At 42.5% G+C, this 48,531-nt stretch carries 35 protein-coding genes (1 of these 35 only partly in view); 18 read left to right on the top strand and 17 right to left on the bottom strand.

The features are described 5' to 3' along the window. Window positions 1–292: 292 nt before the first annotated feature. Window positions 293–1,060 (top strand): hypothetical protein, encoded by a 768-nt coding sequence (locus tag J4N24_RS14780; protein WP_207534471.1) that lies wholly within the window; start codon window positions 293–295, stop codon window positions 1,058–1,060. An 82-nt stretch (window positions 1,061–1,142) separates the two neighbouring features. Here the strand turns inward: J4N24_RS14780 and J4N24_RS14775 are convergent, their stop codons facing one another. Next, complete coding sequence (locus tag J4N24_RS14775) at window positions 1,143–1,742, bottom strand: TetR family transcriptional regulator (protein ID WP_207534470.1); 600 nt, start codon at window positions 1,740–1,742, stop codon at window positions 1,143–1,145. Between the two features lie 137 nt (window positions 1,743–1,879). On the opposite strand from J4N24_RS14775, the gene J4N24_RS14770 reads away from it, so the two are divergent. The 6 genes from J4N24_RS14770 (at window position 1,880) to J4N24_RS14745 (ending at window position 9,365) form a co-directional block, all read left to right on the top strand. Then, window positions 1,880–5,113, top strand: a complete 3,234-nt coding sequence (locus J4N24_RS14770) for a SusC/RagA family TonB-linked outer membrane protein (RefSeq protein WP_207534469.1) — start codon at window positions 1,880–1,882, stop codon at window positions 5,111–5,113. A gap of 10 nt (window positions 5,114–5,123) precedes the next feature. Next, window positions 5,124–6,923: a RagB/SusD family nutrient uptake outer membrane protein gene (locus J4N24_RS14765; protein ID WP_207534468.1), complete on the top strand. Its 1,800-nt coding sequence runs from the start codon at window positions 5,124–5,126 to the stop codon at window positions 6,921–6,923. Between the two features lie 23 nt (window positions 6,924–6,946). Further along, the gene (locus tag J4N24_RS14760; protein WP_207534467.1) at window positions 6,947–8,188 is read left to right on the top strand and encodes an alkaline phosphatase family protein; all 1,242 of its coding nucleotides are present in this window, start codon (window positions 6,947–6,949) and stop codon (window positions 8,186–8,188) included. 1 nt (window position 8,189) lies between these two features. Next, window positions 8,190–8,447 carry a CBU_0592 family membrane protein gene (locus J4N24_RS14755; protein WP_207534466.1) on the top strand — a complete coding sequence of 86 codons (258 nt, stop codon included), beginning with the start codon at window positions 8,190–8,192 and terminating at the stop codon, window positions 8,445–8,447. Between the two features lie 18 nt (window positions 8,448–8,465). Then, on the top strand, window positions 8,466–8,897 hold the full coding sequence (locus J4N24_RS14750; protein ID WP_207534465.1) for a metallophosphoesterase family protein: 432 nt from the start codon (window positions 8,466–8,468) through the stop codon (window positions 8,895–8,897). A gap of 78 nt (window positions 8,898–8,975) precedes the next feature. After that, window positions 8,976–9,365 carry a metallophosphoesterase family protein gene (locus J4N24_RS14745; protein ID WP_207534480.1) on the top strand — a complete coding sequence of 130 codons (390 nt, stop codon included), beginning with the start codon at window positions 8,976–8,978 and terminating at the stop codon, window positions 9,363–9,365. A 477-nt stretch (window positions 9,366–9,842) separates the two neighbouring features. On the opposite strand, the gene J4N24_RS14740 is transcribed toward J4N24_RS14745, so the two are convergent. From J4N24_RS14740 to J4N24_RS14730, 3 genes are all read right to left on the bottom strand, one after another. Further along, window positions 9,843–10,388: a thioredoxin family protein gene (locus tag J4N24_RS14740; protein WP_207534464.1), complete on the bottom strand. Its 546-nt coding sequence runs from the start codon at window positions 10,386–10,388 to the stop codon at window positions 9,843–9,845. 354 nt (window positions 10,389–10,742) lie between these two features. Continuing rightward, window positions 10,743–12,266, bottom strand: a complete 1,524-nt coding sequence (locus J4N24_RS14735; RefSeq protein WP_207534463.1) for a sulfatase — start codon at window positions 12,264–12,266, stop codon at window positions 10,743–10,745. 283 nt (window positions 12,267–12,549) lie between these two features. Beyond that, window positions 12,550–13,557 (bottom strand): SDR family oxidoreductase, encoded by a 1,008-nt coding sequence (locus J4N24_RS14730; RefSeq protein WP_207534462.1) that lies wholly within the window; start codon window positions 13,555–13,557, stop codon window positions 12,550–12,552. A gap of 186 nt (window positions 13,558–13,743) precedes the next feature. Between J4N24_RS14730 and J4N24_RS14725 the strand changes: the two genes are divergently transcribed. After that, window positions 13,744–14,091 carry a TfoX/Sxy family protein gene (locus J4N24_RS14725; protein ID WP_207534461.1) on the top strand — a complete coding sequence of 116 codons (348 nt, stop codon included), beginning with the start codon at window positions 13,744–13,746 and terminating at the stop codon, window positions 14,089–14,091. 33 nt (window positions 14,092–14,124) lie between these two features. Here J4N24_RS14725 and J4N24_RS14720 read toward each other — a convergent pair whose 3' ends face one another. The 4 genes from J4N24_RS14720 to J4N24_RS14705 all read right to left on the bottom strand — a co-directional run bounded on the left by J4N24_RS14720 (window position 14,125) and on the right by J4N24_RS14705 (window position 16,072). Continuing rightward, window positions 14,125–14,586, bottom strand: a complete 462-nt coding sequence (locus tag J4N24_RS14720; protein ID WP_207534460.1) for a hypothetical protein — start codon at window positions 14,584–14,586, stop codon at window positions 14,125–14,127. Window positions 14,587–14,717: 131 nt separating this feature from the next. Next, window positions 14,718–15,107: a YidH family protein gene (locus J4N24_RS14715; RefSeq protein ID WP_207534459.1), complete on the bottom strand. Its 390-nt coding sequence runs from the start codon at window positions 15,105–15,107 to the stop codon at window positions 14,718–14,720. 95 nt (window positions 15,108–15,202) lie between these two features. After that, on the bottom strand, window positions 15,203–15,820 hold the full coding sequence (locus J4N24_RS14710; RefSeq protein ID WP_207534458.1) for a hypothetical protein: 618 nt from the start codon (window positions 15,818–15,820) through the stop codon (window positions 15,203–15,205). A gap of 48 nt (window positions 15,821–15,868) precedes the next feature. After that, window positions 15,869–16,072 (bottom strand): hypothetical protein, encoded by a 204-nt coding sequence (locus tag J4N24_RS14705; protein ID WP_207534457.1) that lies wholly within the window; start codon window positions 16,070–16,072, stop codon window positions 15,869–15,871. Between the two features lie 157 nt (window positions 16,073–16,229). Here J4N24_RS14705 and J4N24_RS14700 point away from each other — a divergent pair, with 157 nt between their 5' ends. Then, window positions 16,230–17,129, top strand: coding sequence for an NmrA family NAD(P)-binding protein (locus J4N24_RS14700; RefSeq protein WP_207534456.1), 900 nt, complete (start codon window positions 16,230–16,232; stop codon window positions 17,127–17,129). A 19-nt stretch (window positions 17,130–17,148) separates the two neighbouring features. Further along, window positions 17,149–18,060, top strand: a complete 912-nt coding sequence (locus J4N24_RS14695; RefSeq protein ID WP_207534455.1) for a helix-turn-helix domain-containing protein — start codon at window positions 17,149–17,151, stop codon at window positions 18,058–18,060. 73 nt (window positions 18,061–18,133) lie between these two features. Here J4N24_RS14695 and J4N24_RS14690 read toward each other — a convergent pair whose 3' ends face one another. After that, window positions 18,134–19,048 (bottom strand): helix-turn-helix domain-containing protein, encoded by a 915-nt coding sequence (locus J4N24_RS14690; RefSeq protein ID WP_207534454.1) that lies wholly within the window; start codon window positions 19,046–19,048, stop codon window positions 18,134–18,136. Window positions 19,049–19,109: 61 nt separating this feature from the next. Continuing rightward, a complete protein-coding gene (locus J4N24_RS14685) occupies window positions 19,110–20,111 on the bottom strand; it encodes an aldo/keto reductase (RefSeq protein ID WP_207534453.1) in 1,002 nt (333 codons plus the stop codon). A 425-nt stretch (window positions 20,112–20,536) separates the two neighbouring features. Between J4N24_RS14685 and J4N24_RS14680 the strand changes: the two genes are divergently transcribed. The 5 genes from J4N24_RS14680 to J4N24_RS14660 all read left to right on the top strand — a co-directional run bounded on the left by J4N24_RS14680 (window position 20,537) and on the right by J4N24_RS14660 (window position 26,811). Beyond that, window positions 20,537–21,013 (top strand): hypothetical protein, encoded by a 477-nt coding sequence (locus J4N24_RS14680; protein ID WP_207534452.1) that lies wholly within the window; start codon window positions 20,537–20,539, stop codon window positions 21,011–21,013. A 76-nt stretch (window positions 21,014–21,089) separates the two neighbouring features. After that, window positions 21,090–21,341: a hypothetical protein gene (locus J4N24_RS14675; protein ID WP_207534451.1), complete on the top strand. Its 252-nt coding sequence runs from the start codon at window positions 21,090–21,092 to the stop codon at window positions 21,339–21,341. 133 nt (window positions 21,342–21,474) lie between these two features. Beyond that, on the top strand, window positions 21,475–22,986 hold the full coding sequence (locus J4N24_RS14670; RefSeq protein WP_207534450.1) for a DEAD/DEAH box helicase: 1,512 nt from the start codon (window positions 21,475–21,477) through the stop codon (window positions 22,984–22,986). Between the two features lie 266 nt (window positions 22,987–23,252). Then, window positions 23,253–25,787 (top strand): glycoside hydrolase family 9 protein, encoded by a 2,535-nt coding sequence (locus J4N24_RS14665; protein ID WP_207534449.1) that lies wholly within the window; start codon window positions 23,253–23,255, stop codon window positions 25,785–25,787. Window positions 25,788–25,863: 76 nt separating this feature from the next. Next, complete coding sequence (locus J4N24_RS14660) at window positions 25,864–26,811, top strand: alpha/beta hydrolase (RefSeq protein WP_207534448.1); 948 nt, start codon at window positions 25,864–25,866, stop codon at window positions 26,809–26,811. 70 nt (window positions 26,812–26,881) lie between these two features. Here the strand turns inward: J4N24_RS14660 and J4N24_RS14655 are convergent, their stop codons facing one another. The 7 genes from J4N24_RS14655 to J4N24_RS14625 all read right to left on the bottom strand — a co-directional run bounded on the left by J4N24_RS14655 (window position 26,882) and on the right by J4N24_RS14625 (window position 41,004). Beyond that, window positions 26,882–29,476: a TIM-barrel domain-containing protein gene (locus J4N24_RS14655; protein WP_207534447.1), complete on the bottom strand. Its 2,595-nt coding sequence runs from the start codon at window positions 29,474–29,476 to the stop codon at window positions 26,882–26,884. A gap of 177 nt (window positions 29,477–29,653) precedes the next feature. Next, entirely contained in the window at window positions 29,654–31,510 is a 1,857-nt protein-coding gene (locus J4N24_RS14650; protein WP_207534446.1) for a RagB/SusD family nutrient uptake outer membrane protein, read from the bottom strand. 10 nt (window positions 31,511–31,520) lie between these two features. Beyond that, window positions 31,521–34,916 (bottom strand): SusC/RagA family TonB-linked outer membrane protein, encoded by a 3,396-nt coding sequence (locus tag J4N24_RS14645; RefSeq protein ID WP_207534445.1) that lies wholly within the window; start codon window positions 34,914–34,916, stop codon window positions 31,521–31,523. A gap of 199 nt (window positions 34,917–35,115) precedes the next feature. Continuing rightward, on the bottom strand, window positions 35,116–36,096 hold the full coding sequence (locus J4N24_RS14640; RefSeq protein ID WP_207534444.1) for a FecR family protein: 981 nt from the start codon (window positions 36,094–36,096) through the stop codon (window positions 35,116–35,118). Between the two features lie 213 nt (window positions 36,097–36,309). Beyond that, a complete protein-coding gene (locus J4N24_RS14635) occupies window positions 36,310–36,891 on the bottom strand; it encodes an RNA polymerase sigma-70 factor (RefSeq protein WP_207534443.1) in 582 nt (193 codons plus the stop codon). An 81-nt stretch (window positions 36,892–36,972) separates the two neighbouring features. Further along, window positions 36,973–38,586 carry a SusR family glycan utilization regulator gene (susR, locus tag J4N24_RS14630; protein WP_207534442.1) on the bottom strand — a complete coding sequence of 538 codons (1,614 nt, stop codon included), beginning with the start codon at window positions 38,584–38,586 and terminating at the stop codon, window positions 36,973–36,975. Window positions 38,587–38,838: 252 nt separating this feature from the next. Beyond that, a complete protein-coding gene (locus J4N24_RS14625; protein ID WP_207534441.1) occupies window positions 38,839–41,004 on the bottom strand; it encodes a TIM-barrel domain-containing protein in 2,166 nt (721 codons plus the stop codon). Window positions 41,005–41,379: 375 nt separating this feature from the next. On the opposite strand from J4N24_RS14625, the gene J4N24_RS14620 reads away from it, so the two are divergent. The 3 genes in view from J4N24_RS14620 to J4N24_RS14610 are tightly spaced (at most 58 nt apart) and all read left to right on the top strand, a layout consistent with a single transcriptional unit that may run on beyond the window. Beyond that, on the top strand, window positions 41,380–43,923 hold the full coding sequence (locus J4N24_RS14620; RefSeq protein ID WP_207534440.1) for a SusC/RagA family TonB-linked outer membrane protein: 2,544 nt from the start codon (window positions 41,380–41,382) through the stop codon (window positions 43,921–43,923). Window positions 43,924–43,928: 5 nt separating this feature from the next. After that, window positions 43,929–48,431 (top strand): TonB-dependent receptor plug domain-containing protein, encoded by a 4,503-nt coding sequence (locus J4N24_RS14615; protein WP_207534439.1) that lies wholly within the window; start codon window positions 43,929–43,931, stop codon window positions 48,429–48,431. Window positions 48,432–48,489: 58 nt separating this feature from the next. Then, a protein-coding gene (locus J4N24_RS14610; RefSeq protein WP_207534438.1) for a hypothetical protein crosses the window boundary here: on the top strand, window positions 48,490–48,531 show its start. The gene runs 519 nt beyond the window's last position; only the first 42 of its 561 coding nucleotides appear in the window; it begins with the start codon at window positions 48,490–48,492; its stop codon lies off the right edge, out of view.

Below are 48,531 nucleotides of genomic sequence, written 5' to 3'. Positions count from 1 at the left end.
CGTTTTCTTGTAAGACTCTAAATAAAGCCTACCGAACTTCTTACCCTTGATTTCTTTTGACATCGTAACTTAAATTTAGTGATTAATACTTGTTCGTAACGATGTTAAGTTTATACAGGACGAGTCAAAGACAGCCTTTGTGTGTCGTATTGAGAAGTGAAAATGCGACGGGTTGGGGGTGTCAGAAAATTAACAATTGCTTAACTTCGTCTTTTAATTCAAACAACAGTTTTGCAGTCATGATGAGAATGTCCCTATGGGGCGCTTTTTTATTTCCTTAACAGATCACAACATGAAATATTTTACCTTTTCCATCACAGTTTTAGTACTCGCATTTTCATCGTGTACGTCGAAATTCTATACACCAGCACTTATTAATTCAAATGTTTCTTACCAGCCCAAACCTCTTTCCTCGGATTCAGTAAAAGCCGCAAATTATCTTTCTGGAAGTATTAATAACGCCCTGGGTGAGATGATGGCCGATGAGATTATTTTTGGCCAGTTGAATTACAACCGTGCTCATGTTTACAACAATGTAAATATTGTCTACGGTGCTTATGGCTTTTTAGGTACTTATAAAAATGGCGCTCTGGATGTTGGTGAACCCTATTATTTTGAGAAGAAAAGTTTTTCGGGAGGAGGAGGTCGCCTCTCGGCGAATTATTTTCTGCGTATGGGCAGAGCTGATTTTCGAATAATCGGGTTTGAGTTAGGAGTCAGCCGGGAGTTTGGTGAATATTCCCGCTTCAGAGATGAAGTGCGCAGCGCCAAGGATTTTTATAGCGACGCAGGGAATGTTGTTACTACCGCTGGCCTGACTACTGAAATCGCCTGGCATACGAAACGATCTTTAATGAATCAGCATGCTTTTCGCCTTTATGTGGGACCGGCATTCCGCCAGAACAAGATGGAGAACAAGTTCAATAATGTAACCACCTACGAAACCTCAACTACTCGTTCTTCGGTTTTCTTATCTTACTTCCTGCAAGTGCAGAGGTTCAATTTCTCGTTCGATGCAAGCATTTTTTCAAGCCGTTTTGGATTGGGGTATCGGTTTTAGTGAGGTGTAATAACGGGGCTTCCGCGTATCTTAATCAGTGATTACCATTAGGAACAAGGCTTTTTTCGACATTATTGTTGGTTTATTGGCTTTCCAATCCCAACAACTTGAATGCTTCCTTCCGGTATCTCTCCAGGTGCTTGTCGTACTCTTTCTTATCCTGGATCATGCTTAAATAATAGTACGCTCCATCCGATATCACGAAAATCAGGTCAGACACCCTTGATGCATCTTCACATTTAATCAGACCCTGATCATTGCAAACCTGAATAAGGTTTTGAAGCCAGCCCCGTAGTAGCAGATGGAGTTCGCGAAAGCGATGCTTAATTACCTCATTACGAAATATAAGAGCGAAGCAGTTATAAAAGACGCTGTCGTCAATGTAACTATCCCATTTTCTTGAAAATATATTGTGCATAACGGTGACAAGTTTTTCGAGGGCATTACCTTCTTCTGACTCAGACAAATAAATGTTCTCGTATCTCATCACAATAAGATCAATAAGCCCGAGGGTCATTTCTTCTTTGGTTGCAAAGTAATGGATAATTAAACTCTGGCGCATATTAAGCTCCTTGGCCACCTTTCCGAACGAGGTATTTTCGATTCCTTCACGTTTTGCTACTTCATAGAATGCTTCAATAATTCGTTTTTGCTGGTCTTCTTTTAAACTTCTTCTGCCCATATAGTTTGTTAAAAATAGATTTTAGGTGCGAAGAAAGGATAAAAAAAATAAATTGACTGAATAGTCAATTTATTTAATGAGTATTTCATGCCGGCTTAACATATCAGCTTTTCTTTTGCAGAAACTAAAAGGTTGACATGAAAACACTCTACATTACTTTTATTGCATGTCTCTTGCTATGCTCCAGTCTTGCTTTCGCACAGGAGAAAGTCTCGGGCATCGTGAAAGACGATCAAGGCGAAATTCTCATTGGGGTACATGTGAAAGAAAAGGGAAAAACGAATGGTGCCCAAACAGACATTAATGGAAAATTCATCCTAAGCGTTACAGATCGAGGCTCTGTCCTTGAAGTTTCCTACTTGGGATTTATTAAACAAGAAGTTTCGACCGCTGGCCGGAATACAATGACTATCATCCTTAAAAAGGACCAGGCCGAACTGCATGAAGTTGTTGTGGTAGGTTATGGTACCCAAAAGAAAGTGAATTTATCAGGAGCTGTCGATCAGGTCAGTTCTAAAGCTTTATCCAGCAGACCAATTGCAAATGTGGCTCAGGGACTACAGGGATTGGTACCCAACCTTAATATAGACTTTGGCTCGGGTGCACCTGGAGCTGCCGCTAATATCAATATACGTGGAATAACGTCTATAAATGGAGGAAACCCGCTGATATTGATTGACGCAGTACCTTCTGATGCAACAGAGCTAAACCGGCTTGCACCGCAGGATATTGAAACGATTTCGGTGATTAAGGATGCCTCTGCTGCGGCTGTATATGGTGCCAGGGCGGCATTCGGCGTAATTCTTATTAAAACTAAAAGCGGATCACAGAACGGGGTCAGGGTTAGTTATAGTGCTAATACATCGCTTAATAAACCTACAGTGATCCCTGAAAAGGTAACTGATCCCTATATCTTTTCAAGGTTACTGGAACTCTCCACCAATAACACACCTTGGGATAATGTCAACTACAGCGATCAATATTATCAGTATGCGAAACAGCGCTCTGACGATCCATCTATCCCGGGCGTAAGAATTAATCCGAGCGATAAGGGTCTTTGGGAGTACATGGGTAACCAGGACTGGACTCAATATTTTCTAAGCGACAATACAATTTCACAGGATCATGCGCTTTCTGTAAGTGGTAGATCTGAAAAAGCGACCTATTATTTATCCGGAAACTATAACCGTCAGAACGGTATCCTTAAAATTGCTGACGATTATTTCGATCGATACAGTCTTCGTAGTAAAGTAGATTACAAAACTACCCCTTGGCTAAGTATAGGAAATAATACTTATCTAACAACTACCCGCCGGGATAACCCAACTAATTATTCTATCTCTGACATCTATAACCTCTTTCCAACCGCTTATGATAAAAACCCTGACGGAACCTGGGCTAATACCAGTGTGGGACGTACCGGAGCGATGTTAACGGAGGGAGGAAATAGTAGTGATAAGTATTTCAGCTTGCAATCTCAGTTTAACTCGGAACTATCGCTCATTAAAAACATTTTGAAGGTTAATGTTGATTTTACTTATCGTCGTGGGGCAGATAATTATCGCGAATACAGCACTCCTTATAAAATTGGGTATGGGCCTAATGACATCCGGGAGGAAGGTACGAGTTATGCAAGAAAGTGGGCTGGATTTAGTAATTATAGCGTGCTGAACGCTTATGCTACTTTTAATAAAAAGCTTGGACTTCATGATGTTACACTACTCGGAGGTTTTAATCAGGAATATTTTCGGGAGGAAGAGACGGATACTAAACGCTTCGGTCTTATTTCTGCCTCTTATCCCACCATCGGTTTGGCTACCGGGGATCTGACAGCAACCGAAGCAATCAGGGATTGGGCAATACAAGGTTTTTTCTACCGTGCCAACTATATTTACAAAGACAAGTATATTGTTGAATTTAACGGCCGGTACGATGGTAGCTCAAGGTTCCCTTCCGACAAGCGTTTTGGATTCTTTCCTTCTGCTTCTGTTGCATGGAGATTGGATCAGGAATCTTTCCTGAAATGGGCTAATCCAGTACTTAGTAATTTTAAGTTGAGAGCATCTTATGGATCTTTAGGTAACCAGGAAGTTTCAAACTATGGTTACATCTCCACTTTAAATCCCTACACTTCGGGTTATCTTATTGGAGGTAACCTTCCATTGGCAGTATCGAGCCCTGGCCTTGTAAGTCCTGATTACACCTGGGAAAAAGTAACTACCCGGAATGTTGGAACAGATATCGGGCTTCTTAACAACAAGTTAAACTTAAGCTTTGACATTTACGAGCGGAATACCAAGGGGATGCTAACTCTTGGACGTGATTTACCTGACGTATTGGGTGCTAGTGAACCCCGGGAAAATGCAGCCGACCTTCGGAACCGCGGCTGGGAACTTTCTATGGGATATCAAAATAGTGTGAAAGCGGGTAGGAGCCCCTTTTCGTTTGGCGCCCGGTTCGTATTATCGGATAGCCGTTCGGTTATTACGAAATTTGACAACCCTGGGCAGAGTTTGCTACAATACCGCAATGGAATGGAGCTTGGAGAAATCTGGGGACTAGAAAGCGACGGCCTGTTTAAAACCCAGGCAGAGATTGATGCTCTCGACCAATCCTCTATTATCCCCTGGGGAGCATTATCTATTGTACCGGGATGGCCTAAATATAAAGACCAGGATGGAAATGGCAAGATCGAAACGGGCGTAACAGCGATAGATCCGAAAGATATGTCGATCATCGGTAATTCTACCCCACGCTTCAGATTCGGTTTGGATTTAAATACAAGTTGGAAGGGTTTCGATATCCGTGCTTTCTTCCAGGGGGTGGCAAAGCGTGATTACTATCCACTGGATTATCTCTACTGGGGCTTTTACCAACAGCCTTATGCCGGTGGGTATCCTCATTTGCTTGATTTTTACCGACCTAATAATGATAGCGCTGCGGATATGGCAAGGCATTCTCAGGCATTCATAAATGCAGGCCTTGCCAATCAGAATCTGGATGCAAGGTATCCCATACTGCAGGCCTGGCTTGCGGATGTAAACCTTGGTACTACACCTGGAAACGCTAAAGGTTTGGCAATTCCACAAACGGGATATATGCTTAACGGCGCTTACTTACGCTTTAAAAACCTTACAGTTGGGTATACTCTGCCTGCTACCCTAACAAATAAATGGCGTGTATCTAATGTGCGTATTTATGCCAGCGCTGAGAATATCCACGAGTGGTCTGCAGTAAAGAAACACTTTGATCCCGAAGCTATAAACATTAACTCAAGCATAAACCCTTCAGCAAATACCGTTAGGAGCGGGAACGGCTATGCTTATCCATGGCAGAGAAGATATTCAGTAGGCTTAAACCTTAATTTTTAATAAGCTAATTATGAAAAATATTACACTATATCTGGCAAGTATCGCCTTTATTGCAATTAGCCTTGGTAGCTGCAAGAAAGATTTTTTAGAAAGACAGCCGCAAACAGCTATAGGAACTGAAAACTTCTTCAATAGCGAACAAGACCTCAAGCTATACATTAATAACTTATATAACTTTCCCGGATGGGGTATCTATAATGCAGACAGGGCAACTGATAATGCTGCTACTACAGGGGCTGTGGAGATTAAAACGATGATGGCAGGTACTCCAAGTGCTTCCAGTATTACAACAGGCTGGAACTGGGAACAGTTACGAAGCGCTAATTACTTCCTGGCAAACTTTAAGAAGGCGCCTTTAAGTGCCGAAATATTGAATCACTACGAAGGTGTGGCCCGGTTTTTCAGAGCACAATTTTATATAGAGAAAGTTAAACGTTACTCGGATGTCCCCTGGTATGAAAATGTAGTCAGTACAAATGATGCAGATCTGTTAATGAAGGCTCGTGATCCCAGGGCTTTGGTAGTGGATAAAATTATTGAAGATCTTACTTATGCAGCAGAACACGTAAACGTTGTGTCTGAAGCAGGAGCTGTTAACCGTTGGGTGGTTAAGGCTTATCTGGCTCGTTTTGCACTTTATGAAGGAACTTACCGCCGTTATCATGCAGAATTAAATCTTTCCGGTACTGCTCCTCGATTTCTACAAATGGCCCGCGATGTTTCAAAAGATATTATTGATAATGGAAAATTTAAATTATACACCACCGGCAATCCGGGACAGGATTACTTGAACTTATTTAACCGGGAGAACCTGAACGGCAACAGTGAGGTAATTTTAGCAACTTATAATGAAAACGGTTTAAGGAACAGTGGCTGGAGTTCGACGGTTTTCGGTAACTATGAGGTATCACCCGCAAAAGACCTGCTGCAGGATTATTTAATGACAAATGGAACTCCTTACACCAGTCAGGCTGGATACGCAACATTTTCTTTCGTAAAAGAGTTTGAGAACCGGGATCCTAGATTAAGCCAGACCTATGCTTACCCAGGTTTTGTTCTTTCTAATACAAGTACTTACTCCCAGGGCGGCGGCTTATATGTACAGCAACTGGCAAAGAATTTTACAGGTTACCATCAGATTAAAGGATTTGTAAATAATCAAAGCAGCGTAGTGCAGCAAAACCTTGATGTGCCTGTACTTCGATATGCTGAAATCCTACTGATTTATGCCGAAGCAAAAGCAGAGCTTGGAGAGCTTACTCAGGCTGATTTGAATATGAGTATCAACCAACTTCGGGACAGGGTAGGAATGCCTCACCTGTCACTTGCCCCGGTTCTAGATGCGCTTCAAGATGCTAAATACCCCAACATTAATTCACCACAAAAGGCAGTTTTGCTAGAGATCAGGCGGGAACGCCGGGTGGAATTGGCGCTCGAGGGTTACAGGTTTGACGATCTAATGCGCTGGAATGCAGGTAAATTACTGGAGAAAGAGCAGGAAGGAATTTACTTCTCCGGCATTGGTCAGCACGATTTGACAGGGGACGGTATTCCGGATATTGTACTTCTGAATAACAATGCATCTATACCTGCAGTGAAAGAGAAAAATTCACTTGGAAAGGATCTGATCTATTACCGGACGGGCTCGATTGGACAAGATGCGGGAGTGTTTTTAAAGAACGGTAATTCCGGTACGATACAAACTACCGCAGATAATGGCGTTTTTCAGGAACCTAAGTATTATTATAGACCCGTTCCACAACACCAGGTATTGTTAAACCCTAATCTTAAACAGATATTTGGCTGGTAGTACCGGCTTGGCGAATCATGTATATGAAAAGACTACTAATTATGGCTGCCTTTATCGGGGCAGCCAGCATTGCCTCGGCACAAAAGAAAAAAGCGTTGTTTGTAATTATTGATGGCGTATCGAGAGATGTGCTTGATAGTGTACCAACACCCAGCTTACATGCTATTGCTAAAGAAGGAGCATTACTTAACGCTTACCAGGGTGGAGAACGTAACGAATTTAACCAAACACCAACGATATCTGCTCCAGGATATACCAATGTACTCACAGGAGTGTGGTATCATAAGCACAACGTGCCCGATAATGCGATAAAGGCTATAAATTATAACTATCCTACCATTTTTCGTCTTTTTAAAGACCAGTATCCCAACCGTAAAACTGCTGTTTTTTCAAGTTGGCAGGATAATCGGACTAAACTTATTGGTGAAGGACTCCCTCAGACTGCTAACATTAAAATGGACTTTCATTTTGATGGTCTTGAGTTAGATACCGTCAAATATCCTCATGATAAGGCTAGGAAGTTCATGTCTGACATTGACCAGGCTGTTACTGATGAGGCGGCCCGAGTTATTAGTCAGGACGCACCTGATCTTTCATGGGTATATCTTGAATTTACGGATGATATGGGGCATATGTATGGAGATAGTGAACAATACCGGGAAGCGGTAAAACTGGCTGACGCGCGAATAGGTCAGCTATGGGAAGCAATCAAGCAACGTAAGGAGAAATATAAGGAGGACTGGCTTATAGTGGTAACAACGGACCACGGGCGGGATGCTAAAACTGGTCGTAATCACGGTGGACAGTCTGACAGGGAACGGGCTTCATGGATTGTTACTAATGCTAAGCCTGTTAATAGGTATGCCACTGAAGCAAAAGAGATAAGTGTTGTCGATATCCTTCCAACCATCGCGCGCTTTCTGGACATCAAATTAGCTGCAGAGCAACAAAAAGAATTAGATGGCGTGCCGCTTATTGGGAAAGTATCAGTAGTTAAGCCAATGGCTGTTAAGACAGATGATAAAATTAAGTTGTCCTGGACACCTGTGAACAATGAAGGAAAGGTAAAAGTGCTTCTTAGCACTTCTAATAATTACAAACAAACCGGCGTTCACGACAAGTACAAATTGATAGGAGAGGTTCCGGTAAAGGATGGAAAGTTTGACATAGACCTGAGTAGAGAGGTATCCTCCAACTTCTATAAGATTGCTTTGGAGGGAAAATACAATACAGTTAACCGCTGGATAATCAAAAAAGATAAATAGAATGCAGCCAGTCACTCTCCAACTGTTATTTGATACCTTAGGGTGGCTGGGTGCCTTTTTATTCCTGGTCTCATACTTCCTTCTAATCACCAAGAAGTGGAAGTCGACCTCTATTTCATTTCATTTAGCTAATATTTTAGGAGGTTTTTTTGTCGCCGCCAGTGCCTGGTATGATCATTCTTTCCCTTCTGCCTTTATCAATTTTGCCTGGGCATTAATAGCCCTTTATGGTCTGTACACCGATAAAAAATCGAATTAGATTATTCTGGAAATCCCTATGAAAAGAAGAAATTTTATTCAAAGCGCTATTGCTTTAAGTGGAGCTGCTACTTTACCTTCTGTTTCCGCTGCTTCCCCTGATAAATTGAAGCCTTCTCTTACCGTTGCACATATAACTGATGTTCATATACGTGATAAAGAGGATATACCAGAAAGAGCAAAACGGTATCTCTTCGAGGCCCTGAAGAATAAGAATATAAATTTCATCCTAAATGGAGGAGATTCCATATTTGATGCGTCCTATGATGATGTAACCAAAGAAATGGTTCTTGAACAATGGGCCGTTTGGGATAAATTTATTGGCAGTACTCAGCTCGAGGTGTTTAGCTGTATTGGTAATCACGACCCATGGTGGAAAGCGCCATCTGATAAAGACGAGATGTATGGTGTGAGCTACGTAGCCAAACGTTTAAAAATGCCAAATAAGTAGTACAGTTTTGCTAAGAAAGGATGGCATTTTATCATACTGGATGGCAATAATAAAGGAACGCGGTTAGACGCGGAGCAAATGGAATGGCTAATGCAAGACCTCGGGAAGCTGGCAGCGAACACACCGGTACTGATTATGTCACACTACCCCATATTATCATCAACCTGTGCCTGGAGTGGGGGGCAGCATGGTGATTACAAAGAGCTGAAGGATTTATTTTATAAACATAAAGATAAAGTTAAGGTATGCCTGAGCGGGCATCAGCATCTGACGGATAGCGTAGTCTATAACGGTACTTCTTACTTCTGTAACGGCTCGTTAAGCGGATTTTGGTGGGGTAAGGGAGATAAAGAATCAGCAGGGCCTTACTATTATCAGCAAACTCCTCCGGGTTACGCTATTCTCGAATTGTTCGCAGATGGCTCGGTTCATAATAAGTATATTCCTTTGGAGAAGGAATTATATTAAGAACAATTATTTAAACCAATTTTCGGCCCTAATAACAGGTGGTGGGGAGAAAAAAAAATAGGTACAGTCCGGCTTAATGTTCGTAGGTAAATGAATAAGTTAACCAGATTATCTATAATTGCGTCAACATTTGCAGTTGTTCGAAATTGCTCATCTGCTTCTTGCAGCCCTACAAATCATCCTGGCCGTCCTCCTGGATTCGGGGCCTAAGATTAAAGGTTTCAGTTAGGTTATTTATTTTAGAGGTATAACTTCCTCCTTTATTAAGGTCTATTCTTCCCAGATCGAGGGAGTGCTGCTTCTACAAGTATGCTATCAAATAGGGACTAGTCAATGTGAGGGTTGATAAAGATCATTTTTTGCAAGAGCTTTTACAATCATATTTGAACATTCATTCATAGGTGGTAAGTTTTGAAAATCCCTGCTGCTAACAGAGCGCCAGGGATTTCTTCTTTTATTAGGCTCCCTTTTTTGAGTCTATGAATAAAACTCTTTTAATTCATTCATCAGCGACTGCCCTTTATCTTCATTATACCAATGTTGAAGTGCAATCTTCATTTCTTCAAAATCGGCCTTGTTGGCCTTAAGTTGATCAAAAAGCTCCTGGGCCTTTGCAGGCCGTGGTCCCCAATTGAAGATATCTGTTCCGTTCTCATCCCTGACAATTAGCTTTGGTATACTCTTAGTCCCGTTGGTGAGGTAGGAATTGATCAGATAAGGCTCTGCATCACGTAGCTGTAGATCGTAAGTTATTAAAGGACTTTGTTCTGCCAGCGATATTAAAAAAGGAATAATATGAGCGGCATCTCCGCACCAGGGTTCTGTAATAATAATCCAGTGTTGAGGTTTTTCAATGGCTTTGATACTATCCAACAATTCTTCTTTTATCTGCAGCTGTTTGTCCCAGCGCTTCATTCGCGACCGGTTCAGTTTCGTATAGTTGAAGTACATTTCGTCATTGTATGGAGGGTTCCGGCTCTCCAATACCTTGTCAAATAATTGCTGGTATTCCTGATAGTTCATCTATATCTAGTATTATTGATGTTTGAAACACCACAAATTTGGTGTGTACCTGAGATGCATAGGCTGAGTGAGCAAAACGTTGCGGTTAAAGACCCTGCTTAACACCTTTGAGGCATTGATTGCTCAAATGTATCAAGTATTTTCAAATCTGCTATGCTCTTAAGTTTTCGATCTCATTGCTTAATAGAAAGAATTATGGTAGTAGGCCAAACGCAAGGAGATTCAAAAGTAGCCTGGTTAGCAAATTTAACCTTTAAAGAAATAACCGGATTAGCTATCTAGGAAGTTCTGATACAAATAGGGAATTAGTCAGCTATCAACTAATCCCCTCTTCGTATTATTGGTGGTACTCTATTAGCGTAAGGATTCCTTTGTGGTTGCTGGCAACTCTGTCTTTCCCGCTACATAATCTGATGCTAATTTATGTAACTGTGCTACTACATCTTTATATTTTGGATTACGAACCAGGTTTACCAGTTCGTGTGGATCATTAATGGGATCTGTTAAAAATGCACCTTCGCCTATACCAAAATACTCCGCGTAACGCCACTTTTCTGTTCGCACAACCACCCCGGTAATCCCTTTGCCATGCTCATTCCATAGTGTGTAGGCGGGGCGATCCCATTCTTGTCCGGGATTCTCCAGAAGAGGTTTCAAGCTCTTACCTTCAAGTTCCTTCTGTTGAGGTAAGCCGCAAAGATCTGCCAGGGTAGGGTAGATGTCGAGCATTTCGACCACCCGGGGCGAGGATTTTCCGTTACCTTTTGCTCCGGGGTATTGAATGAAAAAGGGTACGCGGGCTCCTTGCTCCCAAAGCGAGCCAGCTTTAGACCATTTACCTTTTTCTCCCAACTGGTAGCCGTGATCCGCTACAAATACTATAACGGTGTTTTCTCGTAGGCCTTGCTTGTCGAGTTCGGCTAACAAGCGACCAACATTCCAGTCTACGTAACTCACACATGCCAGATATGCCCTGATCATCGCTCTCGCTTCTTCAGGAGAGGCAGAACGGTCGACAAACAGATCGGCATTCCTGGTGCGGATAGCACCTGCCGGAAACCCTATTGGAACAGAAGGAAGCGCTGAAAAATCAGGAGGAAGTGTGATCTTATCCACAGGGTAAAGATCAAAAAATTGTTTTGGTGCTACTAAGGGAGAATGAGGTTTTGAGAAGCCACATGCTATGAAGAAAGGCTTACCGCTCTTTTTACTTTCCTTAATATAGCCGATGGCACGATCAGCCACTTTTGTATCTCCCAGTGTATTTACGGAGTCTCCTTCAACTGCTTGCCAGCGATCTGAATAAGTGTGCCTTTTTTCGGCTCCCGCAGAGGTTTTAGGTATGCTTTCACTAAACTTTGCCCAATATTCATCAGCAGAAACAGCAGAAGGAGCAGAACTATCTATAGGATTGCTCCATTGCCGCTTCTCGCCACCTGTTACCCAGGCCTCGGTATCATCAATTCCACCATGAAAGATTTTGCCACTGCGGTAAGTGACGTAGTTGTTCTGGCGAAAATACTTAGGCAAACTGATCCAGTCTGGAAAAGTTGCGCCAAACCATTCCCTGTTTCCGTATAAATTACTTGTTGTCGGTCTTCGTCCCGTAAGTAGTGAAGCACGAGACGGTCCGCACAAGGGGTACTGACAGTAAGCACGTTCAAATCGCACTCCCTCTGAGGCTAATTTATCAAGATTAGGGGTCTTTGCCTGTTGACTTCCATAAATTGCTAATTCGGCCCGCAGGTCATCAGACATGATAAATAATACGTTTAGGGGCTTTTTGCCTTTAGCAACTCCTGCCTTCTTTTGGGCCATTGCTCCATTACCTGCAACTAGCATTGCAGCAAATAAGAAAAGGGTGATTTTTTTTGACATGTTGTAAAGAGGATCTTTCTCCCGCTGCAAAGATATGTTAGATACTCTATATAACTTATAGTTTATTTAAAAATAGATGCGATGCATCAGCACTAAAAGACATTTCCCGGAGGTTGTGTCGTTTAGGCTAAACTTAGATTTACTTCCGAAATGTACTCTCGTTCGTATGCGTTTTGCAAATTTTGAGGCGTGAGTTTTTGCGGCCTGGATGCATACAAGCCTGATACGTATGTATCAGGCTTGCATGTTTTTTTATGCAGTTAGCTGTTGATAGATCTCCTATCTATGGTTGTCCACCACCTCCGGCAGCTCCATAGATCTGACCTGTTGCATAGCTGGCATCATTAGCTGCAAGCTGAACATAAATGGAAGCAAGCTCTGCAGGCTGACCTGGTCTTCCCAGTGGGGTATCTCCCCCAAAAGTTTTTAGTTTTTCAGCGGTAGCTCCTCCGCTAATTTGTAAGGGTGTCCAGATGGGACCCGGAGCAACACCGTTCACCCGGATGCCCTTTTTCCCGAGTTGTTTGGCCAAAGAGCGGACGAAGTTAGTTGTAGCTGCCTTGGTTTGGGCATAGTCGTAAAGTTCGCCGGGGGGATTTTCTGCAACAACAGAAGTAGTGGCAATAATAGACGAACCAGGTTTTAAATGTGGCATTGCTGCTTTAATGATCCAGAATGGCGCATAGATATTGGTTTTTATTGTCCAGTCAAACTGTTCCGAACTAATATCCATAATTGATTCGTGAGTTTGTTGCCTTGCTGCATTGCTAACAAGGATATCCAATCCCCCCAATCCGTTCACAGCTTCTGTTACTAGTCTTTTGCAAAAGGCTTCATCGCGAAGGTCGCCAGGAATTGCCACTGCTTTTCGGCCTTCGGCTTTAATCAGGGCAATCACTTCTTTCGCATCCGGCTCTTCTGCCGGAAGATAATTTATAGCCACATCCGCTCCTTCACGAGCATAGGCAATTGCAGCAGCACGTCCCATTCCCGAGTCTCCACCAGTTATCAGCGCTTTACGTCCCGCTAACCTACCCGAGCCTTTGTAGCTTTTTTCACCGTGATCAGGACGGGGATTCATTTTACTTGCTAGTCCCGGCCAGGGCTGAAATTCAGGGTTGAAAGGTGGTTTTGGATATTTGGTGGTTGGATCAGTTAAGTCAGGAGCCATAGAGGGACTAAAAATGGTGGATCCTGATGATCCGAATGCTGGTGATACAGCTGCTACTGCCAGCCCGGCACCGAGGCCCCCGAGAACTTCCCGGCGACTCATTTTGTTTTTTTCATTCATAGGTGATGCGAACTTTTGGTGTTCGTTTTATTAACTGAACTTTCCCGGCTAAGTTTATTAAAATAACATTTCGTACTTTTCGCAACGGTCATAAACTAAGCGCTTTAATGGATAAATCCTTTCCCTCCCTAAACTTTGCTTGCAATGGGGATTTGAAAAGCTAAGTCTATTTCTAATATTTAACCTATGGCTTACGATACAGAACTTGCAGACAGAGTTCGCACCTACCTCTTAGAAATACCTCATTTAAGAATTGAAGAAAAAGAGATGTTTAGCGGACTTGCTTTTATGGTAAATGATAAGATGTGTATTAATGTTAGCGGAGACGAATTGATGTGCAGGTTCGATCCAAAGCTGATGGAAGAAGTAGCGGAAAGGTCTGGCTTTCGCAGTATGATGATGAAAGGTAAGGAGTTGAAGGGGTATTGTTACGTGGATCCTTCTGGCTTTCGCCTTAAACAAGACTTTGAGTACTGGGTAAATTTATGCCTGGATTTTAATGAAAGAGCGAAGTCTTCAAAGAAGAAGAGGTAGCGTAGGGATTTGTGATTTAGCTGTTTTCAAATGCTAGTTTCTAATCAGTTTAACATTTCCTATTATGCTGAGTCGTTCTGCTATTTCTTCTACTGACATATCGAAGGAATGAGCATTTATAGTAATTGAACTTCTGTTATAAAACATTATTCTTAAGCACCTTTCTTCATACCGCTTATGGAGTAGCCTTTTTCTAAAACTTTCGATGGACGAAATCTCGTCCCATTTAAACTTTCCAAATTTTTCCAAATAAAGGCCTTCTTGGTCGGCCTCAATCGCATAATCGTCCTCCACTTTCCTAAGTGTTTTAACAAACCATATGAAAAATATGGAGTAGCCTACAAAGACAATAATAAAGGTGAGGATAAAATCGAGGCTAAAAACGTACGACACTCCAAAGAAAACAATAGGGAAAAGACAAAAAGGAATTATTAAAACGACAAGAATATTAGTATCCTTTACTTTCAAAGTACCTCTAGTTTGAATTTTATCCATTACTTCTTTTTAGAAATGTTCAGATGCATTGGTGTTAGCGAGATAAATTATAGCGTTAAGCACTTGGGTGGTCATTGTTGGAGAATGGAGGTTAGTATGAGGATTCACCACTGAGCCATTAAGAACTGAATTTATATATTCGGAATAAGGTATACCACCAGTAAAATACTTACCAGTAGGAGTGCAATGGTTAGTACCAAAGACAACTTGAATGAAGGATAGTAGACATTAGCCAAAAGCTTCCGCTCAATACTTCGATACCTTAAAAAAGCCAGAAGGGTCATTAAAGCACCGGTAGCAACAAGTATAATCCCAATAATGGCGGAATATCCTTTCCCTTGGCCGGGAATGTGTTCATCAAAGGCAAAAGAAATTTGTTTTATAAAAAGAGAGAATTTAACCACTACAAATCCAAATCCCATGATGGCTATACTTGTGCGGATCCAGGCTAGAAAAGTTCGCTCATTGGCCAGATGATCACTCGCAGTAGCTTTACGTTCTGTCGTATTGTTTTCAGTCATAGAGGGTCTTTCTGCTCTATAACAAGTGCTTTAATTAAATGTTATCAGCTTTTGAATCCATCAATTAGTTCCAATCTTTTCCATCCAGCTTCTGTTTACTTTCCAACAAGAACTTTGTAATTTTCAGGTAGGCTAATTCCTTGAAAATGGTTCGTTAATCCATAAAACATTAGGATAGTGATTATAAATCCAAAGGCAAGAATGAATTTCCCCTGCTTTTGGGGCGTTAAGCTAAAAAAGGAGCGCTTCATCTTTTGCTGGTGAATAGCAGCAACGTGACCAAAGAAAGATAAGTTTGCTATGCCATAATAGGGGATAAAGAACAGATTAAAGGGGAAGGTATTTAATCCAGCAGTACCGTAGTAAAAGTTCGTGTCAAGCTTTAAAATAAATCGCCCTACTAATACTGAACCGACATGAATAACAAAGAAGAAGGCGAGGTAGAGGCCAGTCCACAACTGCAATTTCTCGACTCCTGATTCAGAGCCTTTGCGAAGGTTAGCAACGAGTTTAATCCCTGAAGGAATCTGCACGGCAACAGCTAATAGAATAAGGGTCTCGACTATGAAATTTTTATAATAAAGCCTTAATGATTCCATAACAGCCAGATGGTCTTCAATTCCATGAATACTGTAAAGGTGATTAACCAGATGGATGCCAACAAAAAGTGTAAGTATAAGTCCTGAGATGTAATGAAGTTTCTTTAGAGTCAAGGTTTTCGATGTTGAAAGAGGAGATAGAAATTTGCGAAGACAGATCTACTAATTTCGAGATGAAGTATCTTTTAGAGTCGGCATGGTATCCATAGAAGAATCGGCTTTAACTGGCATTCTGGATTGCGACGAATCTGGTATTATTTTAACAGAGCCAGAAGTAGCTTCGTTACTTTCTTTCTGGGCATTTGTTGAATTTCCTTTACAGGAAGCAAGAATCAGTACCGCCAGAAGTAGAAGAGTGTTTTTCATAAGGATCGGCTTATTTGATACTAAGTAAAAAAAATATTGAGATAATAACAAATTCGTGAGAACCAATTGATATCTGAGAAAAGACTACAAGAAGAGGAGATCTGGCTACGTTTCGCCAAGGCCCTCTTAAGATCTTTGTGGTATAAGATATATAGTTATGAATATTACAATCACAGGCTCTATAGGGCACATTAGTAGACCGCTTGCTAAAGGTTTAATAGAAAAAGGTCATGTTGTTACGGTTATCAGCAGTAATTCTGACCGGAAAAAGGAAATCGAAGAGTTAGGTGCAAATGCAGCTATCGGTTCATTAGAAGATAAAGGTTTTCTGGCTGCAAGCTTTGCAGGTTCAGATGCTGTTTACACGATGGTTCCTCCTAATAATTACTTTGATCCTTCGCTTAACCTTATAGACTATTATCAAAGGCTTGGAGATAATTATACTGACGCAATCCAAAAGTCTGGTGTAAAACGAGTAGTCAACTTAAGCAGTATTGGGGCCCACTTGAAGGAAGGCAATGGGATTTTAGTGGGAGCATACAACGTTGAACAAACTTTGAATCAGTTATCCAGGGAGGTAAGCATTACCCACATACGTCCAACATCCTTCTACTACAACTTATATGGGTATGTAGAAATGATTAAAAATGCAGGTGTTATTGCTGCTAACTATGGTGGTGAGGGAGTAATTCCCTGGGTTGCACCTGTTGATATTGCTGATGCAGTAGGGGAGGAGCTTGTGGATCTGAGCACCAAAAGAAATGTACGATACGTTTGCAGCGAGGAGCTAAGTGGCAATGAAACCGCGCGAATACTTGGGGAGCGAATTGGAAAACCGGAACTGAAATGGCTTGTCATTTCTGATGAGGAAACGCTTGCCGGCCTGGAACAGATAGGAATGAATCAAGAAGTGGCAGCGGGATTGGTTGAAATGTATCAGGGATTACGTACAGGCTTACTTGCAGAAGATTATTACAGAAACCGTCCTGCTAAATTGGGAAATGTTAAAATGCTTGATTTTGCTACAGAATTCGCTACGCAATTTCCTGCAAAATAGCTAAATTCATTCTCTAAAAATGGAGCTACTCAGATTTAAAACGATCAGTCAATTTCATAAGTTCAGGAAACTCTCGCAACCGGAGCATCCTTTGATAAGTGTAATTGACGTAGGCGATATCAAACGTCTACAAGACAGCGAGCCCCTTAATTTAATGCTGGACTTTTATTGCATTGCCTTAAAAAGGAATTTCAATGGGAGGATGAAATATGGCCAGCAAGAATATGATTTCGAGGAAGGTATACTTACCTTCCTTGCCCCCAGGCAGGTTTTCAGCATCGAAGTGGATAATGAAGGTGTTTTTAAGCATTCGGGTAAGATACTGATGGTACACCCCGACTTCCTTTGGAACACGCCTCTTACCCTTAAAATTAAGCAGTATGAATTTTTCGGCTATGCAGTGAACGAGGCTCTTTTCCTTTCGGATAAAGAAGAGCTGACCATTGCCGGAATACTGGAAAATATCTCAGGCGAATGCCATTCCAGGATTGATACTTTTAGTCAGGATATTATCATCGCCCAGCTCGAATTGTTGTTCAGCTACGCCCAGAGGTTTTATCAACGTCAGTTTTTTACCAGGAAGATCACCAGTCATAAAGCCCTGGAGAAATTCGAAACTCTCCTTAACGCTTCCTTCGAGGATGAATCACTTGCAACAAACGGCATTCCCAGGGTTCAGGCAATTGCTGAAGCTTTAAATATGTCTCCTGGTTATTTAAGTGGTTTACTTAAAACATTAACCGGCCAAAGTACCCAACAGCATATTCATGATAAGCTGATTGAGAAGGCAAAGGAAAAACTTTCTACCACTGATCTTTCTGTGAGTGAAATTGCTTACGAACTCGGGTTTGAGCATCCGCAATCTTTCAGCAAATTGTTTAAAACGAAAACAGCGCAATCTCCATTAGAATTTAGGCAGTCGTTTAATTAAGTTACGATGTGGTGTTAAGTTACGATAAAAAGGATAATCACGAAGTGGAGCAAAATCTGACTTATGGAAATCCTCAATTAACTGATTGCCGGTACTGCAGTGGTGTATAATTAGTTTTCCGCCGGAATAGCTTATTAAAGGATTGCGGGAAATCAAAGCCCAACCGATAAGCGATCTCTGCTACTGTCAGATTGCTGCTGCTCAATAATACCTTGGCTTTTTCCAGGGTATGGTCTTGTATATACTGTTGCGCACTTCGCCCTGAAATACTACGAAGCAGGTCGCTCAGGTATTTAGGCGACTTATTCAGTTGCTCTGCGAGGTAGGTAACGGTGGGCAGCCCCTTGGTTGCGAGAAGGTCATCATTATTAAAGTAGGAGCTCAATAAGTTTTGGACCTCAGCCACCAGCTGATGGTGAGCTGTTTTCCGCGTGTTAAATTGTCGCAGATAAAAACGCTGGCAATAATGAAGTAATAGTTCCAGGTGTGAGATCATTACATCATGGGTAAGGACATCGATGGATGAGTGAAGCTCCTGCTCAATGTTCTGCACTATATTATTTATCAGCGTTTCTTCCTTTTCTGACAAGAAAAGTGCTTCATTGATAGCGTAGGAAAAGAAATTATAGGTCCCGATCTTTCTTGCTAATGGGTATCCTGTCAGCAGATCCGGATGAAATGCCACGCACCAACCCTCCAGCTTGTGATCTTCCGGAACTGAGGCTACTATCTGCCCTGGAGCAAAAAAAGACATAAAGCCTTCGTCATAATCATAAAACCCCTGGCCATACTTGACTTTTCCTTGAACATTTTTCTTAAGTGAAATGCAATACACATTCAATAACAATAAATGAAAGCGTTTATCCGGGTTATGTTTCACGTCCTCCATTCGAAATACATCAATTAAAGGATGTTCGGCGCCAGGCAGAGACAAGACACGTCGATGCTCGGTGATAGAGTTGATGGGGAAGGGTGTTTCGTGACTCATCTTCGCTAAGTTAATAAATGTATTATAGGATAAGACGAAGCTTATCCTAAGGAATGAATATTTATTGATCAATACCTGCCATGGAAGCAGCATCATAACGGTCGCCGGTAGGCGTGCCCAGGGGAATAATAGCTTCCAGGCGATCCATATCTGAAGCTGTAAGTACAATATCAGCGGCTGCAAGGTTTTGCTCTACATACTTCAGCCTTTTCGTACCAGGGATGGGCACGTGTCCTTTATTCAATACCCAGGCAATAGCGAGTTGGGAGGAGGTAACGCTTTTCTCGGTCGCCATTTCATTGATTACTTCAACCAGATCAAGGTTCTTATAGAATTGTTCTCCCTGAAAGCGTGGAATGTTCCTACGAAAGTCATCCGCTGCGAAGTCGTCAGGGTTTTTAAGGTTACCGGTGAGAAAGCCGCGGCCCAGCGGAGAATAAGCAATGAGGCTAATTCCTAACTCTTCCAAAGTACTGGCAATTCTTGATTCCTCAACAGATCGCTCAAATAGAGAATATTCGCTTTGAACAGCAGTAAGAGGATGCACGGCATGTGCTTTTCGTATGGTTGAGGTTGAGACCTCAGAAAGTCCTATATACCTCACCTTCCCCTCTTTTACCAGTTCTGCCATTGCTCCGACCGTTTCTTCTATGGGGGTATTTGGATCAAGGCGATGGAGGTAGTACAAATCGATGTAATCTGTATCCAGGTTTTTGAGGGAACGTTCAGCCGCTTTTTTTACATAAGCCACTGATCCATTATAGTTCCAGGTTAATTGCTCATTGTCATCCACTTCGTAACCAAACTTAGTGGCTATAATATATTTATCCCGCTGTCCTTTAATAGCCTTCGCAATAAGTCTTTCATTTAAGCCAGGGCCATACATATCCGCAGTATCTAAAAAGTTACCACCTAATTCGAGCGAGCGATGTATGGTAGCGATAGACTCTTCCTCGTTAGCTTTTCCATAGATATCCCATCCATTCATTGAAGACATGCCCATGCAGCCGAGGCCTACTTCCGGAACTACTAAACCTTGACTTCCTAATTTTACTGTTTTCATAAATCCATTTTTTTATACAGCAAATCTCCTGGTTTGATGATCGGCAGAAGTGTCCTTAAAGCGGAAAGTTGTATCCAAATGGCGAAAGAAGATTTATTATTAGCTTAGTATCCCTTTCAATGGTTTTGGTGTTTATCCTGTTTCAGATCTGATTGGATAAAGTTTTCAGTCACTTTTTTCTTGTCTTTAAAATTGCGTCTTATAAGATATGCGATTAATACTACTACCAGGATAATGAAAGGTATTACGATGTAGAGATTTATATTATCCATTTTTTAATTCCTTTATTTACAGGAATAAACTGGCTAGTGAAGGATTGTTTCAAATACTAATGTTAAATATGTCTTTTTTTAATTTCTGTTAATGCAATTTCTATTCTTAACATAAAGATAATATTAACTTAAGTGCTATTTTTTGTTAATTTGATGTTAAGTGAAAAATATATGGGAAAGAAAAGTAAAAAAGCACAGAAAAAGATTCATAAAGAACTAAAAAAGGAGCTCTCCCTTGAGATTTCTCAGTCTTTAAAAAGTATTGCATCTAAATTTGAGATAGGAACTAAAAGGTCAAAGAAAATTCTGGCAAAAGCAAGTAAGCAATTATCAGAGAAGTTATCGGCAAAAGTAAAGGCGACAACAATTAAAAAAGTAAAAGCAGAAACTGCACCTGAAAAAGTTGAAGCACCATCTCCCGCACCCTCAACTACGGCGGTAGGTAGTCCGGTAACCCCAGTAGTGAAAAAGGCAAATACCTCGCGTAAAGCACCGGTAGCCAAAGCTCCTGCACCTAAGGCTTCTGCGCCGGCTGTTGTTACTCCAAGGGCTACCAGATCGAGAAGGGTAGTGCAGGAAACAATCCCTGAGGCTACTGAAAGGCTAAATGAAGAAATACAGACAGTATAAGTGTTAATTTGTATAAGTTCAGCAGGTTTGTTTATAGCAACAACCTGCTGATTTTTAAAATGAAAATAACTACCTCATGACTGAAAAAGACATACCATTATACGTTATTGTTGAATTATTGATGCGACTCTCCCTGCAAAATGATCAAATTGGAAACTATAAGAATCATTTTTTTGGACCCGAAAATACTTATGTCTGGACAGGGAATGGCAGTTTGGTTTTTCCAACTACTATGCTCTTCAGGCAATTTAACCAACCCTCCGAAATTACCAACGACGAGTTAATGGAAGTGGCACAAACGTTTAAACCTTTACGAGTTTTAGTCTAAAAAAAGAGTCATTCTAGCCGCAGGCAGACTCTCCCAATAGCTCTGATTAAATTCATTATACCTGCTACACCCTTTGTTATTGATGATTTGAACTTTAAAGCGATTTCGGCCGGACATTTGCTTATTCCAGTGCATGGCAAATGTTTCTAATCAAAATCCAACACTTTACCCTTACCAATATAACGCATTAACTCAGATCTTCGAAAAACTTCAAACGGGAGGTGAGCAGCGCCTGCTTTTTCAGCTGCCTACAGGTGGAGGCAAAACGATGATCTTTTCAGAAATTTCAAGGCGTTTCCTGGCGATGCGTGAGCAGAAAGTTATTGTACTTACACACCGCGTAGAGCTTTGCAATCAAACTTCTCAAACGTTGAAGAAACTAGGGATTAAAAACCGGGTGATCAATAGCTCTGTGAAACGTGTTAAATCCAACGACCGTTACGATTGCTATGTAGCGATGGTGGAAACTCTAAATAATCGTATTGAATCAGGCGATATCGATGTTACAGGAATTGGTTTGGTTATTATTGATGAGGCTCACCACCATTCTTTTCATAAGCTCCTTGAGAAATTCGGTGATGCAGCTATTATCGGCGTTACGGCTACTCCGCTAAGTTCTGATGCGGCTATGCCCTTGAATAGCTATTATCAGGAGCTGATCATTGGCGAAAGTATTGAGGAGTTGATTTCCAGTGGTTTCCTTGCTAAACCCCTTATCTGGCGATATGATGTAGAGATCAGTAGTCTTCAAACCGGTTCAGGTGATTTTACAGTCAGCACTTCTGACGAGTTATACTCCTCACCGGCAATGCTTGATTTATTAAAGCAAGCTTATGAATCGCATGCTAAAGGCAAAAAAACGCTGATCTTTAATAATGGAATATTCACGTCAAAGAACGTTTGCCAGTTATTCACAGATGCAGGATATCCAGCAAAACACCTGGATAATCAAACTTCTGCAGCCGAAAGAGCAGAAATATTGGAATGGTTTAAAAGGACAAAAGGTGCTATTTTAAGTTCAGTATCGATTCTAACCACTGGATTTGATGAACCCACCATTCAGGCAGTTATCCTGAACCGCGCAACTACGTCGCTGACGCTCTACCACCAGATGATCGGCCGTGGTTCACGGCGTTTGCCAAAGAAAAAAACTTTTGCAATTATAGATCTTGGGAACAATGCAGAGAGGTTCGGCGACTGGCACAAGCCTGTCGACTGGCAGGATATCTTCAATAATCCGGAAGCCTATCAATCCATGTTGAATACTCAATTGGAGAATAACGTTCATGCAATGCCTGCCGGAATGCGTTCAAAGTTCCCTAACAGTCTTGAAATTACATTTGATGTTCAGGAAGCTTATCGCTTAGCTATCGAAGACAAAAAGAAACCGAAGACAGTGATGCGTAATTCACTTCGTCAGCATGTAATGATGTGCGTTGATAATGCCGATACGATTTCTGAAGCAATTGAGCTTACTAAAGAATTGGATAAAGAGATAATCTGGAGGGTTAAACAGTATACTAAATGCTTGGGGCGGGCTACACCGAATTACAAGGAGTGGCTGATCCAGGACTATAAGTCAAAGTTGAACATTCTCGTACAAAAAATGATGCGACGAAAGGAATTAGTCAGGTTGGCGAGTTAAGCGCCAACCTCTATAAATCCGGGTCTACGCTATCCTCCCTGCCATTTATACATAAGTGCTATCTCCTTGATCAAAAGTTGCATCTTTTGTAACCATGCCGCTCTACTTTTGAAGCCTAAGTAATATTAACCGGTAAATCTTCGAATTTTATAAGGGAAAGAATCATGTTAACCTATCTCTTCTTCTTATACTTTTGATACCACACGAAAGGATGCTCTTCACGTCGTTGTATCGACAGATTTTACCGTGCATTATTTTAATCAAACATGCAGCAATTAAAATTTTTATTGGTGGCAGTTTTAGCTGTCTCTTTTTTTAATTATGCTTCAGGGCAGGACTTGAAGCTTAATAATCTGGAGTATTTTGAAAGGCAGGGTGTAAATGTTCTTGTGTATAATAACCTCTTTACGGGTGGCTTCAATGACGAGAAGAATGCCGGTATAGAACTGGTCCATCATGGTGTAAGGACGGCACAGGGTGGAGCAGTAAGGCTTTCCAGCACTCCGGAGCAATGGGACCTGGTTCCCGTTATTTCGGATCGTAAGGTGAAGCGGGAATCTAAGTCTATCGAAGCAACCTTAAGATACGATGAATATAAGTTCGATTCGCGGGTGGTTGTAACTGCAAAAGGTCAGGCCGTGGAAATCTCAGTTTACCTTGATAAACCGGTGCCAAAGGAATTGGAAGGCAGTGCTGGTTTTAACCTGGAGTTTTTGCCCTCCCAGTACTGGAGTAAAGCCTATTTGATGGATGGACGCTATAACAGGTTCCCAAAATATGTCGTAGGTAATACTGTTACCCGGCCTAACGCTGAAAAAGCCAAGCAGTATAAAGGCTATAAAACCTCTGATGATCGCGGTACGGGTAGATTTATCGATCCGGTTCCATTGGAAAAAGGACGCACTTTTCTTCTTGCTCCTGATGAACCATCACGCTTGATAAAGATCACTTCAAAGGACGCGGACCTGATGCTTTTCGATGGTCGGGTGCTGGCACAAAACGGTTGGTTCGTTGTTCGTAGTCTGCTTCCTGCCGGGAAAACAGGCAAGGTATTAACCTGGACCGTTGAGCCTAATGCTATCAAGGGCTGGTTGAGAGAACCTAACATCGGTTTTTCCCAAGTAGGATACGTGCCATCCCAGCCAAAGATCTCCGTTATCGAACTGGATAAGAAAGACAAGGCACTTGCAACAGCTTCCTTGTATAAAGTAGGCACCGACGGTAATGCCTCTGCGGTTTTTACAGGGAAAGTTCAGCCCTGGGGAAACTATTTTAAATACAACTATGTAAAGTTTGATTTCTCTTCTGTCAAGTCACCGGGCATCTATTATATAAAATACGGTAATCTCAAAACGAACAATTTCCTTATAGAAAGTAATGTTTACGACAAGATCACTGATGCCACCAGCGACATCTGGATTCCTATCCACATGAACCATATGTTTGTGAATGAGGCCTATCGTGTTTGGCATGGCGAGCCTTTCAAGGAAGGATATTTACAGGCCCCGCCTAATACAGATCACTTCGACCTTCATAGTCAAGGACCCACGACTGATACTAAGTACAAACCACTGGAACTCATTCCCGGCTTGAACGTTGGCGGTTTTTTCGACGCCGGCGACTTCGATATCGAGACCGGTTCAAATATAAGTGTGGTACAAAACTTCGTCCACACCTGGGAGTACTTTAAGCCTTTACGGGACCAGACATTCGTGAGCCAGAAACAGCGGTATGTAGATCTGCACCGCCCCGATGGCATGCCAGACATCCTGCAATTTATTGAGCATGGAACTTTGAACCTTGTTGCGCAGGCAGAGATCCTCGGTCACATGTCCCAGACGCTTTCTAACTCTGTTTTGGATAATTACCATCACTTGGGCGATGCAGCTTCCTTGACAGACGGGTTGCCTTATAATGCAAAGTTAGGCCCGTATGAAGTAGCGGCTGACGGAAGATCCAGTGGTGTGAAGGATGATCTATGGGCTTTCACAAGTCGCAATCCAAACCTGGACCTTAGCGCAGCAACGATGTTTGCAGCAGCAAGCCGCGCTTTGAAAGGGTATAATGACGATCTTTCAGTCAGAGCTTTGCAGCAGTCGAAAAGGCTGCTGAAGGAGGCAACAGAATTGCTAGCCAATGCTAAGCAAGACACCTCGGGCAGGGGAGGAGGCAGGGTAGGAGACATTTCGACGAACCTTCAGCTGTTTATTGCTACGGGTGAGAAACAATACCTGGATAAGTTCCAGCAGCTATTATGGCCGGCAATGGATCGTAATCTCAACTTTGTATTGCTTACCGCTTTAAATGCTATACCCCATATGGACGCTTCTTACAAAGAAAAGCTTCGTCCGTATGTGGTAAAATACAAGGATTACATCAAGGGACTTGAAAAGGATAACCCTTATGGAGTACCTATTGGTCTTGGAAATTGGGCAGGTAATGGAGGAGTAACCAATTTTGGTACTACCCTTTGTTTTGCTAATCAGTACTTTCCCGACCTGATAGATGCCAGTCACGCTTATAAGGTTACCAACTGGCTATTTGGTTGTCATCCATATCACAATTATTCGTTTGTGGCAACTGTGGGTGCCACTCGTCCTAAAGCTGTTTTTTATGGAAATAACAGGGCCGACTTTTCAGCTATACCTGGGAATGTTGCTCCGGGAGTATTATTCAGAAAGCCCGATCATTTTGAAAATTACGATGATTGGCCATTTTTCTGGGGACAGAATGAGGGTACGATTGCAGGGAATACAAGCTATCTGATATTTGGATCAGCCTTTAAAAATATGGTAAAGTAAACATGGCTCATGCTGATGGCTGCATAGATTGAAAATGACAATAGCGTAGAATACTAATCAATATACTATTAACCCTATGACTCTAAAATCAAAAATTATTGCTAAAAGCTCGGCTCTGGCCGTTCTGATGGCACTTTCTTTATCCTCGATAGCACAGGACGGAACTATCTATGCTCTCGATGCACCTGCAGAGCCTAATGCTATTCCATTAAATACCGGCGGTGTTGAAAACCAGCCGGCCAAAGAAACCTGGTTCCGCCAATGGGGCGATCCCATGGCCAGGAATATTACCAAGGCAACCTTAACTCCATTTTTACCAGAGGCTGGAAAGGCAAATGGTACAGCGGTTATCGTTGCACCTGGTGGCGGATTTAGATGGCTTTCCCTGGATAATGAAGGTTGGGAAGTTGCAAAGGCACTTGCTGAAAAAGGGATCACAGCTTTTGTGCTTAAATACAGGTTGCATCCCACTCCGGTATCACTTGATGATTTTAAAAAGTTTATGAGTGGTCCCAGTCCTGCACCTGCTACTTCCAGTGCTTCTCCTGGCGGCGCTCCGGCAAGACCTGCGCAACCTGATCTTTCTAACCAGCTTGAGGATGCCGAGGCTGCATACGCAATGATTGTTAAACGTGCTAAAGAGTGGGGCGTGGATACAGCCAGAATTGGAATGATTGGTTTCTCGGCCGGAGCAGGCCTTACGATGCATTCAACCTTAAACTCTAAGACGATGAAACTGGCTTTCATTGGTCCAATCTACGGAGGAATGGGACCGGTGGAAGTACCAAAGAATGCTCCTCCGATGTTTAACGTAATTGCCACAGATGATTTTCTTTTCCGCGGGCAGTTTGGCGTGATCGACTCCTGGTATAAAGCTGGTATTCCTGTAGAGTTCCATCTCTACCAAAACGGAGGTCATGGTTTTGGATTAGGCAATCCCGGAAAAACAAGTAATCGTTGGTTTGATGCTTTCATGTACTGGCTGGAAGTAAATCACTTCTTAACAGCCAAAACTAATAAGTGAGGACTGAGTGAAAAGGCTGGCCTTTTACAGCCAGCCTCTACTCATTTCAACCTTAAAATTGTAAAGGGGGTTAATTGCCCTGATTGTACTGAAGTTTTTTGATCAGTTTCTTTTGGTTATCCGGTCCTAAGCTTTTGATTCCCTGAATAACTCCTGGTAATTTCCCGTAATTCTGGTTGAACTTGCGGATCAATTGTTCGAACTGATCTGGGTGGTATTCCAGCATGCGGTTGGTTTCTTCTGTTTCCCCCAGTATTTCTGGCAGGTAAATGCCGTTGTCAAGGTTCTTGATCTCGGACGTGATCTCAGAGAGTCTCTTAAACTTCTCTACCGTACCGTTGTGGATATTCAGGTCTGGCTTATTATCATAAACTACTGTTACCTGCATAGCCTTTTTGCTGCTTACTTCGGGAAGGTAAATATTAAGACTAAGGTCTTTTCCATTGTACATCCAATTATCAGATCTTGCATTTTGATTGAATGCTACTGCTTTGCCGTTGACCAGCACTTTCTGCGGTGCTTCTGATCCGTAGAGCTTCAAGTGATAGTTACGTTTAGCTGGCATATCCTGGTATGTTCCCCTGGCGCCGCTGATGTTAATGATAGTCTGGTTGTTGCTTACGTTCGAGGTAATGCTGGTAATCGTATGCTCTTTGTCGAACTTCTTGTCGTTCCCGTTGTCTTCATAGAGGTCGAACTTGCCCGAACCACCCGGATAAACACCCAGGATGATATCCCCTGGGTTCTTGTCGAGATTGTCTACCTTATCATTATACATTGGAATAACCGACCCTGCTTTAATATAAATTGGATACTCGTCAATGCTAAAAGAACGCTCGTAAACCTGACCGCCTTTTAATAAGGTGCCGGTATGCCACTCGTACCAGTCGTTTCCGGAAGGAAGCCATACTTTAACCTTCGAGTAGCCTTCTTGAGAAGGGGTTCCGATAGGAGAGATCAGCATATTGTCGCCGAACATATATTGTCTGCTGAAGGTATACGATTCATTGTTCGATGGGTAATCGTAATACATTGGACGACAAAGTGCGATGGCATCATTATAGGTCTCGCGAGACATGGTATAGATGTAGGGTACCAGGTTGTATCTTAAACGGATTGCTTCTACCTGCGCGTTCAGGTAAGTCTGACTGTAGTTCCACAGCTCTTTCTTGATATCCCCGTTCTTAGTAGAGTGCGTGCGCAGAATGGGACTGAAAACACCGTATTGCACCCAACGCGTATACAATTCGGGGTCCATCGTACGTTCGCCGGAGCGGAACTGGTGTCCCCCGATATCGTGACTCCAGTAACTGTACAATACATTAGATGCAGTATTAGTAAAATAGGGCTGATATTCCAGTGAGTTCCAGGAGATGAAGGTATCTCCGGAGAAACCGATCTGGTACCGGTGATTACCTAGTCCGCCCCAACGATGGTAAAGCATGGGTCTGGTGTTCCTGTTCTTCTCCATCTCGGTATAGAACACATAGTTCAACCACCAGGTATTACTCAGATTGGTGATCTTTTTATCATTTGGCCACTGCTGCCAGTCGAGCCACCAGAAGTCGACGCCTTTGTTCTCCATAGGGCGAAGGATCTTATTGAACAGCGAGCTCATGTACTTCTTATCAGATACCATAAAAGGTACTGTTTTTCGTCCTGCTGTGTCTACTCCCATAGCTGTTGCAAAGGGGATATAATCGTCTTCATAACCGGCTACTCCGTCTGCCGGGTGCAGGTTTAGTGTAGTTTTAAGGTTGGATTTGTTGGTCCAGTCAAGGAATGCACCCGGATCCGGGAATAGGCTTTTGTTCCATGACCAACCGGTCCAGCCCTGGCGGTGCCAGTCCATATCCACTACTAATACATCTAGTGGAATCTGCATCCGTTTCATGTATCCTACCAAGGTACGCAACTCATTGTCTGAATAGCTCCAGTATCTGGACCACCAATAGCCAAAGGCATATCGGGGGATCATCGGCACTTTCCCTGCAATTAAGGAGAAGTCGTGCAGGGCAGATTTGAAGTCATTCCCGTAGGCCATGAAGTACCAGTCCTGACCTTTTCTTTCTTTATTGAATACCCAGGGCCAATCGCTGTTATCCAGCCTAAGGGAAGAAGAATCGTTCAGGAAATACCAGCCATCTCGAGCCAGTAGTCCATCCTCAAGTTCCAGCTTATGGTTCGAGTGCCTGCTAAAATCGCCATCCACTCCATCCAGGGTACGGGTAGTTCCTCCAAGGTTATACTTCTGTTTTTTCCCCGGAGTCCAGTTGACCGAGTCGGCCTTCAGGTATCTTACTTTCAGGTTTTGCGCATTGAACTCGCCTGAACCCAGCTTATAAGAGAGTTCAATTTCGCTGGTATTGATCACCAGCCAGCCGTTTTCGCGCTTTTGTGAAAAGCTGGGCACCGGAAGTCGACGGTTCACCACTACAAAGGAGGCATGATCATCAAAGTCTTTACCGGCCTCCCATTCCATTCTGACCAGACGTGGCGTAAGGACGGTGAACCTTGCGTTGTCTGCCGGAATGATAGCTTTCGGGTCGGCTTGTAGATTTTTCTGGTCCTGCGCCTGTAGTTTTGCAGGCAGGAGAAGGAGGGAGGCTAATGCACTTGTAAGAGCGATTTTGAGGCCTACCTTGCTAAAAAGGAAAGAATTCATTATCTGGTTTGTTTGTGTGTTATTATTCCGTTCAGCGAATTGGTTAAAGGGCCAATATAATAAATATTTGTAAAACGTTTTAGCATATTGATTATAAGTGGATTGAGAATTTTTCAAAGACCAGATCTGTCTGCATTTATTTGCAACAAGATCTGGTCTTTTAGATCTTAAACCCAATTACCATCCATAATTCTGTACCAGACCAGGGTCTTTGTCAATCTCAGACTGAGGAATTGGCATCAGGTAATGTTTGGGTTGGAAGACCCGGTTTTGAATCACTACAGGTTTGTAGAAAACTGCTACACCTGCCTCTTCACTGTTGATATCGGGAATACCGGTAGCAGTAAGCTCCGCTGCAGATGGTTTTGCGTTTAGTACGTGTGCCGGTTTATTGTCGACTGTTGTGCCGATCATCCATCTTCTTACATCCCAGAAACGGTGAGCTTCGAAAGCGAATTCGATGCGATTTTCGTTTTGGATGCGGGCTCTCATGCCATCTTTAGTCCTGTCTGATGCCAGGATAGGCAATGCCGGCATACTAACCCTTGCTCTCACCCGGTTAATATATTCATAAACGCGGTTGTCGGGAGCGTCAAGGTATTCGTTCATCGCTTCTGAATAGATCAGGTACATTTCTGCCAGGCGGAAAACCGGCCAGTTCCTTTTTGCTGTTCCTGTATTAGCGTTACGGTCGTATTCCGGAGAGAGGAATTTACGGATGTTATATCCCCATGGGTTTGTTCCGGCTTTTCCATTTGCCCATCCGTCTGTTTTTCCGTTACCGTTACCCCAGAAGGCAAACTTCATTCCCCGTTTGGTGGCATCAAAGCGCCAAACATCGTACTGGAAGAATATACTTGCATAGAAACGCGGATCCCTGTCCTTGTACATGTTAGAGATGTTGGATACATTCTGCCACTTAAGACCATCCCATAGTTGTCCGCTCCAAAAGCCGTTACTTTGATAGTTCGAGCCCGGCTCGTTAATGGGATAACCATTATTCATTTCGTAGGCATCTACTAACTCCTGTAGTGGAGTGAATTGTCCGTTCCCTTTAAACGGCGGGCCATTTGGCAGCCAGTTGCCGTCTAATCCGGTATCATTCCCTTTTATCCTTTGGAAGATCGATTCGGTATAATCACGGTTATGGAACTGTGCCGCATAGTTCTGAATTGGGTTGTTAGGAAAAGGTGAATACAGTGAATAGATGCTCATATTGATCACATCCATTGCTGCATCTGCCGCTTTTTTCCATCTCTCCTTATCATAAGATTGAGAGAAAAGATGCTTACCGTCTTTATTGCTAATATTCTTGTATAGAGGATTTCCGTTGAATAGGGGACTAGCAGCATATACCAATGTTCTTGCTTTCAAGGCTAAAGCTGCACCCTTTGTAGCACGGCCAACCTGGGAAGGCTCCTGTGTTGCAGGCAAGGAAGGGGCGATGGCATCACATTCTGAAACGATAAAGTCAACGATCTCATCTGTAGAATTACGCTCTATATTAGAACTTGCTGCCTCATTTAAGTCGATACTTGCAGCCGAAGTAAGCAATGGAACTGCACCGTATCGTTTAAACAATTCGAAATAGTACATGGCACGAAGAAATCGTGCTTCTGCTTTGTAGCGTGGTACCCATGTTTGATAATACTCGCTGCGGTCAAGTGGAATAGGTACGCTTTCAATCCTTTCGATAAAGATATTCGCCCTGCGGATATCCCTGTACCGGCCTCCCCAGTTGCCCTGAGGGTTATCTACCGTACTCCAGGTTCCTAAATTGAACTTATAAGCATCCAAAGCACCACCATTATCTGTCCAGTGATGATAGCTTTCATCCGTATAGGCGGTAATTGTACTTCCTGTTTCGTCTGGAAAAGCATTATACAACCGGGCCAGACCTTGTTCTGCAAGATTTATATTTTTAAATACATCGTCATCTGTTACGTACTCATCCGGTACCACATCCAGGTATTTGTTGCACGACATTGTTGCCAATAAGAAAACGGACAACAGAAGTATAGATAATCTTTTCATTTCCTTTTTATTATAGGGTAACATTAAAACCTAGGTTTACAACTTTCTGCTGAGGGTAGCTGCCGAAACCATCAGGGATCTCAGGATCGTAGATCTTGAATTTATCCCATGTATAGAGATTCACTCCTGTAGCAAATACTCTTACATTTTTCAGACTAAGCCTTCTCAAAACCGATTTTGGAAGGGTGTATCCAATTTCAACATTCTTTAGTCGGAGATAATCAGATGAGCGCAGCCAAAAGGTCGAGTTCTGATTATTGTTTACGTTATCTGCTGAAGAGATCCTTGGATAGGTAGCATCGAGGTTGCCCGGCGTCCAATGATTATCCTTGTAGTCGGCCAGAATAGCACTATTTCTTGAGAATGCCCAGGCAGAAGTACCAGTTAACCAATTGTACCCTCCAAGAGCTCCCTGAAAAAGTACGTTCACATCAAACCATTTATAGCCATAACCAAGGGTTAATCCCATCATCGATTTTGGTCTTAAGGTTTCGCCAATATAACCGCCGTCCTGCGAGTTGATAATACCATCTTGGTTACGGTCAAGATACTTAATATCTCCAGGCTGGATTCTACCATAGCCGGCTTGTGAAGGACTATTGTCAATGTCTGCCTGGTCTTTAAACAAACCAAGGGCGATCAGGCCTTGTGCTTCATAGATCTGGGTTCCTTTAAGAGCCTGATAGGGGTAAGCGTATTCTGGTTCTGCAGCATACTTGATTTCATTCTTCGCATAAGAGTAGTTCGCTCTCATGAACAATTGATGCTGTCTGATCATTTTGCGCCATCCAAGTTCTAACTCAAAACCTTTGTTATCTACCACTCCGGCATTTACTTTCGGTAGGGTTTCAATCCCTAATACATCAGGAATAGTGCGGGCATCGGTAAGGATCTTGGTACGATGCTCCTGGAACACATCTCCGGTGAGGGTTAGTGAGCCTTTAAAGAAGCCAAGATCAATACCCACGTTTGTTTTTCGGGCGCGTTCCCAGGTAAGGAACTGATTACCCACAATTCTTTCCTGGGCACTGCTATAGCCATTGCCATCTGCATCTACACCGAAGCGGTAACCGCTGTTTCCTCCAGTGGTCCAGGTACTGATATAAGGAAAACGGTTGGAGCTGTTATCCACACCAACAGTACCAAAAGACCCTCTGAATTTTAACAGGCTTAACGTGCGTGAATTTTTCAGGAAGCCTTCGTTGGATGCAACCCATGCTAAGGATCCGGCAGGGAAGAAGCCCATTCGTCTTCCGGTTCTGAAGTTCTCTGAACCATTGTAACCGGCATCGAACTCAGCCACATAACGTCTGTCGTAAGTATAGTTGATCCGCCCAACAATCCCCATTTGCTTATAAGCCAGGGCAGCAACACCGCCATCGTCTCTACTGGTACCTCTGAAATCTTGTGACTGGTTATAACGAAGCATTCCGAGGACAGAGTGCTTTCCGCCAAAGGTGCGATCATAGTTAAGGTAACCTTCGAAGGTTGACTTGCGGCTTCCATTCGCTGCAAGATCAAACTCCAGCTGCTGGTCGCCGGTGCTCATTTCCTCATACACACCTTTGCTCAGGTCAGTCTGGTTCTCGTCAATAGTAAAACGGTAAGTTGAGTAATTTCTCTTCCTGGTAATGTCGCGGTAGTTCTGAGCGTCGAAGGCGAAGCGAGCCCTCGCACTTAATCCTGGAGTAACAAAAGGTAGTTTCAGATTGAAACCTACTATTGCTCCCATCGTATTTTCGAAAAGCCTTTTATACCCGTATTGGGTTAAACGGCCATAGGGGTTTACCGGAGCATCACGTTTCTGTGGGATAGAACCATCAGGATTGGTAACCGGGTATAACCAGGGTGGAGTTACCCTTAACTGATTCCAAAAGTCGTTTGCACTCTCATTTGGATAGTTACGATCTCTTACCACGTTAGAGAGGTTAAGCTCTAATGCAAGGTGTTTTGTAACGTCTATATCTACGTTACTTCTGAAGTTATACTTATTCAGTTTTGCCTGAATGTTATAGTCGCTCAGATCTTCAAACTTATAAAGGCCGTCCTGATTCAGGTAAGTCATGGAAACAAAGTACCTGGTATTAGGGGTACCACCACTAACGTTCAGGTTGGTTTGATACATCAGGGAGTTTGGCTTCAATAGCTCATCCTGCCAATTTGTATTTGGGTACAAATATTGGTAGGTTGGATTACTGCGGTCTCTGAATTTATTCAGGTACTCATCTGTGTACAAGTTGGCATTCAAGCCATCATTGATCAAGCCTTCCCGATAAAGACTTAATGCGTTATACGAATCCAGGTATTCAGGAATCCTGGTAGGCGTTTGCACAGATAGTTGAGAAGTTAGTGAAACTGCAGGCTTGCTTACTTTTCCACGTTTGGTGGTTACAAGAATAACCCCGTTGGCTCCTTTCATCCCATACACTGCGGTTGCTGCGGCGTCCTTAAGCACAGTTACTGTTTCAACTTCGTTAGCGTCGATCCTGTCGATCGCATTTTCAATTCCGTCTACCAATACTAGCGGGCTCTGGCCATTATACGATCCAAATCCTCTGATATAAAGTGCGGATCCATCAGCTCCCGGTTCACCACTTCCCTGAATAGAAACTAGTCCCGGAAGTCTTCCTGCAAGGGTATTGGTCAAACTTGCTGTTGGTGTACGAATAAGTTCTGCTGTTGACACGGAGTTCAAGGCTCCGGTAATGTTAGTTTTCTTTTGAGTTCCATAACCAACAACAACTACTTCTCTAAGCGCTGCAACATCTTCCCTAAGTCTTATGCTAAAAAAGGAGCGATCGTCAATCTGGACTTCCTGAGTAATAAAGCCCACCATTCTTAATACGAGAACAGCTCTGTCATCCACCCTGATCTTGAAGTTTCCGTTCTGGTCGGTAGCCACTCCGGTTCCTGGCTTTCCTTTTACCATTACAGATACTCCGGGAAGACCGACACCCGTACTGTCAGTAACTATACCGCGAATCTCGTGTTCGGCGGCCAATTCTTTCAGCATTAAGTTGTTGTTGATCTCACTTGATTTTACAATAACTACCACATCTTCCACTACCGAGTAGGATAGACCGGCAGGTGCAAGAAGTTTTGTGAGCACTTCACCTAAACTCTCATTCTTTAGTTCTTTGTTTACAACATTGGTTTTCTTCAGTATCTGGTTGCTGTAAGCAATCTTTACACCCGCTGATGAAGAGATCATTTCGAGGGCATTTTCAAGGGTTACATTGTTCAGGTCAGCCGTAACTTTATGAGTAAGTACTTTTTGGCTGAAGGAAGAATTAGCAAAGGCAAACGTACAGAAGCAAAAAATAATACAACTTGTAACAACGCTGTATCTCATAATTATCCATAAATAATCACTGGCTCTATCAGAAAGTAATAGAGATTTTTTCATAATTTTAATTCGTTAAAGTGTACGGATAGGAAATGCACCTGTGATTTCTCAGGTCGGCTGGTACATCTCTGATTTCTAGTCACATTTTAAAAACCCGTTCCTTCAAATGGACCGGGTTTATTTTTTTAAGTATCTGTCTTCTTCATGCTGGAAAGTTTGTTTAATTGGTTAATGAATTGTTTAGTTTATTGAAATGCTGCTAGTCGCAGCCTTTTCCTTCGAGATAATAGACACCGTTCTGGTAGGAAACAGATCCATTAACAATGGTTGCCATCACCTTAAGCACTTTGTCCAGACCCTCATTATTCAGGTCGGCCGTAGTGGTAACTGTGCATTCCCTGATCTTGTCGCTGCAGTTTAGCCTGATATTATATTTCCTTTCAACTTCTGTTACAGCCTCAGCTATTGGAGTGTTATGGAAAACCATTTTTCCTTCTTTCCAGCTGATGGTTTCAATCGCTTTTACTGAACTGGTTTGGATCCTGACAACATCCCTTAAATAGGATGCTTTTTGATTGGAGGTGACGAAAACTGTGGTTGGACTTTCTTTTTTCCGGGAAGGGCTAACTACCGCCACTTTTCCTGATAGCACGGTAACTTCTACTTTTTTATGTTCAGGATAGGCGTTGATATTGAATGTAGTTCCCAGTACTACCGTCTTTACATCTCCGGAACGTATGATAAAGGGCTGTTTCTCCAGATGGACCACCTCAAAATAAGCCTCTCCAATTAGTTGAAGTTCTCTTTTTTTACCCTCGAAGTGTTCTGGATAGCTTAATTTACTATCAGAGTTCAACCATACCCGGCTGCCGTCCTCCAGCTTTACAAGGATAGTTTGTCCTTTTGCTGATCTCGTTTCGACCATTTTTACGGGATCTGCCCAGTTTCGTATATCGTCTTTCTGAAAGTACAAGACTGAAGCCAAACCGGAAATAAGCACTATAGAGGCCGCAATGCGCAGACTATAAGAAAGCCGTTTCGATCTTCTTTCTCTTTCGCCAATCCCCTTTAGAATTTTAGTATAAACCTCTGTTTTATTGAAAGCAGGATCCTCAATTTGATAATCAGTATGTTTTTCACGTTGACGGTTAAAATATTTAGTAATAAGACCTTCTAAAAAGGCTATTCCTTTTTCATCTGATGGTTTATTGGAGTTTGGTTTTGATGGTTTCCTTTCCATTGTTATATGTATGATGCAGAAAATTGACCTACCCCCTAAAGGGTAATGATTTTTTTTGAAATTATTTTTGAGAGTGAGGAGAACCCTGTTCCAATGGTTGGACCATTGTGAGGAATGGAGCCAGTAAACAGTTTAGTTTTTCAGTTCAGGAGATTTTTCCACGCTAAAGAGGATTTATATTAGCCTATCGGTATCGGCCAATATTTGTATTATTTACATAAATAGCGGAAGCAGTGAAACTACCAGTAGCAGAAAATCTGCCATGGAAGCTCTTAATCGCCTTAAAGCAATAGTGAGCTGGTTTTCAACTGTTTTTACGGATATATTCAGCAGGCTAGCAATCTCTTTATGGCTCAATTGCTCTTTACGACTTAGTACAAAAACCTCTCTGCATTTCTCAGGGAGTTCTGAAATTCCTTTTTCAAGATTTGCCTGCAGCTCTTTCTGAAGCACGCCGTTGTCAGCATCGTACTCGCTAACCAGCATTTCTACCACTTCAAGTTCTAAAACTACTTTGCCTGAACGGATAACCATTAGTACTTTATTCCGTACGGAGATATACAGGTAGGAGCTAAGGTTTTGGATATCCAGCTTTTCCCTTTTTGTCCAGAGATCGATAAACAGCTCCTGAACGATATCTTCGCAAACCTGCTTATCGCGGAGTATATTATAAGCAGCGCTATAAAGCCTTGAAGAATACTTCCCGTAAATTTTCTCGAAACATAGAACGTCCCCCTCTTGCAAGCCCCTGATTAAATCTCCCTCAGCTATTCCGGATAAATTTCCCCACTGCATAAATTTAGAATCGTCTTTAGTATTGGTTAGTAACGCTAATATAGAATAAAAACAATGACAATAATTCTCTTTTATTGGTGATTAATGATCAATAAATTTTATATCCATAATTCTTTTATCAAATTCTTCCCCTTTTATAATCGATTTAGCTTTTATACGCATCTTATAGGTATAGATGGTACTGATGGAATAGTCTAATATGCCGGCAATGGTTTCATCGTCTTTGATGCCAAGGCGTATCAGTGCAAATATTCTCAGGACGGGGTTCAGCGACTCCTCTTTTTGTGGCCATATCTGGTCCTCTGGCTTTAGTAATTTGTTGAATGCAGGGATAAAATCAGGTAGTAATTTAAGGAAGATCTGGTCGAGCGTATTATAGAGTTCTTCCCGCTCGCGATTGATCTGAAGGGAGGAAATGCTTTCCAGAGCATCCTCGAATTTCTTCATCTTGATCTTCCGTTCCACAGTGCGTTTTAGTTTCTCCAGCAAACTGATGTATGAGAATGATTTCTTGAAGAAAAAGCCGATATACTCCTCATTGATCCGTGTATGTTCCATCAAGCTGGAATTGATTGCAGCAAGCTGTTGATTCTGTTTCTGTATCAGTCGCTCGTTCTCTTTTATCTTTTTTAACTGAAGGTAGACTATGATGATGATAGCCACTGCAATAAGTCCGATTATGGCAAAAATTAAAGAGTAAATGATCGACTTGTCGCGCTGCCGTTCCGTTTCCATAATCGTCTTACCGGCTATCATCGGCAGAATATTCTGGATGTCTATTTTATGGCTGCGGGCATTGTAAAAAGCAGCATCAGAAACAGCTTTGTTGATACATTCATAAGCCATTTTCAGATCTCCTGCTTTATACAATTCTTCTCCTAATCGCAGGATGGCCTGGGTATGTTTTGTAGATGCTTTTATATCATTAATAGCAGAAAGGCTTAGCAAAGCTATTTTATCGTCACCAGAATAGTGGTGGCTCAACCGCATGGCAGCCATGGCGATACCATGTTTCGTTAGACCGCTGTGCGTGATATACTGCAAATAAAAATCGGCGGCAGGCTTCTTGCTTTTGGCCTTGTCATATCCAAATTCTGCCTGGTTCAGAACTCGCTCAAAGGTATTAGGAGGAGATGCTTTTGACATCTTCCTGAAGTTCAGCTCAGATTCTTTGCGATATTTCGCTGCATAAAAGCCATCGTTAATGTAGTTGGCCAGGTTCTCGAAAAAGCGAGCTTTATGATCGTAGTACGTACCTTTGAGCTCTGGGAGGATCTTCTCTTCTGATAGGGAGGTTAGGAGCTCCCGAGCTTCTGTGAAAAGACCTGCGGTGGTAAGGATATGAAGGAGTTTGAGTTGACTCTCCTGTATCCTGAAGCTGTCGTGATCTTCCTCACTTGCCTCGATCATTTTCTTCAAATACACATAAGACGAATCGAATTGATAGGGTAAATACTCTTCAAAGATGAGGTTATATAAGTGGTACTTTCGTTCATAGCTATGACTGGCAGAGTGAGCCAGGGAAGCTTTGATCCTATTTAGCTTAGTCTCCTTCTGCCTATCGTAGCTTTTATTCTTCAACTCGGATTCCAGGACACGGAGTAAACTGTCTTTACTTGATGAACAAAAAACACTATTACCAGCTGCCGCTAAAAGCAGAAGGAATAGCGTGAAGATAAGTTTGCGATAGAACATAGTTAACACCTTGAAGCTCCTCAAATCCCGGAGTATTAATTCTTGTTCAAAGTTAAAATTCAGTCTGAGCTTACAAAACGAATCTGTGTCTGTCAGTACAATTCCCGAAAAACGCTGAACCAGAAATAGCTTAAGAGATGGTGAATGCTCATCTGGGCCCGATCGGGAAGCCTTGACATTAAAAGAGGCAGAACTTATTTATCAAAGAAGTTCTGCCTCGACTGCCATCTTGCTGGTAGGAGTGAAGTGATCTTAATTCACTAAAGCAACCTGGATCCCACTTTTCAAACTACCGCTACCTTTGTAAACCTTTCCATTAATTAGTACTTCTGCATTGATCTTTTGTATTTCTGTTTCCGGGTTCCGGCTTCCCTTTTTAGAGGCAAGTTTGATATTTAGGCTATTTCCGGTCTTTTTAGCTGTAAAGCTTAACAATGAGTAATCGCCTTTTTTGAAACCCCATCCCTCTCCTGCATCTAAATATAACTGACCCGTGGCCGTACCCATTTTATCAGGGCAAACAATCAGGGTAAGAGGATCAAAAGATTTCTCAGTAGTATTCTGAATGATTTTTCCTGCAGGTATGATCGAACCTCCTTTAATTTTTAGTTTCGCCTGGTACTTATCGCTCATGTCGCCCTCCACGATACTCAGCTCTTCCCAGATGCCTGAAGGAAGTTCCGGATCTTTCGCAAAAGCAGGGATCACTAAAAGGTCTTCTCCCAATAAGAAAGCTTGTTCTTCTTTTCGTAATCGCATATCAGCCGGATTGGCGAAGAATACCGGAGCCATTACAGGTAATCCGGTTTTTGCTGCGTTATAGAATTGGGTATAGAGGTAAGGAAGGAGGCGGTAACGACGCTCTAAAGCTATACGGGAAGTTTTTTCAATGGCTTCTCCATAAGCCCATGGCTCTTTATCGTTAGTGCCTGCACAAGCATGCCCTCTTGCGAATGGCATCAAGGCTCCAAATCCTAACCAGTTAGCCCAAAGTTCTCCTGAAGTGTTTTCCAGAAATCCACCAATATCTGGCCCGTTAAAAGGTTGCCCTGAGAGTCCTAAAGTGATTGACATGGGCACTGATAATTTCAAATGGTCCCAGCTGGCCATGTTATCGCCCGTCCAGGTAGCGGCGTATCGTTGTCCGCCCAGAAGGTTAGCACGGGTTAAAAGGAAGGGACGTTTGTTGGGATTTGCATCCATAATCCCCTTGCGGCTTGCTTCGACCATCAGGCGACCGTAGGCGTTATGATATAGAAGATGGGGCCCGGCAGGCAGATCTCCTCCGCCTTTATGCATAATGGTAGTTGGCATAGTGCCTGTTCTTTGGCCATCAGGAAGATGATTATCATTAATGGCCGGCTCGTTCATATCGTTCCACACACCGTCTATGCCAGTTGCCAGGAAGTCTTTATATAGCCCAGACCACCAGTTGCGGGCCTGAGGATTGGTAAAGTCAGGGAAGGTACAATCTCCTGGCCATACTTTGCCAATATAGTCCGTTCCATCATTGTTCCTTACCCAAACGTTATTAGCCGAGCCGGATTTATAAATGTTGTAATCCTTATCTTGTTTTACTCCCGGGTCGATCATATAAACAGCGCGAAAACCTTTCTGATGCAGCTCATCATTCAAGGCTGTAGGATTCGGGAAGTTTTTAGGGTGAAAAGTAAATACTCGGTACCCGTCCATATAATCAATATCCATCCAGATCACATCGCATGGGATCTTCTTGTCGCGGAAGGTTGTGGCAATTTCTCTGACTTTTTGTTCTGAGCCGTAAGAGAAACGGCATTGGTGGTAACCCAATGACCATAAGGGAGGCATTTCAATAGTCCCTGTTAATTCTGCCAGTCCTTTCAGAACAGCTTGTGGAGATTCACGGTCGATGATATAGGTACGGAACAATGCACCTTCAGATTTGTACCTGATCTGGTTCGATTCCGTTTGCAATTCGGCTTTCCAGCTGCTGTCGAAAATGATCCCGAAAGCGGTACCATCTTGTCTTACCCCCATCACCCAAGGATGGCTTTGATATAACCTTTTACCCTCTTCGACGCCATAGGCGCCTGTATCTGTATTCCATAATTTAATCGTCTTCCCATTCCTCAGGAGGGGACCTGTAACTTCACCTCCGCCATAAAGACTTACCCCAGCAGGGAGGTTAAGAACCGCCTCTGCTTTATCGTCGGTAAGGCTAAAGCTGGGCCGCAATCTCCAATTGCGAGGGACAGTTCCTTTAGAAATAGGTTCTGCCTTTAGGATGAGGGAAGGTGTTTTACTTTTATCAAATCCGGCGGGGATAAATTCCACTATCCGGTCACCGACCAGGGCTACTTTCTGAACAGGTACTTCCTTGGCAAAAACAGTAGAGGATAACAGCAGTGCTGTAAAAAAGGTTAGTCTATTTAAGTTCATAATTTTTTTAACAGGGATAATAGATTTGGAATTATCCCGCAGTATTTGCTAAGGTATAGACAATGTGAAGTGATACCGCTTGATTTTACCCGGATCTACAATAAATCTAAATTGTATTTTTTTAAAGTTGCTCATAGTGAGGTGTTTGAGAATTACTAAAGCGTTCATTTTATAAAAAAATCTAAGCGTTTCCGGGCGACTATTGCTAAAAACGGAAGCTTTTAGTAAAAGATTTTCCTTTTTTTGAAGGTTGTTGGATTGCCTAACTAGTCCTTTCACACAATTCTGAAAATACTTTATGGAATTTTGTAGATTCAGCATCTGGTAACTCGCAGCAGCGATGGTCGATGCCTTGCCAAAACCCTTATTCACCGTATGAATAAATATCTATTCCTTTTACTACTAACCACAAAAGGTCTTTTTGCACAGGAGCCCGTAAAACCTGTTATATCAGAGGACTATTTATCTTTAATTAGGAGCGATTCTTTAAATAAAAGTATTGCGATAAAGACTGATTCTATAAAGACAGGTCGACTAAAGCAAACTTACTGGTATAGACAACCGGTATCTGGCCTTAGGTTTAAAAATAAGCAGTTAACGATTGAGCCGGTAACCACAGAATACATCGAGTTTGGAGGAGTCTTTAGTTCTGCCTTTGCCTTTAGCTCGCCCAATAATTCTCCGGCTACACAATCCATGTATGCACAGGGAAGGAACAATACTTTTCAAGGAAAAACAGAATTCCGGGGACCAGAGACTGGGGAGACTTTCAGCTTTGGACCTGCGATTACTGAACTGGAATACGACGGTAGTCACAATGCTTATGATCCTAACGGTCGGCTGGTTCCTGCAGGATCGGGCAATGGCTTATCAGCTCAGGCTTTTGATAACGGAATTCTCCGAAATGGCTTGCTGCAGAATCAGGCACTTTCCTTTAGGTTATCACAAGGGTTGGGCTATACTAAAAAATGGAATCTTCAACTGAAGGCGGGAACAGGCAGGGAAGGGATGATCATGCGAGCTAACTCGAATTCCTCCGAAAACGTTTCTGCCAACTTTGATGCCGCAGTTTGGAAATTTAATTTTATCGGAGCTTACTCGGCCTATAGAACCCGCTTCAGCAATGATAACCGGGGAGGTTTCTTGAATAGGGTGTACCAGAATAGTCTGCTAACACCTGTAAGCTTTAATAACAGCTATGGCGATGAGCAGGGGGACGGGGTTCAACGTACCTATTCGGGTAGAAGTGATAACCCCTTTTATCTATTGCACAATAACGGGCACTATTCTCGTAATTTTCAGCAGACAGGTAACCTGTCTGCAAGATTTAAAACAGGCAGGTTTACTCTGGGAGCTGGTACTACTCTGGAAGGACTAGCTCTCAATTCTGATGAATCACTAAAATCCGGCTCGGCTTTTTATGAGACGGGCTTCCATCTGAAAAGGGAGAAAGACGACAGGCGGTTTACCCTGGATGGTTTTGCGGAATTGGTAATTAAATACAATAACCCGAAGTATAAGTCGACTGCTAAGCTTGCCTATACCAGAGCGGATCTGCAAACGGAAATTGATTATAAGCCTCTTGTCAGAAATTATCAGTATAAACGTAAGGTTGACGAATTTGTAGGATTATACGAGACCAATTACGATGGTCAGAATATAGACGGAGCTTTAAACCTGGGAAATAAAACCTATCGCTCTTCCACTTTTACAAATGGCGCTTATTTCCTTCCTAAAGTTGACGGGTTTATCCGGTTTGAGAACCTTTTTAATAACCGCAGGTTGCCACTCAAAATAGCAGCTACCTATAATAGGTTTTATACGGAGGTGTCTCCTTCAACATCTTATTCCTGGTATGAGTCAACCTCACTTAGGCCTGAGAGTTCATTTTTATTCCTGCCCTTCAAAGAAGCCTCAGGATTTTATCAAGTTAAACCAGTGAAGAATTTTGAATTCACATCCAGGATTGAACTGTTTGATAGTCACCTTTTCCAGTTTACAGCTTCTTTCTTCACCAGAAAGTCTAAAGATGAGGTGCTTCCCACAGTGGAGAGGGGAGAGATCGTGCTTAAAAATCTGGCCGAGATACGTTCTGATGGAGGAGAAGTTGAATTCACCCATCGTACACCTTGGTCCAACAGATTCAGGCTTAGTCAAACTTTATCTTTCTACAAATGGACCAATAAGGTGACCAAAGTTGCTAATGGTTATAACTATGCTCCTGTTGCCGGATTCTCAACAGTTAATAAAGCCCTGGTAGAAGGCAAACCCTTAGGTGTACTGGTCGGAACAACCTACCTGAGAGACACCAAGGGAAATCTTGTTATAGATAATGAAGGTTTTCCCATTGCCAATACATCGACTTCGGAAATAGGTAACCCAATACCCGACTTTACCCTTAAGCTCTCACAAAACCTTAATTTGAAGCAGTGGGACCTGAACCTGGACTGGGAATATAAGAAAGGAGGTGATGTTTGGAACGGCACAAAAGCTTTCCTTGATTACTACGGACGAAGTAAAAGCTCAGCAGAAGAAAGGACAATTTCCAATTATGTGTTTGAAGGCCTTACTGCCGACGGAAATGTGAATACGAAGCCGGTGAGTTTCTACGACCTCGCCCGCCCCTTGGAGCAGTCTAAATTCCTGAGGTATGGAGCAGGAGGTGTGGCAAGCGATTATATTGAAAAAGCAGATGCCCTGAGGCTGAGGAATGTATCGGTCACCTACACGCTTCCTATAAAGAAATTAGCGCAGAGAGTTCTATTTACCGCCTATGCAAAGAACATCATTATCTGGACAGCTTATCAAGGTGTTGATCCTGATCAGTTGATGTACGATCAGGCAAATGGACAAGGGCTGGATTTCTTTAACCTTCCCTCTACAAAAAACTTCGGTGTAAACGTATCCCTTCAATTCTAAACCACATGAAAACATTATCTCTCTTTATATTCTTTATTTCCATGATTGCTGCTGCATTGAATGCAAAAGCGCAAAACGTATCTCAATATCAAAAGGAAAAGATCTATATCCACACTAACCACGTGTTCTTCAAGCAGGGCGAGGTGTTGTTCTATAAATTATACCTGGTAGACGGCAAGGATCAAAAGCCAGTTGCACCAAGCAAAATAGCTTATGTTGAAATTGTTGGCCCATCGGGTACTGTTGTTGAAAAGCAAAGCTATAAGATTGAAAACGGATATGCAGAAGGTGCTTTCGCTATCCAGGAAAATGCAGTAGGTGGAGTATATAAACTGAAAGCCTATACCTCCTGGATGAGGAACGAGAACGACTCGAAGTTCTTCAGCAAGGAGTTCAACGTGCAAAAAGTGATCTCTCCAAGATTGTTGATGAAATTGGATTTTCCGGAGAAGGGATATGGCCCAGGAAGCAGGGTAAAAGCCGATTTCTCAGCAAGAACATTAGCCGACAAACCTCTGGCGAACCTGAATGGACATTTCAAAGTGTCTATCGGCGGGAAAACAGGTGAAGCGCAGGCTTTGAAAACAGATGCGACTGGTAAAGCAAGTATCAGCTTTGATCTGCCGAAAGACCTGGCAACTACTGATGGCCTATTGACCGTTACGCTCAGTCACGACGCTTTCGTCGAATCTATTTCACGTAGTATTCCGATCACGCTGGATAAGATCGACCTTCAATTTATGCCGGAGGGCGGAACTTTTGTTGCTGGTGTAAAATCAAGGCTGGCCTTTAAAGCAATCAATGAATTTGGAAAGCCGGTAGATGTAAAGGGAATAATTGAAGATGGTGAGGGAAATACGGTCGCCCATTTTGAAAGTTATAAGTTTGGAATGGGTAAAGTTGAAATAGCACCTAAGTCGGGCATGGTTTATAAGGCTTTGATTCTCTCAGCCAGCGGAAATAAAACCCGGTATCCTCTGCCAAAAGTTATGGATGAAGGCGTAGCACTTCAGCTTAATAGGCAAGAGGGAAAGGTAGTAGTAAGCATAAACAGTACTTCAACGACCAAAATAGTGCTTACCGGAAAGAGTAAGGAGATTAACTATTATACGAAACAGCTGAACCTGAAAGAGGGACGGAATGAGCTGGAGGTAAATGAGAACATTTTTCCGGTTGGTATTACTCAATTTACCCTTTTTTCTTCTACCGGTATTCCACTGGCGGAGCGAATTGTGTTTCTGAACAAGCATAAGAAATTAACGGTGAGTATTGCTACCGACAAGACCCGTTACAAACCCCGCGAGAAAGTAGAGTTGATGATCACCAGTAAAGATCAAAGCGGAAAGCCGGTTCCCTCTAATTTTTCCCTTGCAGTAGTTGACGATAAGTTATGGTCTTACGCGGATGATAAACAGGATCATATTTTCTCCTGGCTATTACTCAGCTCGGAACTGGAAGGCAAAATTGAAGAACCTCAGTTCTATTTCAAAAAAAATGAACCCAAAGCAGCTGAAGCCCTCGATCTGTTAACGCTAACGCAGGGCTATAGATATTTTGATTTTATTGAACCTGTTAAGCAGACAAAACAGCTCAGGTTTGGATTAGGCGAGAACATCAGTGTTCTTGGAATTATCACTGCGGAAGATGGAAAGCCAGTGCAGGGGACAGTTTACCTGATCGAGAATATTACCAATGGGAAGGTGCTGCAATTGAAAACAAAGAACGACGGCATATTTTACTTCCCCTCCCTGGATAAGCCAGGTAACTATTTGATCTTAGCACAGGGAGGCGACAAAAAGCAGAAAATAAAGATCAGATTGCTACAATCGGGACTAAATTATTCTTTCGCCCAGGCACAGCTCAAAATTATTTCTGACGCATTTGCTGAACAAACAGACGTTCTGAAGAAGGAACCGGCAGAAGCAAATGCTCCGAAAAAGGAAGCCTTTGATATTCTACTGGGGGCAGGAAATAACGCTTTAAATGAAGTGGTAGTGGTAGGGTATGGCGCTATGTTGAAACAAAATGTTACAGGCTCGGTGGTAACTGTTAGGCGAGAGGATTTGTCGGTCGGGGATTTCGGGCTTGGGAATTTACTACAAGGGAAAATCCCCGGATTGGTGGTAACGGAAGTAGCTAACCCAGGTGCTGCTCCTGTCGTGCGCATACGAGGTGCAAACACATTAGCCGCGAATGGCGAACCACTGATTATTGTGGACGGTATCCCTGTAGGTAATAGCGGACTAAATCAGTTAGATCCTAACGATATTCAAAGTATTACGGTTCTTAAAGATGCTGGTGCAACGGCTATTTATGGAAGCCGGGGAGCCAATGGCGTTATCCTGATCACCTCGAAAAGGAATATTGCCGGAAAACTCAAGATAAAGGTGACCGATAAGGCAAGTTTTGAGTCGGAGTACGTCAATGTAACTGGGCCCCAGTTTACCATTGCAAAGAAATTCTACGTCCCTGCTTATAAAAGCACGGAGACTGAAGAACGTACCGATTTCAGGGAGACCATTTACTGGAATCCTGTGGTGCAAACGAATAGAGAGGGGGTCGCCAAGCTAGAGTTTTATAATTCTGATGCTACCACCACATTTCGCGCAATTACAGAAGGAATAGGATATAATGGCTTGCTTGGCCGGGCCGATACCACCTATACTACTACCAATACGCTTAACCTGGATGTTAAAATACCACCTTATCTTACTGTAGGGGACAAGGCTTTGCTTCCTTTAGTGATAAAAAATAACGGACAGAAGAAATTGGATGCAACAATAGCTGTACAGGTACCTGAAGGAATTAAGGTAGGAGATTATAAAAGTACCATCTCGATAGCTCGTGATAGTTCCTTACAAATTCTTTTGCCTATCGAAGCAATAAGAAATACGAGTGGTGAAATTAAATTTGGTGTGGCAGGTCCGGGCGAAAAGGAAACGCTTTCATTTCCAATTGCCGTGCAAGCAAAAGGCTTTCCGGTTATTGAAACATTTTCGGGCAACAAGTCGGCAAGACATGAGTTTACTGTCAGCAAAATGATCAATGGAACCTCTACACCTAAGCTTATGCTCTATAAAGATGTGGAGGGCCAGTTGGTAAATGGCATTGAATCAATGCTGCGAGAACCTTACGGTTGTTTTGAACAAACTTCTTCCACTACTTATCCCAATGTTTTCATCCTTAAGTATTTGAAACAGGTTGGAAAAGCCAATCGAGAGATTGAAACCAAAGCATTGGGTTATCTAAAAAATGGTTACAAGAGACTGGTAGGGTACGAGACCAGTGAGAACGGATTTGAATGGTTCGGAAAAGCTCCGGCACATGAAGCGCTCACGGCTTATGGATTGCTTGAATTTACGGCAATGAAGGAGTTTCTGGAAGTGGATGAAGCAATGCTGAAACGTACAAAAAACTTCCTTTTAGCACGTAGAGATGGAAAAGGAGGTTTTCGTCTGGCTTCAGGTGGTTATGACAGGTTTGCGTCGGTTCCTAATGCTATTGCCAACATTTACATTGTTTATGCAATGACAACCGCCGGCTTCGGAAAAGACATTGAGCCGGAATATCAGGCAGCCTTGACTCAGGCTTTTAATAGTGAAGATGCCTATAAGCTGGCATTAATGGCACTATCCGCAGATAATCTAAAAAAGGTTTCTGATTATAACGAATTGATGCAGGCTTTGAAAATAAGTTATACCAAACGTAAGCTGAGTTCTGAAACAAGTGTTGTTAACTCAAGGGATGCCTCTCTGCGTGTCGAAACCCTGTCGCTCTACGCCTTAGCCCTGATGCGTCAAAAAAATCCAGACATAGCTTTGGTGGCGGAACTTATATCCAAAGTGTTGAATGAGAAATCCTATTATGGTTACGGCTCTACACAGGCAACTGTTATGGCATTGGAAGCCGTTGTGGAATATGCTAAGCTAAGTCAGAAGCAATTGGTAAATAACGACGTCAATTTTGTTTTGAACGGGCATCAGGTAAAAGAGAATGACGAGCTGGCTAAGTACATTCTGGAAGGTAAGAATAGCTTTGAAGTTTCTTATAAAGATGGACAGGAAGGAATTCCTTACAATCTCGAGGTTGCTTATCAGACTTATACCCCTCCAACTTCCTCCAAGGCAAGCATAAGTATATCCACCAGCTTAAATAAAAGCAGCGCGAGCATTGGTGAAACAGTAAGGATGACTGCCGTAATAACTAACAAGGAAAGCAATCTTCAGGCTATGACAACGACTAAAATTGGTATACCAGCAGGTCTTTCCACACAGCCCTGGCAATTGAAGGAACTGATGGAAAAGGGACAGGTGGCTTATTACGAGATCTTCGATAATTACCTGGTGTTATACTGGATGGGTTTTGCTGCAAAAGAAGCGAAAACCATTAATCTGGATCTAAAGGCTGAAGTTCCGGGCAGGTATAAAGGCAAAGCAAGCAATGTTTACTTGTATTATACGCCCGAATATAAGTACTGGAATGATGGAGCCGAGGTGGAATTGAAATAGTTTTTATAAGTGTAACAAATTGATGTGATTTCTCGTCAAGGTAAATATGAGTATGATAATGAGAAAAGCCTTTTTTTTATTTTTTGCAATTGCAGCTTTA

The sequence above is a fragment of the Desertivirga arenae genome, assembly GCF_017355785.1.
Lineage (GTDB): Bacteria > Bacteroidota > Bacteroidia > Sphingobacteriales > Sphingobacteriaceae > Desertivirga > Desertivirga arenae.
The sequence above is the reverse complement of the archived record's forward strand: the minus strand, read 5'-3'. Positions and strand labels throughout refer to the sequence as shown.

Excerpts from the sequence above, each read along its gene's own strand:
- J4N24_RS14780 (WP_207534471.1), top strand. The coding sequence starts at position 293 with ATGAAATATTTTACCTTTTCCATCACAGTTTTAGTACTCGCATTTTCA.
- J4N24_RS14775 (WP_207534470.1), bottom strand. The coding sequence starts at position 1,742 with ATGGGCAGAAGAAGTTTAAAAGAAGACCAGCAAAAACGAATTATTGAA.
- J4N24_RS14770 (WP_207534469.1), top strand. The coding sequence starts at position 1,880 with ATGAAAACACTCTACATTACTTTTATTGCATGTCTCTTGCTATGCTCC.
- J4N24_RS14765 (WP_207534468.1), top strand. The coding sequence starts at position 5,124 with ATGAAAAATATTACACTATATCTGGCAAGTATCGCCTTTATTGCAATT.
- J4N24_RS14760 (WP_207534467.1), top strand. The coding sequence starts at position 6,947 with ATGAAAAGACTACTAATTATGGCTGCCTTTATCGGGGCAGCCAGCATT.
- J4N24_RS14755 (WP_207534466.1), top strand. The coding sequence starts at position 8,190 with ATGCAGCCAGTCACTCTCCAACTGTTATTTGATACCTTAGGGTGGCTG.
- J4N24_RS14750 (WP_207534465.1), top strand. The coding sequence starts at position 8,466 with ATGAAAAGAAGAAATTTTATTCAAAGCGCTATTGCTTTAAGTGGAGCT.
- J4N24_RS14745 (WP_207534480.1), top strand. The coding sequence starts at position 8,976 with ATGGAATGGCTAATGCAAGACCTCGGGAAGCTGGCAGCGAACACACCG.
- J4N24_RS14740 (WP_207534464.1), bottom strand. The coding sequence starts at position 10,388 with ATGAACTATCAGGAATACCAGCAATTATTTGACAAGGTATTGGAGAGC.
- J4N24_RS14735 (WP_207534463.1), bottom strand. The coding sequence starts at position 12,266 with ATGTCAAAAAAAATCACCCTTTTCTTATTTGCTGCAATGCTAGTTGCA.
- J4N24_RS14730 (WP_207534462.1), bottom strand. The coding sequence starts at position 13,557 with ATGAATGAAAAAAACAAAATGAGTCGCCGGGAAGTTCTCGGGGGCCTC.
- J4N24_RS14725 (WP_207534461.1), top strand. The coding sequence starts at position 13,744 with ATGGCTTACGATACAGAACTTGCAGACAGAGTTCGCACCTACCTCTTA.
- J4N24_RS14720 (WP_207534460.1), bottom strand. The coding sequence starts at position 14,586 with ATGGATAAAATTCAAACTAGAGGTACTTTGAAAGTAAAGGATACTAAT.
- J4N24_RS14715 (WP_207534459.1), bottom strand. The coding sequence starts at position 15,107 with ATGACTGAAAACAATACGACAGAACGTAAAGCTACTGCGAGTGATCAT.
- J4N24_RS14705 (WP_207534457.1), bottom strand. The coding sequence starts at position 16,072 with ATGAAAAACACTCTTCTACTTCTGGCGGTACTGATTCTTGCTTCCTGT.
- J4N24_RS14700 (WP_207534456.1), top strand. The coding sequence starts at position 16,230 with ATGAATATTACAATCACAGGCTCTATAGGGCACATTAGTAGACCGCTT.
- J4N24_RS14695 (WP_207534455.1), top strand. The coding sequence starts at position 17,149 with ATGGAGCTACTCAGATTTAAAACGATCAGTCAATTTCATAAGTTCAGG.
- J4N24_RS14690 (WP_207534454.1), bottom strand. The coding sequence starts at position 19,048 with ATGAGTCACGAAACACCCTTCCCCATCAACTCTATCACCGAGCATCGA.
- J4N24_RS14685 (WP_207534453.1), bottom strand. The coding sequence starts at position 20,111 with ATGAAAACAGTAAAATTAGGAAGTCAAGGTTTAGTAGTTCCGGAAGTA.
- J4N24_RS14680 (WP_207534452.1), top strand. The coding sequence starts at position 20,537 with ATGTTAAGTGAAAAATATATGGGAAAGAAAAGTAAAAAAGCACAGAAA.
- J4N24_RS14675 (WP_207534451.1), top strand. The coding sequence starts at position 21,090 with ATGACTGAAAAAGACATACCATTATACGTTATTGTTGAATTATTGATG.
- J4N24_RS14670 (WP_207534450.1), top strand. The coding sequence starts at position 21,475 with ATGGCAAATGTTTCTAATCAAAATCCAACACTTTACCCTTACCAATAT.
- J4N24_RS14665 (WP_207534449.1), top strand. The coding sequence starts at position 23,253 with ATGCAGCAATTAAAATTTTTATTGGTGGCAGTTTTAGCTGTCTCTTTT.
- J4N24_RS14660 (WP_207534448.1), top strand. The coding sequence starts at position 25,864 with ATGACTCTAAAATCAAAAATTATTGCTAAAAGCTCGGCTCTGGCCGTT.
- J4N24_RS14655 (WP_207534447.1), bottom strand. The coding sequence starts at position 29,476 with ATGAATTCTTTCCTTTTTAGCAAGGTAGGCCTCAAAATCGCTCTTACA.
- J4N24_RS14650 (WP_207534446.1), bottom strand. The coding sequence starts at position 31,510 with ATGAAAAGATTATCTATACTTCTGTTGTCCGTTTTCTTATTGGCAACA.
- J4N24_RS14645 (WP_207534445.1), bottom strand. The coding sequence starts at position 34,916 with ATGAAAAAATCTCTATTACTTTCTGATAGAGCCAGTGATTATTTATGG.
- J4N24_RS14640 (WP_207534444.1), bottom strand. The coding sequence starts at position 36,096 with ATGGAAAGGAAACCATCAAAACCAAACTCCAATAAACCATCAGATGAA.
- J4N24_RS14635 (WP_207534443.1), bottom strand. The coding sequence starts at position 36,891 with ATGCAGTGGGGAAATTTATCCGGAATAGCTGAGGGAGATTTAATCAGG.
- susR (WP_207534442.1), bottom strand. The coding sequence starts at position 38,586 with ATGTTCTATCGCAAACTTATCTTCACGCTATTCCTTCTGCTTTTAGCG.
- J4N24_RS14625 (WP_207534441.1), bottom strand. The coding sequence starts at position 41,004 with ATGAACTTAAATAGACTAACCTTTTTTACAGCACTGCTGTTATCCTCT.
- J4N24_RS14620 (WP_207534440.1), top strand. The coding sequence starts at position 41,380 with ATGAATAAATATCTATTCCTTTTACTACTAACCACAAAAGGTCTTTTT.
- J4N24_RS14615 (WP_207534439.1), top strand. The coding sequence starts at position 43,929 with ATGAAAACATTATCTCTCTTTATATTCTTTATTTCCATGATTGCTGCT.